Source organism: Arcticibacterium sp. (assembly GCF_055134445.1).
The window spans coordinates 1-45,735 of record NZ_JBSRVI010000125.1; the positions used below are offsets into that span (position 1 = coordinate 1).

Sequence of the window (45,735 nt, forward strand, 5' to 3'; positions counted from 1 at the left end):
CATATAAAGAGGGATGGAAGACAGATAAAGGTATGATTTACCTAATTTTGGGGCCGCCTACTAGAATACAGAGAACGGGACAGCGTGAAGTATGGCTATATGCTCAGAATGCCAACTTCTCGGAAATTATATTTACATTTTATCGCAAACAAAATCAATTTAGCGAGGACCACTATGAATTAGTGAGATACCCAGAATATGGGTCATACTGGTACCCGTTTGTAGAAGCATGGAGAACAGGAAGCGTTTTGGAGTAAAGCAAGATTCATTTCAGCAGAAATCAAGGTTTCATAAACCAGCACCTAAACAAAATCCAGACGATTTTGTTTTTGGAGTTCAGTCTGTTTTGGAGGTTTTAAACTCTGAAAAAGATGTAGAAAAAATATTAATTCAAAAGGGTTTTTCTCACGACGAGGTAGAAACGCTAGCAAGAGAAAAAAATATTGGTATTCAGAGAGTACCCGTAGAAAGATTAAATAAAGTTACTGGCAAAAACCATCAGGGCGTGATAGCCTATGTTTCTGCGGTAAACTATGCCGAATTAAGTAATGTGATTGCCACGGCTTTTGAGACGGGTAGAACGCCTATCTTTCTGCTATTAGATAGAATTACCGATGTAAGAAATTTTGGTGCCATAGCCCGAACTTCTGAGGCGTCTGCAGTAAATGCCATCATTATTCCTAATAAAGGTGCTGCTCAGATAAACTCCGACGCCATGAAGACGTCTTCTGGTGCACTTACGCACATTCCGGTATGTAGAGTTAACGACTTGACGGCTGCTGTTCAAGAATTACAGGACAGCGGATTTACGGTGATAGGCTGTACAGAAAAAACTAAGGATACTTATTTTAGACATGACCTTACAGGCCCCATAGCCATTGTGATGGGTTCTGAAGAAGATGGTATTTCGGATGAGTTAATTGAGAAGTGTGATATGTTAGGGAAAATTCCTATGCTAGGTAAAGTGGGCTCTTTAAATGTGTCTGTGGCTTGTGGTGTTTTACTTTATGAAGTAAATCGTCAGAGAATGAGCTCTCCGGAGTAAAACTCGAATAAATAATAAAAAGAAAGGGATGCTATTAATGAAATGGCATCCCTTTTTATATGGCTAGTGTCGGATTTTAACCTTTGGCAAAATCCTTAAATAAAGGTAAAATCAAATCCTTTTCAGATACATTTGGGTTTTCTGTTCCCCAGTCGATATTTAATTCAGGGTCGTTCCAGATGATACCCCCTTCGCTATCTTTATCATAAAGGTTTGTGCATTTGTACGAGAAGATAGCGGGCTCTATGGTATAAAAGCCATGAGCAAAACCAGCAGGTACGTAGAACATGTTGTTCAGTTTCGCGTCTAAAAGCACCGTTTCATACTGACCGTAAGTTGGAGAATCTGGTCTGATATCCACGGCTACGTCTAGTACTTTTCCACTAATTACTCTAACCAGTTTACCTTGGGCAAAAGGTTCTCTCTGGAAATGTAGTCCTCTTAATACCCCTGTATCTGAGTAAGACTGGTTGTCCTGAACAAATACTTCAGGGATGCCATTTTTTTTGAATAAATCGTATTGATAAGATTCAAAGAAATAACCTCTGGCGTCTTCAAAAATACGTGGCTGAATTTCTACTAAACCTTCTATGTCTGACCTTTTAAATTCCATTTAGATGCTTTATTGAAAAGATGCCGCAAAAATAGCCAATTACTCATAACTTTGAGGACTCAAAAACTCGAAGAATGACAAAAGAAGAACTTTTTAAGGAAATTAAAGAAAAGGAATCGTTCCTATGTGTGGGATTAGATACAGATATTAAGAAAATTCCAAGTCATTTGTTGAAGGAGGCAGACCCTGTTTTCGAGTTTAATAAGCAGATTATTGATGCCACTGAAAAGTTTGCGGTTTCTTATAAACCGAATATCGCTTTTTATGAGGCCATGGGCCCAAAAGGTTGGGAGAGTTTACAGAAGACATTAGCATATATTCCTAAAAACTGTTTTACCATAGCGGATGCCAAAAGGGGAGACATAGGAAATACTTCTTCTCTTTATGCTAGAGCTTTTTTTGACCAAACAGCTTCTGGAATGTCTTTCGACTCTATTACTGTAGCTCCTTACATGGGTGAAGATTCCGTGAAGCCTTTTCTAGATTTTGAAGGGAAGTGGGTCATTTTATTGGCTTTGACTTCAAATCCAGGAAGTAAAGACTTTCAACAACTTTCTGTTGGAGACGAGAAGCTTTATGAGCAAGTACTAAGAACAAGCTCTCAATGGGCTGACGCCGATAGACTGATGTATGTGGTAGGTGCTACCAAGGCCAGCCTACTAAAGGAGATAAGAGCTATCATCCCTAATCATTTCTTACTCGTTCCTGGTGTAGGAGCACAAGGCGGAAGCTTAGAAGAAGTAGCGAAAAACGGAATGAACAGCGAATGTGGCCTATTAGTAAATTCGTCAAGAGGCATTATTTATGCTTCAAATGGAGAAGACTTCGGAAAAACTGCAGCCCAAGAAGCCGAAAAACTACAAGTTCAAATGGCAGAAATGCTTGAACAATATCTTTAGATAATGGCCCTAAACTTGTTTTTCAGATACTAGAGAAATAGGCATTATATACCCTTTTTTTATTAAAAAATATCCGTCCGATAGTGCTTAGCTTGTCTTTGCCAGACGGGCATTCCTTTTTTCGAAAAAAGGAACCGAAAAAACATTTCCAAAATAAACTTGTACTATTGATTTTGTTGGTAGGTAAATCCCAAATAAATGTAATTGAGGTGGTCAAAAAATCAATAGTACTTCAATCCGTATTTTGGAGAAGTGGAATATTTATTATAAAATTATTTAATACAACCTTATAAAGCCATGTACTGTATGAGCACAGACAAAATCCTACTACCAAGGTTATTTTCAAATTGAAGAGGTCAATTTTTGAATGTGTGAGTTTGCATGGTGCTACTTTTTGCTTGATTTTTTGAAAAATGAATTCCCGCTAGGAATGGGCAACAAAGAAAAGGATTTGAGGAAGTTTATCACTTGATTCTACATGATGAAGTTTTTTGACGGAGTTAAGGAATCAAAGAATATACTATTCCTTTATAAGGAATTCATTATATTTATAAGGCTAATAATCAAGACTCCACCCAATGAAAGAAGACTTCCTTCACTATCTCTGGCAATATCAAAAATTCAAAAAGGTTAATTTGAAAACCGAGAATGATGAGCAGGTAACCGTGCTTAAAACGGGCTTTCATAATACAGATTCTGGCCCCGACTTTAAAGAGGCACGGGTGAAAATAGCAGAGGTAGAGTGGGCAGGAAGTGTAGAGATTCATATTAAATCTTCCGACTGGAATCTTCATAAACATCAACATGACCCTGCTTACGAAAATGTGATATTACATGTGGTGTGGGAGCATGATGTGGATATTCTAAATACTGCCGGAAAGCCAATTCCTACTTTAGTCTTAAAGGCAATCACAGAGATAGCACTGCTGCATCAATACCAAAGTTTGATAAACGGACAAGACGAAATTCCTTGTTTCAGCCAATTCAGGGAAGTGCCGGGTATTAAGAAATTTTCTATGGTAGAGAATGCTCTAATGCAGCGTATGCAAAGGAAAGGAGCGGAGGTCACGCAGCGATTTGAGCAACTTGGGAATGATTGGGAGGAGGTTTCGTATCAAATCTTACTTAGAAACTTTGGTTTTAAACTCAATAATGAGGCATTTCTAAGTTTGGCGGAAAAACTACCTTTTAAACTGCTAAGGAAATATGCCAACTCCATTTTTCAAACAGAGGCTTTGCTTTTTGGTATGGCAGGTTTTCTGGAAGGGGAGTTGGACGAATATGGGCATAAACTGAAAGCGGAGTTTGACTTCTTGGCCGTTAAGCATGGAATAGCAGATAAAACAATGGAACCTTCGTTATGGAGATTTATGCGGACTAGGCCTGCTAATTTTCCAACCGTGCGTCTAAGCCAAATTGCCGTTTTATTGACGCAGACTAAAAGTCTTTTTTCTTCTTTAATAGATAGCCCTGATTTCAAAACTTTGGTAAAATTCTTCGAAGCCAAGCCTTCTGAATATTGGCTAAAGCACTACCATTTTGGTAAAGAAAATAGACGTGACTTTAAGGGAATTGGCGTTTCGTCTATTCATAATTTAATTATCAATACTGCTGTCCCTGTTTTGGTAGCTTACGCCAAACAAATAGATAATCATGAATTGATAGAAAAAGCCTTAGCTTTTTTAGAAGAAATTCCCGCTGAGAAAAACAAAATCACCAAGTTTTGGAATAGCTTAGATTTAGAAACCAAAACCATGTTTGATAGCCAAGGGAGCATTGAACTTTATAATGAGTTCTGCATAAAAAAGAAATGTCTTTCCTGTGGCGTTGGGATTGGGATTTTAGGGTAGGGGTATTTTTTGAATAGCTTCTCAGAACTAAATTGCCAATTTTATTAAATTAAACTAAGATTATGAACGAACCATTAATTACGATAAAGACCTTTTATTACGATTCTGAAACGATGCTTTATGAGCCTCGTTTTAAGGATGCTGGGCTTTATTATTTCTTAAAAGACCAAAAAACGGTGTCTGCCGATCCAGTTGTTTCAAACGCCATAGGTGGTATTAAACTTCAGGTGCGGGAAAAGGACTTAGAAGCAGCGAAGGCTATTCTTAAGGAAATTGATGATAATAGAATTGAAAGTGATTTTGGTAAGGAAGTTCAAATCAAAGGGAAAGATTATGAGGGCACTCTAAAGGAATGTCCAAACTGCGGAAATGAAGATACTTATATAGAAAAATTAGGCTTTTGGGAATCTTTAAGCAACAGGTCTAAGCATTATTGTAAAGCTTGTGAATTTGAGTTTTAGTTGATTATCATAAAAGCTCCAATAACTTAGTTTAAGCGATACCCCTATAAAACCTAAAATCATCAAAAGGTATTCCTAAAAGAGCGAGGTAAAACCAATGAGTAATAGATGTTTTGCTTATTCAGAAACCTCTTTCTTTACGGCCTCCATAACCTCTTCCAAAGTCTTATCCAGCTGAAAGCCCATTTTCTTGCCTTCTTCCGTGATAAAATCAAAACCAGCCTCTAGTTCGTTTGGTACATCGCCTTCTAGTACGGCTTCACGTACCGCCACTTTGAGTACGCCTACTTCTTTTGATGGTGGTAAACCAAAAGCCGCCATAATAATTTCACCTGTGATAACAGGTTGGAAGTTTCTTAGTTTGTCTTTCTCCTCTAGCTCCATGAGCAACTCCTCTACTTTGTCGAAGTTCTTCAGGTAGCGTTTTACGCGGTTAGCGTCTTTAGAGGTGATATCTGCACGGCAGAGTTTCATGAGGTCTTCAAGGTCTTCGCCAGCTTCAAAAAGTATGCGACGTAAGGCCGAGTCTGTGACACCTTCTTTAGCCAATGCGATGGGTCTGAGATGTAGCTTTACCAAGTTTTTGACAGAACGCATTTTACCATCAAGCGGCAGTCGCATGCGTTTGAAGATTCCTTTGACCCAGCGGGCTCCCAAGTCTTCATGTCCATGAAAAGTCCAACCCACTTTTTTATTGAAACGCTTGGTCGGAGGTTTAGCTATATCATGCAAAATAGCCGCCCAACGTACCCACAGGCTGTTGGTATTAGGGCAGATATTATCCAATACCTGAAGGGTATGATAAAAGTTATCTTTATGTTTTTTGCCATCAATTACATCCACGCCTTGTAGGGCTTCCATTTCTGGGAAAATGATTTTAAGCAACCCCGTATTATAAAGCAGTTTAAAGCCGTAAGACGGCACAGGCGTCATGATAATCTTATTCAGCTCGTCTGTTATCCTTTCTTGAGAAACTATGCTGATACGGTCTTTCATGGAGGCGATGGCCTCAAAAGTCTCGGTATCAATATCAAAGTTTAATTGCGTAGCAAATCTAATCGCACGCATCATGCGAAGTGGGTCGTCGGAAAAAGTAATGCCTGGCTCTAATGGTGTTTTAAGTATTTTTCTTTCAATATCGCCCAAACCATCAAAAGGATCTATCAGCTTTCCAAAAGTCTTTTTGTTCAGCGAAATACCCATGGCATTGATGGTGAAATCTCTGCGGTTTTGGTCGTCTTCTAGGGTCCCATCTTCTACGCTTGGCTTTCTGGAGTCACTTCTGTAAGACTCTCTTCTAGCTCCCACAAACTCCAAATCAAAATCTCCAAAAGGGATTTGAGCCGTACCAAAATTTTTAAAAACGTTCAGATGTGTGTCTGGACCAAGGGCCTCCGCTACTTTGGTGGCAAGAGCTATGCCGCTGCCTATACAAACCACATCTATATCTTTGTTTGGTCGCTGCAAAATGAGGTCCCTCACGTAGCCACCGATGACATAGGTTTCTAAATCAAGCTCGTCGGCAGCTTTTCCAAGGGTGGTGAAAATGGGAAATTGTAAAAGATGTTCTTTGAAGTTCAATGTTTTCTTGATGTCTGTTGTTCGATGTCTGATGTTGGGAGAATTATCACGGATTTTGGCAAATTTACAGTTTTTTAGCTTTTTGCAGTATGCTATTGGCTTTTAGTCTTTGTTATTGGCTGTTGGCTTTAAGCTGTAAGGTGTTTGCACTTGTTTTAATTTCGGACTATTTTGGTCAAAATTGAACGATTCGCAACAAGTTCGGCTTTTGGAAATCGAAAATCTAAACCCTTACAATCTCCACAGGATTCAAATAAATCAACAACAGCTCCACATCGTCGTAACCCATTTGGTGGTATAATTCGCCGTAGTGCTTTATCTGGGTTGTATGCGTGTTATGCTTTTTACCCGTTTTATAATCTATAATGGTGACCTTGTTTTCTTGATACACCACGCGGTCTGGTCTGCTGATATCCGCATTTTTTACCAAAATATCTCTTTCGTTTTCGACTCTGATATCGCCAGAATAAAGATGTTTTAGCAAAGGATTTTCAAGGATCTTCTGAGCCTCCTTTTTTAGTTCTTCTTTTTCTATTTCCAGAATAAGACCATCAAATTGCATTTTTTGAATGGCTTGGTCCAGATCTGTGGCTGTTCCTATTTCAGAGAATAAAGTATGAATAAGGTTTCCTTGGTCGCGTTGGTTCAATTCATTGAAAACCTTATCTAGATTGGATTTGAGCTTTAATCTGCCGAGGTTTTCACGACTATTAATCGTATTTAAAACATAATTATCATCGGCTTCTATGGTATTTTTTGGCTCGCTATTGGGTTCGCCTTCTGCTAATACATGTTTAGATTCGGCAGATGGAGAAATGCTTAGACCTACAAAGTCCTCTAAATATTGATAGACAGTATTCGGGTTTCTTTTTGGTTTGGCCGCCAAAACATAAAGCCTGTCCACGGGTCTGGTAAACGCCACATATAATATGTTTAGAGCTTCCAGTTTTGTGAATTCTAGTTCTCGCAGATATTGCTCATTTATTAAAGTGGCCTCAAGCGTTTTTTTGTATTTCAGCGGGGCTGCATTTAATACACTGGTTCCGGTGTTGAGCTCGTCGTAAGGTAAACCCTCTAAATCTACCCAGAGACTAGAATAGTTATTAGGCGTGGTAGACCAATTGGCAAACGGCACTATCACTACAGGATACTCCAAACCCTTAGATTTATGGATGGTAGAAACCGTGATGGCTCCAGGTTTTGAAACGCTTACCGCGTAACTGTTTTTAGATTGTTCCCAAACCTGTAAAAACTCTGAAAGGCTGTTTCCCGAGGTTTTAATGTGATTTTGTACAATATCGAAGAAAGCGAAAATGTATGGCAACAAGGCTTTGTCTTCAAACATGCCCAGTTTGTTTACAAAGGACTCGGTCAACTGGTAAATTCCAAAAGCACCTAAAACTTCTTGCTCAAAGCTAATGCCTTGGTTTGCTAAGAAGGTCCAGCAGCTGTGCTCTTTATCTTTAAAATCTATATCCGTAGGGAATTTTAATCCTTTATATCTGTGAAAAATCAAAATAGCCTCAGAATGGTTGGTGATGCTTTTAGGGTCTTGGTAGACCTTAAGCATACTTATCAAAAGAGAAATGCCCATTTTGTTTTTCAACAATAAAGAATCAGCTGAAATGATTTCATAGCCTTCTGTCATTAAATGCTCCGCTATTACGGCTGCTTGCGGGCCTTTTTTTCTGCAAAGAATGGCCATGTCTTCGTAGGAATAGCCAGCGGCCAAGGCCTCTTTAATTCTGATTTCTATTTGAGCCAGCGTCCATGCGGTTTCGTCTATGGGCTCTTGATCTTTTTGGTCTTCTATCAGCGTTATCTCTATATGTCCGCCAGATTTGGTGCCGCCATGGGTCTCTTGCGTTTTATTTTCAAAAGCCAGTTTTATGATTTCTTCGGGGGAATTGTCGGCTAGTTTGGTGAAAAAATCATTATTGAACTCCACCACCTCTTTCTTACTTCTAAAGTTCTTTTGAAGGTTCTCTTTCTGTACCATGGCAGTGGTGTAGTCCACAGAAAATCTTTGGTTGTCAGATAATAATTCGTTTGCCTTTAGTGCGTCTGTATTTTTATTGAGCACATGAATCATGAGCTCCACTTTACCACCACGCCATCTGTAGATAGACTGTTTAGGGTCACCTACCAGCATATTGAAATGGTTTTTGGACAGGGCATTTTCTATGAGTGGTAGTAAATTGAAATACTGAACATCTGAGGTGTCTTGAAATTCGTCAATCAGAATGTGGTTATACTTCTCGCCTAGTCTTTCAAAAATGTAAGGAACGGGCTCGTCTGCCACTATTTTATTGATACGTCTATTGAAATCCGTGATATAGGCGAGTTCGTTTTCCATCAGTATTTTACCAAACTCTTCTTTTACTTCTCCTAGCAGTGCCAGATTGTCTAGATTGTTTCTTACTTCTTTCAGAAGAAGGTATTTTGGCTTTTCTTTATTTAAAAAGTGGATGAGTTGATTAAACCAAGTGCTTAATTCAGACGCTACCGCATCAATCGCCGCCTTCTTATCTGTCCCTAAACCCTTAGAATACCACTTGTCATTTTCTACGGCATCCTTCATTCTGTTTGTAGGTTCCCAAAGGTCGTTTAGTACTTTACTTTCTGCATCAGCTGCGTATATAAAAATTGAGGCAAATCCAGATTTTCCGTAAGCAAAGTCTTCAATACTTAAGCCTGCTTTCTCTAAAATATCAATACCATGCCTGCCTATCAGTACGAAAGTGTTTTGGGTTACTTTAAGGTATTTGTTAACCTGTTTTTTTACACTTAAGTAATCGGAATAATTGAGCTTATCGTTTTTTTGAATGATATTATAATATTGGTCGTCGAAAAGGTTACCGGCAAATTTGGCAAGATTGGGCAACAGCATTTGCCAGTTTTTCCCATCTTCTGCCTGCTCTTGGGCAAAGTTCTCTATCAAATCTGTGAGATGCTCTTCTCCGGCTAAACCTATCTTATCAAAAACTCTTTCAGCGGCCTTTAACAGTAAAGGGTCTTTGTCTAAAACCACTTCATAATTATAAGGCAAGCCCAAATCCAAAGAAAACGAGCTCACCAATTGATTCACAAAGCTGTCAATGGTTTTGACGTTGAAATCTGCATAGTCTTGGAGGATTTGCTCAAAGGCGGCTTTTGCTCTTTGTTGTATTTGCTGGGGATGCAGCTCTGGCAAATCTTCTTTCAAAGCGGCTAAAGTGACCTTGGTTTTAGAAGACATTTCTTCCTCAGATCCTGCCAGTTCTTTCAAGGTTTCAATAATCCTGCTTTTCATTTCTGAGGCAGCATCATTGGTGAAAGTAATGGCGAGTATTTGTTTGAAATAATTCGGACTTGAAGAAGATAGAACAAGTTGCAAATAAGTTTTGGTCAGCGTAAAAGTTTTACCTGAACCAGCAGAAGAACCGTAGATTTTATATAGCGACATAGTAGCATTAAATATCTCCATAAAACGGGCTTATAAAAAATCAAAAGCCGTTTTTATACAGAATAGGATAGGTGGTTTTTGAATATGATGTAACTTTGAAATCTAAATTAGGTTAAAGCGTTTTAGATTCATTAGAAATTATCAATTTGAAAAAGTTTATTTTATTTTTTGCAGCTGTTTTTGCAGCTCAAATATTGTCTGCTCAGCAGACTAACGTACTCCGAGGAACAGTGAAAGACTTATTGACGGAAGCCCCTTTGGGAAGAGCTGCGGTCAGCGTAGTGGGGTCTAAGTTTCAAACGACAACTAAGGAAGACGGCTCTTTTATTCTGGATAATGTCCCTGTGGGTCGTTTGGAATTGGAAATTTCTATGGTAGGTTACACCAAACAAGTGGTAAAAGAATTGGCCTTAACAGCCAATAAAGAAATAGTACTTTCCATTTTATTGGAAGAAGCTACCAGAGATTTGGAAGCGATTACCATTACGGCTGCTAGTCCAAACTTATCTGGAGCTAAAACCAGTTTGCAAAGTATAACGGTAGAGCAAGTGATGCGTTTCCCAGCCACGTTTTTTGACCCTGCTCGTCTGGCTCTAGCTTTTCCTGGCGTGGCAAATGCAAACGACCAAGCCAATGGTATGAGCATAAGAGGTAATAACCCAACGGGTTTGCAGTGGCGACTTGAAGGTATGGAAATAGTGAATCCAAACCACACCGCCAATGCAGGTACTTTTTCTGACCAAGCAACCTCAAATGCCGGAGGCGTCATTATGGTTTCTGCACAAATGATGGGTAATACCAATTTCTTAACAGGAGCTTTTCCTGCCGAATACGGAAATGCTCTTTCGGGAATTATGGATATGCGACTTCGCAAAGGAAATAATAAGGAATATGAACATACTGCACAGGTGGGTTTAATTGGCGTAGATTTAGCTTCCGAAGGACCTCTCAATAAGAAAACTGGAAGTAGTTATTTGGTTAATTATCGCTATTCTTTCACAGGGCTTTTGGCTCTAGGTGGCTTGTCTTTTGGAGGTGAAACCATCAAATTTCAAGATTTAGCGGTTAATCTTAGTTTTCCAAATAAGAAAATGGGCGACTTTACCATCTTTGGTATGGGTGGGATAAATTCTAACGATTTTGCTTTTGACGATGAAGATGGTAATGGACCAGAATTTGAAAAAGATCAGTATAACATCAATTATAAAGGTAAAATGGCTGCTGGAGGAGTTACACATTCCAAGCATTTTAAGGGTACTTATTTATGGAAGAACGCCTTGGTTTATTCTGGGCTTAAAAATGAAAGATTACAAGATGCAGGTGTGGATGCCATTATCAATGTAACGCCACTAGAGGATGTTATGCAGTCTAGCAAATTATCATTTTCTAGTATTTTAAGCCATAGAGTTAATGGTGCTAGCAGCTTAAAGGGTGGTGTTTATGCTACGTATTCTCAAGATTCCGTATTGTCGCGTCAGAATACATATGCAGGCGAATATACTTCATTGGTGATAGAGCCATTTGTACAGTGGAACACCAATATTGGTAGATCTGGAAACTTGGTTTTAGGTTTACATAATCTAAATTATATTCTTACCCAGACCACTACTTTAGAACCTAGAGCGGCTTTTGGCTACAAAATAAATGCTAAAAATGATATAAATCTCGCATACGGTTTTCATTCTCAACTCAATTCACCTTGGCTAAACGACCAAGTGGCAGATATCAAACCTATTTTGGCTCATCACGTTGTGTTAAGTGAAGAAACACAGCTTAATAGTTCGTCCTCTATAAAAACAGAAGTTTATTATCAAGCCCTGTCCAATGCCTTGAGCCCAAGATTGGGAAGTAGAAATAACTTTTTATCAGGCTTGAATTTGAGTGATTTTATTATTCCATTCGATTTGAATCAAAACGGCAAGGGAAGGAATTATGGTTTAGAAGTGGGTTACCAAAAGTATCTGGATAAGGGTCTTTTTGCTTTGATAAACGGTACGCTTTATAAGTCGGAGTTTGAAGCAGCTGATGGTCAATATTACGAGACCAGATTTAGTGGAAATCATATTGTCAATCTGACAGTAGGAAAGGAATGGGATTTGAAAAAGGATCGTATTCTGGGAGCTAACATAAGAGTAGTATGGATGGGTGGTTTCAGAAATTATGAGATAGATTTAGCGGCTTCTGCAGCTCAAGGAAAGACGGTGTTTGATTATACCCAAAACCTAACAGAACGCCTTCCAGATTATTTTAGACCAGACATTAGAGTATATCTTAAAAAGTCGAAGAAGAAATATAATACCATGCTCTCTTTGGATATTCAGAACGTGGCTAATTATGAAAATGTGGCTTTTGATTATTATGATGTTTTCCAAAGGAAAGTGGTTCGGAAAAATCAATTAGGTATGATTCCTATGCTAAATTATAGGTGGGAGTTTTAGGTAAAATGAGTCTTGGTTAGGAAGGTGAGATTCGCTTAATTTTGTGACAAATAAATGACAACTTCAATTTGATAGCAACGGATTTTATCCATTGCTATCAAAATTATGCCTCTCTGGGGCAGCAATTCGGAATTGATTATATTTACTCCTATTAATTTATAATCGATATGGCATACGACGAATACCTGGCAGACAGAATCAGACAAAGTTTAAAGGAGAAGAAAATCCATTTTGAAGAAATGAAAATGATGGGTGGACTATGCTTTAAAATGGATGATAAAATGCTCTGTGGTATTCATATCGACAAGAAATTTGGCGATAGTCTTTTGATGGCCAGAATAGGGGAGGAGGCGTATGAAACCGAGATTAAAAAGGAAAATGTCTTACCTATGGATTTCACTGGCAGGCCAATGAAGGGTTATGTTTTTGTGACACCCTTAGGTATGGATTCCGAAGAAGATTTATCTTATTGGGTAGATAAGATGATTGCTTTTAATCCGCTTGCTAAAGCAACAAAAAAGAAGAAACCTAAGGTTTAAAATTTGTCATGATTTTGGCTTTTGCAGGCCAAAATCTCGCCAAATTATTGTTATCTCAAATTTTCCTTATACTATTCATTTTATACCCCATAAGGGTATCTTCATCGGCACATATTTTTGTTAAATCTAATGGGTGTTATTCACCAAAGGAATTACCTCTTTTCCTATCAATTCAATGGCAGACATGAGCTGTTCGTGATTCATGCCAGCATCCATCTGGAAAGTAAATCTGCTGATACCACCAAGAGCTTCGCTATGTCGTAATATTTTTTCGGCTACTTCTTCAGGGTTTCCTACTACCATGGAACCAAAATGGCTGTTTTGGGCATCAAATCGCTCTTTGGTTACCGGCGGCCAGCCACGCTCTTTCCCTATTTCTGTAAACATTTTGGCGTAACCTGGGTAATAAGTTTCAATAGCGATATCAGCTGTTTTACCGACATAACCCAAGGAATGAATCCCCACTTTCAAGGTTTCAGGAGAGTGACCTGCTTCTGCACCTGCTTTTCTGTAAGCGTTTATCAAAGGACGAAAACGGTGTGTTTCTCCACCAATAATAGCCACCATAAGTGGTAAACCTAAATGCCCTGCACGTTTAAAAGATGCAGGCGTGCCACCCACACCCAACCAGATAGGCAATTTCTCTTGCATCGGTCTTGGATAAACAGATTGTTTGTGCAGCTGAGCTCTAAACTGTCCCTTCCATGTCACGGTTTCATTATCACGAATTTGTAGGAGCAATTCCAGCTTCTCAGCAAAAAGATCGTCGTAATCGTCAAGTCGAAAACCGAAAAGTGGAAATGATTCTATAAACGAACCACGACCTACCACCATCTCTGCTCTGCCTTGTGATATTAAATCTAGTGTCGCGTAGTTTTGAAACTCTCTTACCGGGTCAGATGAACTCAAAACAGTTACAGCGGAGGTTAAAATGATGTTTTCTGTTCTAGCAGCAGCTGCCGCCAATATCATGCTCGGGGCAGAATCTAGAAAGTCTTTTCGGTAATGCTGGCCAATACCAAAAATATTTAATCCCATTTGGTCTGCAAAGACCATTCTGTCAATGAGTTCACCCATTGCCTGAGCTGATGAAACACTTTTATCTGCTGGTGCTGCCGCAAAACTGTCTATTCCTATTTCCATGGTTGGTAAACAGTTTTTGGTTTTGAAATGTTCGTATTGATTATTTTATATGTTTTTTGTTCTGTATGTTATTTCTCTGTCTTAGCTCCGTAGGAGCGATACGTCGGTAGCGAGGGGTGAAACCCCTCGTAAAAGGTCAATTTGCTTTTTTTTTGGCGTGATTTTGGCCTTTAATGCCAAAATCGTGACAAACGTTTCTTAGATGATAATGACGGATTAGATGTTGATTTAGTAAATAGTTTAGTTTTATTATTTCCTAAATCTTGCTCTTCGCTGTCTTGCCAGACGGACCCTCATTTTGGTTTCGGCCAAAACGAGGCAAAAACCATTTTCCAAAATAAACTTGAACACTCGAGATTTAAGTTTAGTCAATGTATTTAGCTGAGTATGTTGAAATTTCGACCATTCTTCACACAGTATTTTGGAGATAAGGATTTAATTAATTTGAAGTCATATATGCCCCAGCGGGGTATCATATTAATAGAGACGGATGTAACCCGTCTTGAATTTAGATACCACAGCAACGCATTTGGCGGAATATTGGCGACTAAAAGCCAAAATTGTAACAAATAACTTTTTTGCGGATAAGAAATTATCTCTTCTACGAACTACACGAAAGCATAGAACAGCCTACCTTGTTTCTTGCCCATTCTGGTCTTTTGGCGAACCATTTTTCGTTTTCTGGTTGGTTGTCGTATGGTTTTTTGAGGAGTTCGTGTAGTTCACTTATTAAACTGTAATCGCCATTGTCTGCAGCGTCTATGGCTAGCTGCGACATGTAATTACGCAATACATATTTAGGATTAACAGTATTCATTTTTGTTTTCCTGGCTTCGTCGCTTGTGTCCTCTTTTTGAAGTCTGTTTTGATATAATTTTAGCCAGTTTAGCCATCCTTTTAAAGTTTCGTCCTTCAGCTCTTCGGGCGAATAAAAGGCGTCTTTTATAAAGTCTAAGGCTGTGCTATTGTCTGCAAGATTTTCATCCTTTTTGAAATTGGCCAAGTTTCTGTAGAAAATGGTCATATCTGTTTCTGTGAGATGAAGCGTTTTTTCTAAATCTTGAAATAATAGCTCGTCGGTGTCCTCTTCTGAATTGAATCCCAGCTTGTCTCGCATCATTTTTTGATACGCTATAGTAAATGAATCCTGATATCCGTTAAGGATATTTTCTAAGGCAGGCACATCATCAATAATCAGATTTAGGGCACTTCCTAGTTGAGCTAAATTCCATAAAGCTACGTTTGGCTGTTGTCCAAACCTATATCTTCTGTGCTGGCTGTCGGTGGTGTTTGGTGTCCAGTTTCTGTCATATCCTTCTAGCCATCCATAAGGCCCAAAATCTATGGTAAGTCCCAAGATAGACATGTTATCCGTATTCATTACGCCATGCACAAAACCCACTCGCTGCCAGTGCATCACCATTTTAAGCGTGTCTTTCGCTACTTTTTCAAAGAATTGAATGTAGCCTTCTTTGGTGTTTTCTTTAATGTTTGGAAAGAAATGGCGAATGGTATAATTCATCAAAAGACGAAGATTTGTACGGTCTTGTCTGGCGGCTAATAGTTGAAAATTACCAAAACGAATAAAACTAGGAGCGGTTCTACATACTACGGCTCCTTTTTCATAAGCGGGGTTTCCGTTATACTGCACATCTCTTAAGACTTCATCGCCGGTTATGGCCAAAGAAAGCGAACGTGTAGTGGGTACGCCCAAATGAAACATGGCTTCGCTGCATAAATGCTCTCTAACAGACGACCTTAAGACGGCTAAACCGTCCGCAGTTCTGGAATAGGGGGTAAGGCCAGAGCCTTTTAGCTGTAATGCCCAACGCTTATTGTTTTGTACAACTTCAAAAAGATTGATAGCTCGGCCATCGCCTAATTGTCCCGCCCAATGTCCAAATTGATGCCCGCCGTAGCACATGGCGTAGGGTTTGGTATTGTCATAAACCTTTGCTCCTGAGACTAATTCAATAAATTCAGTTGACTCAGCATCTGATTTAGAAATACCCAATTCATTGGCCATTTCGGCGGAATAATGTAGAAGTTTTGGTTCACTTGGAATCCTAGGTTTCACAAAGGAAAAGCAAGCCTCTGAAACTTGACGAGGAAATACTTCTAATTCGGTATCCGCTGGAAGTTCATTTATGAAAGTATTATCAATGTTTAGCTTCATTTGTCTTTTCTATCAATTCTATGGTAGAACAAATGAAGGCCGAAAAAAGTTGATTAAATTATGACGCATGCTTAAATCCCAATTTAGGCTCGTAATTGATTTCCTAATTCATAATTGTGTTAAAAAAGACAGAGTCCTCTTTCAATAGATTCTATTTTAATCGTTTAGCTTACTCTTGTATCCTTGCTACAAAAATATCAGTATCACCAGCTGATGTTTTGGGTTTTACTCCAAAATTGGCAGTTCCTTGAAATCTACCTGTAGCATAAATATTCTTATTGGCATCCACTGCAATGCCGTATCCAATATCAGAAATGGTTCCACCAGCGGTCGTTACCCATTGAAAATCCCCAGAATTATTGTATTTCGTTACGAAGATATCAGAACTTCCTGCCGTTGTTTTTGAAGTTCCGCCGAATATAGCAGTATTGCTAAAATATCCTGTAATATACAGATCTCCACTAGCATTAACAGTAATACCGTTGCCAATATCAGCATCAGATCCACCCCCAGTTTGAACCCATTGCAAAGCACCAGTACTAGTATTGTATTTAGCCACAAAGTAATCATAACTACCAGCAGATATTTTTGGAGTTCCACTAAAGTTGGCAGATCCCAAAAAATAACCTGTTATAAAAACATTTCCACTAGCATCAAGGGAAATGCCGTTGCCTTCATCCCAGGTTGACCCACCTGCAGATTCCGCCCATAACCAAGTACCAAGATCTGGATTAAATTTAGCCACAAAAATATCGGTTCCTCCTGCCGAGGTTTTCATGATTCCGTCAAAGTAAATAGTTCCACTATAACTACCCGTTATAATCACCTTCCCATAGGCATCCACCGCGATTCCATTGCTGTAATCTAAACCTGATGTTCCTATGGTTTTCACCAATAGAAAAGCCCCAGAATTACTGTATTTAGCTATAAATATGTCAGAAGCTCCTGTAGACGTTCTTGGTGTTCCACTAAAGGATGCAGCACCACTATATTCACCAGTAATATACACATCTCCACTGGGATCAATTGCTATTCCTTTAGCAAGATCACGAACAGTTCCTCCTGCTGTCTGTACCCACTGAAAAGCTCCAGAATTATTGTATTTAGCCACAAAAATATCAAAATCTCCTGCCGAAGATTTGGCAGTTCCACCAAAAGTTGCACTTCCATTAACCCCCCCTGTTATAAACACGTTTCCACTAGCATCCAAAGCGATATCAGTCCCAGCATTATAACCAAGTCCATAAGCTGTCTCCACCCATTGTAAAACGCCAGAGCTATTGTATTTAGCCACATAAACATCTGAAGACCCAACTGAAGTTTTCGAAATTCCTCCAAAGTTGACGGTAACGCTAAAACTTCCTGTTATAAAAATATTACCGCTGGCATCAACGGCAACGGCAGATCCTTCGTCTGAGGAAGTACCTCCTGCAGTAATTATGGCTGCTATATTTGGGGTGACATCGGTACTAGATTGGGTACAAACCCATTTAACACTATTGTACACCCTTAGGCAAGAAAAGGTAAGGTCATAAGCGATATCGCCCTCTTGTGGGCTAGGAAGAGCATTTATGGCATCGTAAGAAAGCCGAGGATAGGTACCCGACATGGTTGGGGTAATACCTGATGGGGTAATGGTTACATTTTGGGCTTTGGTTAGAAAACTGGCAAATAATATTGTAGCTAAAAGTAAAGATGTATTTTTTTTCATAGCAAGTTTGTGTTTTTTGCAAATAATAATTTATACCATGGAATACATAAATATACGATTGTATTTTATTTAAAGGATAGGTATAATTAGGGTCTGCTAATTAAGTAGCAACCGTCAAGAGTTGAAAATTTAGTGAGAATTTCATCTGTTTTTTTTCTGTCAATTCTTAGGTAGAAAAATTATGCCGAGAAAAAGTTGATTGACATTAGTAATGATGGTTAAATCCCAAAACTTTTAAAAGCTTCGTAAACAAAATAGGCTGGCCATACCACAGCTTTTAAAACGCCCACCACACCCATCGTGAAACTTGTAGCGGTAGTTAGGAAATAGATTACAGCACCAATGCAGCCAAGGCCATAAATAGAATTTGATTGTGCTCCTCTTTGTACTTCTTTTTTCATGATTTTGATATATTAAATTTTAGCGACTAATATTCGGTATTCATACGCATGAATGCCAAAATCAATATACTCAGGTTATCCTTAAGAAGTCTATAAATAGCATATTAATCAAACGGCTCTTTAATAGAAGGGCTTGGCTTTGAAAACCATTTTGGACCATCATCGCTCATGAAAACACAATCTTCTAAACGCACCCCAAATTCCCCTAAAATAGCAATGGTGGGTTCTATGCTAAAACACATGCCTGCTTCTATGATGGTCTCATTTCCTTTGACGGCATTACCCCATTCGTGCCCATCCATGCCTATGCCGTGACCCGTTCTGTGTGGTAAGCCGGGTAATTGATATGCTGGACCAAAGCCTGCGTCTGTAATCACTTTTCTGGCGGCGGCGTCTACCTCATGGAGTTTCTTGCCTATTTGAGCGGCAGCAAAACCTGCGGCCTGAGCTTTTTTCTCTAAGTCCCAAATCTCTTGCTGACGAGCCGTAGGGGAGGCTCCAAAAACTATGGTACGGCTTATGTCCGAATTATAACCTTCTACGGTGCAGCCACAGTCTACCAAAACTACATCTCCCTTTTTCAGTATTTGAGGTCTACCAGAACCATGTGGAAAAGCAGATGCTTCGCCAAAGTTACAAGAAGCAAATTCATGACTTGCCCCCATTTTGGTATGTGCAGCGGCTACGACTTCTGAGAATGTGGCTGGCGTACATCCTTCTTTTAAGCTTTTAAATCCTATTTTGATGGCTGCTATAGTAATTTCGGTAGCTTTTTGCATCAGCAGTATTTCCGAAACCGATTTTATCATTCGGCATGGAATGGTAATAGCATCTCCACTTACAAATTCCAAATGTGGAGCGGCTTCTTTGACACCATTAAAAATGAAGAATCTTACGCTTTCTTCTATGCCTATTTTTCCTTTTGAAATTCCTGATTTCTCAATAGCTTCGGCTATTTTTTGGTACGGACTTTCGTCCTCTTGCCATGCATATACTTTGGTGCTTTCTGAAAGCTTTTCGCGAAGCCTATTTTCTTCAAAACCAGGGCATATAAATGATAATGCACCTTTGGCTGGAATTAAAGCTACCATCGGTCTTTCGCTAGGCCACCAATAAATGCCTGTGAAGTATTTGAGCGAAGTGCCAGCATCTAATAATAAAGCAGAAATGCCTTGCTCTTGCATGAGCTTTTGAGCCTTTGTTATTCTGGTCGCCCTTTCTTCATCCGTGATAGGCTGGATATCATCAACTAAAGATTTTAGTCCATCCACGGAGCTTGCACCAGTTTCGCAGGAGCTTAAAAATACGGCTCCAGCACCTAGAGCAGATGCGTTCAGGAAATTTCTTCTTTTCATGGTTTTTAAATACTGTCGTCCTAATAAATTTAAAAGTGGTTAAAAATAGGTCAATGACAGCATGAATAGCTAATTTTCTTAAAGCTCAAAAATGTCCCCTACCTTATTCTCGGTTCACTTTCCAGTGGGGAGGCTTGCCGCCCGCATTCATTTTTGCGGATCGCCGCACCGTTCGAAAAAAAAACGAACGGCAGCGGCCGACCGTCAAAAAAAACTGCAGCCTGTAAACTCACACATTCAAAATTTTGATAAAAAATGAGATATGAAATTATATCATTACCAGAGAATTTTGCTTGTGTTCAAACAGTACAGGCCGATATATTGAATTTATTTTGTTTCTTTTTTTTGCGGTCGCCAATAGTGCCTAAATAAAACTATATGCCCAGTAAATCAAAAGAAATTGGACTGGAAGTCTTATTAAAGTCGGTACAACAAGTTTTCCTTTTTCTCGTGCTTTTTGAAAATGATAAAAGTTGGCAGGAAAAACAGCCAAGAGCAAGGCTATGATTCCCACAGCTGCATAAGAGCGTGTAGCTTCAAACAAAAGAGCTATTCCCAAGAAGATTTCAATGAAACCTACCAGAAGGTTTACTTTTTCGGGCTGAGGTACCCACTTTGGGGTGATTTTCAAGAAAAACTTGGGGTTTCTGAAATGACTAACACCTGCAAAAATATAAATACCTGCCATGAGGTATAAAGAGATGGACTTTAGGTCTACCATATGGAAATTACCACTTTTTTTGGTTCATGTCTCTTATGGCCATCAAGATATCTCTACGGCTAATTTGACCAGCCAGTTTGCCCTCATTATCCATCACTAAAAGTCGTTTATATGGCGTGGTAAGAAAGGTATTTGCCACATCCACAATATCGTTTTCTATAGAGATGTCTTTCATCACGTTTGACATATACTCAGACACCGTGTCTTTTTCTACCGGATGGTTATAATAGGCACTTCCCAGCAAAATACTTAAGCAGTCTTTATCATCAATCAGACCCACCACATCGCCTTGTTCGTTTACCACAGGAGCTCCTGTAATACGTTTATCCAATAAGGTTTTAAGTACTTCCAAAACGGGCGTATTTTCTTTAATGGTAATAAGCCTGCTGATGGGCGTCATATATTCCGTAACCGAAGGTATTTTTGGTGTTTCTACGCTAGGGCTATCGTTATGTGCTCTATTTTGGAAGTTTTTCATGCTTAACGGTATTTAATTATTTCAAAAGATTTGGGCAACTAAATATACAAAAAAGCTTGATGATAAGTGATGGATTGGCCGAAGTTTTGGTTTGTACCTAATTAAGCGTTTAAATATCTGTTGTAATAGGAAAACTGGCAGGTTTTGCTGAAGAAAGATTGGAAAGGAAACAGCATGAAGGAATTAGAACTATTTTAGCATGAAGAATGATTTTATGAACAGAAGAACTTTTTTAGCCGCCAATGCTGGCTTATGGGTTTTGCCCAAAATAGAGAAAAGCAGCCCGAAGCGTTTTCATTTTATGGGTGATAGCATCACAGATGGCAATAGAGGCAGAAACGAAGATCCGAATCATATTTTAGGGCATGGTTATGTGTTTAGTATAGCCACGCGGTTGGGTGCTAAGTTTCCTATGAAAGGACTTTCTTTTGTGAATAAGGGAATTAGTGGAAATACGGTGATGGACCTAGAAAAACGCTGGGATGATGATGTGTTGGCACAGCAGCCAGAGGTTTTGACCATCTTGGTAGGCATAAATGATTTTAATAAATATTTAAAGACCAAAGACGTCGCCAATACACCACAGAATTATGCGGAGGTTTATAGGGCATTGCTTCGCAAAACCAAAGAGGCATATCCAGATTTGATGCTGGTTATCATGTCGCCTTTTCTGCTGCCCGTTGGCAATACTTGGGGAGCGGCATATCATACAGCGTTACCGCTTTTTATGGAATATCATGCAGCCTCCAAAGCTTTAGCAGCCGAGTTTAGAGCTACGTTTATAGACCTTCAAAAAGTATTTATGGAGCAGTGAAACAAACCCGATTATGCCTACTGGATTTGGGACGGCATTCACCCTACCTACAGCGGGCATGAGCTGCTAACGCAGGCTTGGTTTAAGGCCTTGAAGCCTAAGATTGGGTTTCTTTCTGGGGTTTAAGAGGGGGTTTTGTTGTATTTAACAGAGATAGAAAATAGTAAACTATAAAAAATGCAGAGTCCGCTAAGGCGAGACTCTGCGAGGGGGGAATTATATATGGCGGATATACACTTAAACGATTATGAACTAACCAATTTGCTTGAGCATCAAGTGAGGTTGCTGAAGCATTATTGTGCTCAATTTGATTCAGGGGAACATTACTTTTATAGTGAAATTGCTACAAAATTGAGGGTTTTACTTTATCAAAGTAAAGGATCTAATCCTATTTTATTTGCAGTTAATTCGGAAGCTAATATATTCTATTCCTCAGTACAAATGCTGATGGAAGTTGTTGATTACGATGTGAACAATTTTTCGTATAAAAATATTTTAGAATCGAGTAATCTGAAAGCAATAACTTTTTCGAACTGGTGGAATGATGAATGTATGAAGAATAAATCTCAAGAAAGTTTTAGCCGTAAAGATATTATTTCGGGAGTGGCAAATAAATTTGGAGGAGCTCATGTTGATAAAGTAATACCTTCCAAATTTTATGATATTGATAGAAATAATTCTATGTTTAAATGGCTTGAGATAGTCCCTAATCCAGAAGTACAAAAAGCACCAGTTTACGAAAGCCCTTTGCCTTTTATTGTAAGACAGATAGCACATGAATTCCTGCACTCCTACAAGAATGGGTTTTCTTAAATGAAAATATCTAAAGCTTGATATACTTTTCCCTCAGAAATATCTCGCTCACCGACTCTACGGTATTTAGATAATAGAATTATAGCTTCCTCCTAAATCCCATCAATAAACTCAATAGCCTTTTCCATCACTTTATCATTTCCAGCTAAAATATTGACTTCGCTATTTCTGATATAAACATCTGGAATATGGCCTATGCCGTCTAGGCTGCTGCCATCTGGTAATAAAAATTGCATGATGGAGTATTGGTATTGAAAGCCATTTGGTAGAAACCTTCTCATACTCGTATCTGAAAAATCGCCAGCCGTTTCTGTACCCATAAAAGTTACTTTATCAAAGGCTCTCAGGTGCAAAAGGAGTATTTCTGCCGCACTCACGGTAATTTTGTTGGTGAGTACTATAAGCGGTTTGTCGTAGTGCTCCTTGCCCATTACTTCGGTGTAATATGCTCTTTTTTCTGAAAAATCGGAGTGCTTTGGTCCATTCCGGTCTTGAACCGTGTAAACCAATTTCCTTTTATCTGCAAACCTCCCTGCTATGGCCTGAGCTAGTACATCTTCGCCACCGCCATTGCCTCTTATGTCTAAGATTATGGCTTTGTTACTGGCAATATCTTTTAGTACGTCATCCATGAAATCGTGGTCTTCTAAACCAATATTTGACAGATATAGATAACCTATATCTTGGTCTTTTATGTTTCCGTAAAAATACTGGCTGTCATCATCTTCATGCGGAATGTCTTTTAGGTTTTCCAGGTATTTTTCTTTGACCAAGTCTATGATGAACTCCTTTTCTACTCTCTTGTTATCTTCAGAACCCGAAGCATAAAAGTCTAGGTCACGATTGAAATTGTTCTGAACTCTCGCAACAAAAGAGTGGGAGTCGTCCAGATAGCACACCATACTTTTAAAAATATCAAAAAGCTCTTGGTCGGTGGTTTCCATATTTACCATAGGTCTGTGGGCGGCATAAACGCTGTCCCAGTCCCAGCCACGTATTTGAAATAGGCTGTAATGTTGGTCAAAATCATTCCAAAATAGTTCAAAGTTTTCTTCTGGATTATTGACTGCATCATCGCCTATGAGCATTTTTTCGCAGGAAAATAGTGTGCCGATTATGGCTATAATTATTATTCCTTTTTTCATGGCAGTTTAAAGTTGGTGGTAAGACTTAGTTGATTGTTCGCTATCGCTGTTTTGTCAGGGATTTCGGTGCTGTAATATCTAAATTGATAGGAGAGACCTACCGCCATTTTAGGGCCAAGCTGATAATTGTATTTGGCCTGCCAGTTTATGGCTTTAAAATCATTGAGGGAGGTGAACTTGCCACGGTCGTATAAAATGATTTTGGCCGCTTTATCAGCATTGTCAGAAATGAATTTATCCCAGCCGGAGTATTGCGGCCGCACCATATAAGCTACTAATGGAATATTTAATTTACTCTCAAAACTGTGCTTGCTGTTCAGTTTATAGTTTAGGATAGCAGCGGTTTCCAAACTATGATGACTAAAGAAAGTAATGGCCTCTGTGCCATCAAACAAATCTGCATTAACGTAGGAGTGCAGCTGCCCACCTACGTTAATACTTAACTTTTCATTCCGAATGTTTTTCAAATAGCCCAATTCCAGATTTACCTGATAATCGTCCGTAATGAAATAGGACGAAAAATCGGAGTTTAGTTTTGAAATAGCTCCGCTAAATTTGGATAAGAAAATGTCATTGTTCTGATTGACTTTTCTGTACTCCACACCAAAGGCCGTTCCGTAGCTATGATAGTTTAAAGGAGAGAATACACGGTCTTTGAAAAATCCTTGATTAACCCCTAAATCTATGCTCAGGGTACTTTTTGACTGAGCCGAACATGTAAAACTGGATAGGATTAAGAGTATAATTATTTTTGAAATTTTCATGTAGATTTTTTAAAAGTAAACCCTATAAACCACATTAGGAAGTAAGGACAAGGGTTCTCCGTAGCCAATGTTGTTTGGCTCGGAATTGTCATAATATTCGTAGAGTTTTGCCTTGGTATTATTGGCATTCAACACATCTATAGAAAACTCGTGGGTGGTTTTCTGCTTGTTTATTTTCAAACTCACCGAGGCGTTTATTTGGAATACATCGTCCAAGCCATTTTGATAAGCTTTGCTGAAATCGTAATAATTGTCGTTTACGGTATCCACGTTTAGATTTCCGGCTTCGTCTCTTAGTAAAGGTATTATTTTTCTGGCACCTGTGTAAAAGAATTTAGCGTTAAAAGCCAGCGTTTTATTCTGCTTTTTACCAAGTTTCAAAAACTCTTTACCGAGTAAGGCATTAAAGGCGTAATTGCCATTAAAACGGGTATTTCTTTCTATGTTTTCTAAAGAAGTGTATTTAGAATTATAGATAGAAGAAGTAAACATATAGTAGAAATTATTGACAAAGAAACGCTCAATAGTGAGCTCTATGCCATAGTTCTTTCCAGTTCCGGCGTTTACCAAGGCTTTGTCTACAAAACCGTCGGTATCATTAATGGTAGCGTAATAACTGGTGTTATCGTTTTCTACGGGTAGGTCGTATAAATCTTGGTAGTAAAGCTCTAGTTTACCCATTAGGCTTTGCGTGATTTTCTTCTCATAACCGAGTACAAAATGATTTGCTTTTAGGAGTTTGAGGTTTTTGTTAGGTTCTGAAATTACACCGTTTTGGTCTTCCACTTTGGCATAATAATTAGAAATATGCTCCATGGTGCTGTGTTTGCCATAACCCACATTAATAGAAGACGCATTTGGCAGCTGCCATTTCATACTCACACGGGGCTCTAATGAAGATTCGCCCGTTAGTGGCACATAGAAATTATGAAGACCGGACACAAAGGTAATTTTCTCATTCATACGGTATTTCCAGGCTACGTAACTTCTGGCGGTGCTTAAGTTTTTATGGAAATCTATGGCGGTAAAGAGTACTTTGCTGTCGTCTACTGGGTATTGCGTTTGGTAGTCGTTGCTGTTTAAAATGTATTTGGTACCTATTTCTATTTTGTTTTTGGCGTTGATTTTTGTACTCAGTTTTACGCCAACTCTTATGCTGCTGTTTTTTAAATTGCCGGTATAGTCGGTGTATTGGTTTGAGGTGGTATCTCTAAGGAAATTACCCTCCAAATCTGTCAATATCCCCGTACTGCTTTCACAGTCGCTTTCTTCAATTCCACTGCCCGAATACGCCACGGTGGTTTCTAAAAACGTGTTATTATTAAAAGGGAAGACATGATTTAGGCCAACCGTGTAGAGGTTGTTTTTATTATCATAAGTGCCATTGGCAGAGCCATCAAAAATCAGGTTTTCTTTAAAATTGTCTTTAAAGTCGTAGGTATAGTCTTCTGTGATGCTGCTTAAACCTCCCATGCCGAAAAGCGAAAACGCTCCAAGTTTTTTGGTGGGTAAATTGATTTTGAAAGCCGCATCTTGGTATTTGGGCACACCGCCAAAATCTACCAAACCAACTCCATCTAATAATGCCAAAGAAGAGTAACGGTAGTTTATCAGATAAGAGCCAGCGTAGCCTTTCTTGAAAGGGCCTTCTAGGGTGGCGTCTATGCCTAATGCACCTATACCAAAGGTGTATTCTCTTTTTTCGTTATTTCCTGAGCGAAATTTAACGTCAAAAACACCAGAGAGTACATCGCCGTATTCTGGCGAAAAAGCTCCTGTGTAAAAATCAGAATTTGCGAGTAAATTACTGTTCAATGCACTAATAGGGCCGCCTGTGCCGCCTAATGCTCCAAAGTGGTTTGGGTTAGGAATTTCTACACCTTCTAGTCGCCACTGCACATATTTAGGCGAGTTTCCTCTTACCACTATGTCGTTATTTCCTTCGGGATTTGCGGTGACTCCCGCAAAAGAAGAAACCATACGGGCGGGGTCGTTAAAAGAGCCGGCGTAGCGTTGGGTTTCGTCCACGGTTACGGAGCGAGCACTTATTAAAGACATGTCGTTATTTAAATCGCCTTTGTTTTTGGTGGCTTTAACCACCACCGTTTGCATTTCAGTAAGCGACTCCTGCATAGCGAGTTCCAGCACCACCTCTTTGCCAGAAGTAAGGGTAATGTTAGGGATGTTTTTTTCTTCATAACCCACGTAGCTGAGTTTTAGGTTAAATCTGCCCACGGGCAAATCATCAAAACGGAAGTTGCCCTCCACATCTGCCGTGGTTCCTAGCATAGGATTACTGCCAAGAATGATCACATTGGCACCAATGAGCGGAAATTTTCCATCAATATCGGTAATGTTTCCACGGAGGGTTTGTGTTAAGTTTTGGGCATGAGATTGTAAGGCCATGCCAGCCAATAGGAGTAATAAGTGTAGCTTTTTCATGTTTTGTGTTTGTGTTCAGAAAGAAGACAAACAAGTAAGCTTTTACCCCTATGACCGAATAATCAAATTTATGGGAACTAGGTTGATGTCAAATTAAATTAGCTTCAATAATCTTATTTGATGAAATATCGTAATTTGCACATGGAATGCATTAAGTGCCTTATTATCAGAGGTTTTTTATTTGACGAATATTTGACAAATGACTGAAAGTGAACTAAGATTGCTCATAAAGGAATTGGTAAGTTACTCTCAAGAGACTGAATGGCTTGAGTTTAAATTAAATTTTCACTCCAATGAAGAAATAGGAGAACGGATATCTGCATTAGCAAATGGTGCTTGCTTAAACAAAAAGCAGTTTGGGTTTCTGATTTTTGGAGTTGAAGATAAGACGCATAACATTAAGGGAACAACTTTTAAAGTTAAATCAGCAACCAAAGGACAGGAAGAATTAGAAAACTGGTTAATTCAACGATTGGATCCAAGACTTGATTTTAAAACATATGAATTTGAATATTCGGACGGAGTGCATATTAGCATGTTTCTTATTCCGGCAGCAGTAAATAGACCTGTAAAATTTATAAATCAAGCATATATTCGTATTGGTAGTTATACCAGATTACTTAAAGATTTTCCTGATAAGGAATCAAAAATTTGGAATAGAAAAGATATTGTCAAATTTGAAATTCAATTGGCAAAAGAAAATGTAGATGCTAGCTCAGTTATATCCCTTTTGGACACGCAATCATATTTTGATTTATTAAAACTGCCATATCCTTCAAATAGACAAGGAGTGATTGATAAGTTTGTTTCAGAAAAGCTGATAAGCTTAAAATCAAATAAATATTCAATCACCAACTTGGGGGCAATATTATTTGCTAAAAATTTGGATGACTTTCCAGACTTAAAGAGGAAAGCGATTAGGGTAATTGTTTATAAACATAATAATAAAATCGAGACGGTTCGAGAGCAAATTGGAGGAAAGGGGTATGTAACAGGCTACCAGGGTTTAATTGATTGGGTAAATAGTCAATTGCCTGCAAATGAAGAAATTGGGAAGGCATTTAGAGATGATAAGAGGATGTATCCTGAGATTGCTGTCCGTGAATTAATAGCTAATGCAATAATTCATCAAGATTTTGAAGAAAGGGGCTTTCCGATGGTTGAAATATTTTTAGATAGAATTGAAATTACAAATCCAGGAATACCGCTAATTACGCCAGAACGATTTATTGATGAGTATCAGTCACGAAATGATATCCTTGCAGATTTGATGAGAAGATTAGGGATTTGTGAAGAAAAAGGTAGTGGGATTGATAAAGTGATTTTTTATAATGAAATGTACCAATTACCGGCACCCGACATTTTGATTCAAGAAAAGCATACGAAGGTCATAATGTACTCTTATAAAACTTTAAAGCAAATGGATAAAAAAGACAAAATAAGAGCTTGTTACCAACATTGTTGTTTAAGATATGTATCTAATGATAAAATGACGAATCAATCATTAAGAGATAGATTTCAAATCGAGAGTAAAAATTCAGCAATAGCTTCTAGAATTATTAAAGAAGCTTTAAATGATAATGTTATAAAGGAAGATGACCCTGAAAGCAATTCTAGAAAATATAAAAAGTATATCCCTTTTTGGGCATAATTCTTATTTGATGGTTATTTGATAGGAATGGCTGGTGTAGTGTGTAATAGTCTGGTAGTCAAGGATAACTTATTTGATAACATATGATTCATTTCGGAATCTTTACAGATATTAATTATGGAAAGTAAATACAACCTTCACTTTGGTAGGGGGGCTGTGTAAGGGGTATATTTCTTATTTGACGGTTATTTGATAGAAGTGCCTAGTGTGATACGTAATGTGCTGATAATCATTGTTTTCTTATTTGATGTTTAGGTTGGAAGTTGTTTTTTCTGAGCAGAGTTTCGCTTGCAGACTCTACGGTGTTAATGAAAGAGCGTTAGCGAAGCCATAAAAGTAAATGCTGATTCCGCTAAGGGGAGAAGAAAAAGCAGCTTAAGTTTTGAATATATAAAGGTCTTAGAATACTTTGCGAGAGTGAAAAATCTTTCAACGCTGAACCTTAATCAGAATTAGATAAAAGAAGAAATACTCAATTTGCAAGTAGAAACAAGAACCAATTGTTACCAATGCATGCGAACTTCAAGTTCATGTATTTGTAAACACCTTAAGCCTTTCCAGACTAAAACGCGTTTTGTAATTCTTATGCACCCGAAGGAGTACAAAAAAGAAAAAAGTGGAACGGGGCATATGACTAAGCTTCAACTGGAGAATTCAGAAATTATAGTCGGTGTTGATTTTACCAATAATAAACGTGTAAATGAAATACTGAATGAGGAACAAAGTGATTCTTTCTTACTTTATCCCGGGAAAGATAGTTTCAACTTATCGGTAAGGAAAAGTTCAGAAATGATTTCATTTATGGGTGATAAGCCATACATCTTTCTTTTGGATGGTACATGGCCCTGTGCCCGCAAAATGCTTAAACTGAGTAAGAACCTGCAAAAGCTAAAAAGAGTGAGTTTTGATAATAAGATCACATCAAAATTTATTATCAAGCAGCAGCCAGACGCTCTTTGTTTGAGTACTATTGAGTCAGTTTATACGGTCTTAAATTTACTTAAGGAAGGTGGCTTGGAAAATTGCGAGACCAAGGATTTTCTTCTTCCATTTGAAAAAATGATTGAGTATCAAGTGGAGTATATGCTAAATCCAAACAATAGGAATTATCGTTCTACTCAGAACATAGCGATTACTCCTAAGAACAAGTACAAGAAGAACCCTCAAAGAAGTGTTGTTTTTGAATATGAAGGAAATTAGATGAATGGGAATGGATAGATTGTTCTTAAGCCTCTGGTTTAAAGACCGGAATACGTTTTACACTTTTCGCGTAGCAGTGTAGAATTTTGATTTCATTTTTTGACTATCTTTGGTAAAATTCAAGAATATAGAGAATTTAATAATTAAGCGAACTGGAAAACAGACGATCCTAAAACTTAACGACGATTGTTTTGGTGAAGAATTCATAGATTCTTTGATTGAGAAATTGACTAGCGAAGCTTTAAGTAAAAAGTCGATTGACTTAAATCCATTGACCAAAGAGGCTATTATAAAAAGGACGCTTGAAAGTGAGGAGGACTATAAAAAGGGTGACTTCATCACGCAAGAAGAACTAGAACAGAAATCGTTGAATTAAACGATTATTTGGTCAAGTTTTGCATCAAAGCGTCTAGAAGAAATCTATGGCTTTTATAAAAAAGGCAGCAGGTGTTAAAGTAGCAAAACAAGTTATTCAAGAGATTTATGAATCCACCAAATAGGCTTAAAGAATATCCGAATTCCGGTCAACTAGAAGAGAATTTGATTTCTCTGAAACATGAATATAGGTATATCGTATCTAGGCATACCAAAGTGATTTATAGAGTCCTTTCTGAAGATTCCATTTTAATAACAGACGCATTTGATACTCGTCAAAATCCGAGTAGGATGATGAATTTGTAATGATGACGGTTCTGGCAAGACCCTGCCGAGGGGAATGCGTATTTTGCCTTTCAAACTATGTTATTTGTCTTAAGGAAGTAATGAATACTCAAATCAAGGAATCTTATATTATGAAAAGTGTAACAGTTAAGCTTTTACTGATACTCAATTTGGTAGTGCTATTATCAGCCTGTCAAAACGGTGAAAAACAAAAACAAATAAACACCGTCCAAGGTCCAATTGATGTGTCTGAATTGGGGATGTCCTTAACTCATGAACACATTATGTCAAATTTTGGCAAAGAAATGGATGAGGCGTCAAATTATGATAGCCTTAAATTGTTCAATCAAGTTATCCCTTATTTAAAGCATTTGAAATCTTTAGGTGTTCATGCTATTTTTGACTGTACCACAGCATATTTTGGTAGAAGAGTTGACCTTCTAAAGACGATATCAGATTCTTCTGGAGTTCAAATTATCACCAATACTGGGTTTTATGGAGCGGCAAATGACCGATACATTCCAGCCTTTGCCTATGATGCCAGTGCCGAATCTATTTCAGAAATTTGGATTGATGAATTTGAAAATGGAATTAAAGGAACAGCTATTAAACCAGGCTTTATCAAATTAGCTTTTGATGATGGTATGGCACCTTCCGATATTGACAAAAAACTGTTTGAGGCAGGATTGCTTACTCATCTTAGTACAGGCCTGACTTTGGCTGTACATACTGGGGCAAATATGGAAGCCGTAAAACTACAGACCGAACTTCTTAGCGAATATAACATTCATCCCAGTGCATGGATTTGGACGCATGCTAGCAAGCTTGAAAATGATGAGATATTAATAGATTTTGCATCTAAGGGAGCGTGGATTTCACTGGATGGGGTCAATGAAAACAATACCAGCGAATACCTTAAAAGAATCCAACTTTTTAAAGAGAATAATTTACTGAATAAGGTATTATTATCTCATGACGGTAATGCTTTTCGGAATGGCGGTGGTATGAAAAAATTTGAGGCCATTTTTGAAAACTTGATTCCAGAAATGCGTAAAAATGGATTTACAGAAGAGGATATCAATCAAATTATGGTAAGTAATCCGAAAGAAGCTTTTGGTATTAAAATAAGAAGAACCAACAATTAGGCTCTCTTGCAGGTTTTCGCTTTGGCGATACTCTACCACATAAATACATTCAAATGAAAATAAATTCAGTTTTAGTACTATTAGTGGTACTATTATTTAGCCATAATACATTTGCCGATTCGCCACTAACTTCCATAGAATTTAGTAAGGCATATCAGGATGTGAAGATTGTTCAGTTGGCTTCAAAAACGGATGGTACGTTGACTAAGGAATTGATGACGTATTTAGTCAAAAGTGAAAATCCTTTGGAAGTCAAAATAGCCTTAATCAATAAATTAGGTTGGGTTTTTGACGGTAAGGACAATTCAAACGTATTTTATCAATATCTAAAAGGAAAATACAAATTTGGTGATAAAGAAGAATTTCTTGAGAAATCTAGCGGTGATTTGCTAATTTGTATGGCTTATTTAAAAGCTTTGGATAACTATTTTGACGTCAATGAATCATTGGTTTATGCCAGAAAAGCAAAATTAAAGAATAGTAAGAGTTATACGGTCAATATAATTGCGGCCATTATTGAGGCTCAAAAAGCAATGGACTCAGATTGGTGTAAGGTTTATAAGATTACGAATGATGTTCGTATAAACGATTCTTTAGTTAAAGATATGAAAGCTAATGCAGTTGCCTTGGTTTTTGAATACATGGATTTGTATAAAGCTAATTGTAAAGAATAAATTGAATTTTCTCCGAAGTGCCTGATCTGCGAAGCTTACTCCTAAGGCGGATAAATGTAGCTTAGTTGTAGTGTTCTCAAACTTTCGGTTTGAATGCGGCCATAAACGCTTCGGTATTCATGTGGGAGGAAAATAAAATATATTGAAAGCTATAAAATAAGTGCAGACTCATTCCGGCAAGATTCTCAGAAAAGGAAAGAGAAATCTAAGCTTGAAAAACCGAACGGTCTTTTATAGAAAACAAAATGAAGTTGATGGAGTATTTGTATAGTGGTTTGTTATTGGCTTCGCTGGTGTTGTTTTATTTTGCGTATTCGCAATTCGCCCAAACCCAGCGATTAATAAATGACGGCGTAAAAACTAGAGCGGAGGTAGTAGATTTAATTCCTATTCGTGGAGATAATGGCTACAGCTATAAGCCCGTTTATGAATTTACCGATAGGTTAGGGGCTAAAGTTTCATTTGTAAGTGATGTAGCTTCAAAGCCAGCACCTTACCAAGTGGGCGATTATGTGAATATTTTATATGCCAAAGATGGTGAGGTAAGAAAAGTGGTTTCTTTTTGGGGCTTATACCGGTACACCATATTGCTCTTATGTTTTGCCTTCTCTCTCCTGATTATTGGCGGAGGTTATTTTTTATATGCTAGAGGTTTGTGACGTGTTAATTGTATAAGGTAAGTTATTTTGAATTTAAAGAGCCCACAAACCGCTGGTTTAAAATGAGTCATAATCACCGTAGTACCTCCTTCAGCAGATTCTCACTTGCTGACACTGCGGCATTCATGGGTGGAAATAAAAAAGTGCAGCGTACACTTTGGCGAGACGAAGCAAGTGGTGAAAGGAGGCAGCTTAGACTGATATTATTATAGCGTTTACTTTTGCCTATCATTTTATGTTCTTATCTGGTAAAGGCATGCTGTATTATGCATTTTCTTCAAATCTTCACCAGCCTTCTGGCTTATAAATATGGCAATATGACTCACTATTTTCGGGGAAATGATTTATAAAAAATACTTTATAAATCTAAAAGATATAGCTCATGAAGTGGGTTTGGGAACTAAAAGACTGGCCAATGTTCACCTATGATTCGGAGGTGCTGTAGACTTATGAGTCTAAGTTTTTTCAGAATTCCAGGTTGGTTATGGGTAGTTTAAAGCACATGGGTGATGGTGATTTGGAAACCATACGAGTGGATTTATTAAGTGATGAAGCTTTTACCACTTCTCGCATAGAAGGGGAGGTGCTTGACCGAAACTCGGTGCAGTCTTCTAAAGGAAACACCTAGGCTTAAAGACCGAAAATAGAAAGGTTAAGGCCAATGAATATGGTGTGTCTGAAATGATGGTGGATTTATATCGGAGTTATGGCAAAGAATAGAACCATGAAATGCTTTACGGCTGGCATAACATGCTTATGAATGGTTGCCGAGATTTAGAAGGCTATAGGACGCATTCAGACCTATACAGATAGTGGCGGGTAATTATCAGTCAAATTGCGTGTTTTTTGAGGCACCGCCGTAAAACTGGTAGTGTAAAAACATGGACGACTTTAAGTTTGGTATAAAGGAGCTAGTAAGCTACCTGTGTTAGTTCATGCCGGAATAGCACATTTGTATTTTGAGATAATACATCCTTATGAAGATGGAAACGGAAGAATAGGAAGAGCACTGGCAGAGAAAGTATTGTCGGAGAGAATGGGTAGACCGAGTTTGGTGGCCATAGCTCACACAATAGAATTAAACCGAAAGGCATAATACGAGACTTTACATAAGAGCAATCACAGTTTGGACATCACAAAATGGTTAGTATTCTTTTCAGAAGTTATAGTGGAAGCTCAGGAGTAAATGTTGAGTTTGATAGATTTTGTGATAGCAAAAACTAAATTCTTTGAAAAGCATAAAAGCATACTTAATGAAAGACAAAAGAAGGCCGTACTCAGGATGTTTAAAGAGGGAATAGAAGGTTTTCAAGGTGGTTTAAGTGCCGAACTGTATGTGTATTAAGGTGCTTCGAGAGCCACCATCAGGCGTGATTTAGCCAATTTGGTAGAAAAAACTGTTTTTAAGAAAACTGGCGAACTGAAGTCTAGTAGGTATTTTTTGAATTTGAGCTAGCGTATAATTAAAACCATACGCTAGCCTTTAGAATTACACCCCTTATTAGATATCCTCACGCCAAATTTATATTCAAATGGAGTATATAGGTTTGGGTCATTACGCTAGAAGTCTCTTCTGTTTTGAATGTTTAGGATTGGTAAAAAAGAGATGTTCTGTAAAAGAGTGCATGACTTTGACAGGAAAACGGACTGGGAAGAGATTCTAATAGCATTATCGTTAAGCTCGCTATCCCGCTCTTGGAACATTGCACATGATGTTCTGATAGAAAAAGTAGTAGACCGCTTTAACTTTCTAGCACAAAGGTTATTAATACTATCTGCTAGCCTTAGACCCTGTATTGATTCCGTTCTGAAAAGCTTCAAAATATATCACTACTTGTTTCTCTTCCTTGAAACTGTCTTAACATTTAACCGCTTTTTTTATAAACAAAGTGTTTCACCTGAGTGATTAAGATTTTATATTTATGTCTTTATAGGCATTTCTTGTTGAAGAAATGCAACAACCAGTTGGTAATAAACGTATCCATGATATTTGATTTTTTTGAGTCCAAGCGAAATGAAATTGTTGCTGGCCAATTGCGGAGACCTCACGGCATTTTTGCCAAACGAGTAGGGAACGTAATGAACAAAACCAATAGATTTATACATGATTTCACTATACAGTCTCTTAAACTAGAAGACGGCGAAAGAGTTCTTGAAATAGGATTCGGTAACGGCAAATTTTTTAACGATGTTTTTAAAGTGGCTAAAAACCTCCACGTTTCTGGGTTGGAGTATTCATCACAGATGGTAAAGGGAGCAAAACGGAAAAATGCTGAAACTGTAAAATCAGGCAAGCTCGACTTAGTTTGCGGGGATAGCGGAAAAATGCCATTTGAAGATAACACATTCGATAAAATCTATTGTGTTAATGTCATTTATTTCTGGGATTTGCCATCAATTCATTTGAAAGAGGTGCTGAGGGTATTAAAACCCGGTGGTAAGTTTTATGCAGGCTTTAGGGCTAAAAAGTTTTTTAGCTTAATTCCTTTGACTGAATACGGATTTAATATTTATGATCAACAAGATTGGCGGACTCAATTAGAATTGAATGGTTTGAAGTTTTTTTTATCGTCTCGGACAATCGAACCGGAGATGCTAATTTATGGTAAAAAATACAGGCTAGATTCCTATTGTGTTGCCGGTCAGAAACCTATACTAAATGAGGATGGTGTTTAGGGTAAAATTATTTTTCTAGCAATTGAGCATATTTGCAATATCTAAATAAGACTACGTATGCCCCAATGCGTTTTTTTTGGGTGAAACTATTTTCCTTGGATGTGTAATTGAGGTTTAACAAAGAAACTAGGGGGTAAGCATATTGATTTGGGTAAAAATCTTCAATTTGTCTTTCTAGAACGAAGGTCTCAAATGTTATCTTATGAGAGATGATTTCCCCAATAAACTACACCCCCTTATTACATATTCTCAGGCCAAACTTATACCCAAACCAAGTATAGAGGTTAGAATCGTAGCCAAAGAAGTCACCTCTGGTTTCTGACACTAGGAATTTTGGGTTGGAGAAAGTGAGGTCGTCATTTCTGCTTGCTAAGAAGTTTAAGGATGGGGCGGCGAAGAGAGCGATGTATTTCGTGATTTTAAACTCTAGTCCAAAACTGGCCCTAAACTGTTGGTTTAAGTAATCTACGTTGTCAAAGTTTTCTGGGATATAGGCCATTCCTATGAAGTCTAAATTGGAGCTGAATCTTTTACCATATTTCCATGAGGTTCCTAATCCATAACCTAGGCCAAATAATTCCTTGTCTTCTTTGCCGTAGTTAAATGCGGTGGTGAAAATATTATAAAAACTCTTGGTTCCGGTTTTAAAACTGATTTCGGTGGCGTTTAGGTCAGAGGCTGCTAGCTCTATTCTTCTGTATCCATTTTTATGAACATAGGTGAAAAAACCAATCGGGGTTCCTTTTGCTTCATGAGAAAAGTTAAACACACCTATTTGCGAACCAACAAGCCTAGTGGCATAGTTAAAAGGAGCAATCTGAACGCCCTTAAAAGTGCCTAAAGTAACGTTGGCCCCACCAGTAGCATTAAACCCACTGGCGTCTTTAAGATTAAGATTAAGTGAACCACTGCTTATGAATCCGTCGGCATCGCCTATGTTTATGTTTACAGCTCCGGCTATTTGTGCACCGGTAGTTTTATGGCCTACCACATTTAGAGCTCCAGCTATTTGGACACCCGTCATGTCTTTTCTGATGATATTTGCTACCGAGCCAATCTCTAGTTTGCTTACGCTTCCCGTGTATCCTGCTATCACATTGAAAGAGAAATCATTCGCCACAAAGGGGCTAAGCTTTTGGTTGGTGCCAATAAATGGCAAAATAGAAATCTGGTAAGGTTTGTAAAGGCTGTCGTTAATGTTATTTCTGTGAAGTGCCTGTTTGGTACTTAGAAACCAATCTACAAATTGCTCTTTGCCGCTTTTATAAGTTTTATCTACAAAAGCCAGTTGGTCTTTAATGTCAATATCTACCGCTAATCTTTTTGTTTCAGGTTGGGGAACAGGCACAGGCTGCGGTTTCGCTATTTCTGGAAATTCAGTTTTAGGAAGGCTGTCTTTCTTTATGCTTCGTAATTCTATTTGAGCAATGTTAGCGGTAAGCTGTTTTTGTCTAAGCTCTTTGTCTAAATCCACATTCATTTTGATATCCGTTCTTTCAAAAACGTTTACCAATGCTGTGCTATATGCCTCTTTTGAAAAGCGGAGGTCTATGTCTTTCTGGTTTCTGGGTAGTTTTATTTTGTAATAACCATAACGGTTAGATAGGGCAGAAGCCAGTGTTAGAGGCTCGTAAATACTGGCGTTGATTATCTTTTCACCCGTTTCTGCATCTTCAATGTAGCCCATTACGAAAAAGTCTTTTTTTTCCTGCGGTTTCGTTTTTTGAAGAATGACATATTTCCCTTTGGTGCGTATCTCAATCTCATGGCCTAAAATGTCTGTCAGTATGTTCTGAACACTATTAGCGGTAGCTTGATAGTTTATTTTCCGACCAGTATCAACATGATTAGCATTATAAGAGAACTGTAAATCTGCTTTGGTTTCAATGCTTTTTAATGCGTCTTCTAAGGGAATGCTTATAAAATTAACAGAAATACGTTTTGATAGCACATCGCTCTGACCAAAGGCCATCTGGCAAAAAAGAACGGCGAAAATAAGTATTAGCTTTTTCATTAATTTGTGTTGCTCCCGACATATATCACGGAAGTTTATTTTCATAATTTGTTATCTAATAAATAGACAACCCTCGCCTAAAAAACCCCTATTCCGTTTTAGTCTTTTTTGCTAAAATGTAAGTTTTATCTTTATTCTGAATTTTAAGTTCTAAAGTTTCCGCTATGATCCCGAGTGCTTCAGAGAGGTTTTCGTTTTCAAATCTAGTGGTAAGGGCATAGTTCTCCCAGTTTTCCCCTTCTAGCTTAATGTCGGATTGGTAACCTTTGTTCAAGACATTCACCACATCTTCCAAGTTGGTGTTCTTAAATTCAAAAACTTTGGTTTTGTAGGCGAAGACATTTCTGTCTAAAATGGGAGCCGTTTTAATGGTGTCTTTGATACTTTCGTAGGTGGCTTCGTCGCCTTTTTGTAAGATGACTTTTTTATGTTCCGTTTTTCTAAACTCCACCGTTCCAGAATTGACACTTACTTTTACGTTTTCGTCTCTTGCAGAAATACTAAAAGATGTTCCTAGTACTTTTATTTCTGTGCCATTGGCTTCAATGATAAATGGTTTGTCGGGGTTTTTGCTGATGTCAAAAAATGCTTCGCCTATAAGTTTTATGCGTCTCTCTTTTGATCCAAATTCTTCTGGATACTCTAAAAGGGAAAAAGAATTTAATGTCACGGTACTTCCGTCTGCCAAGGTTTTGGTTTGGGCAACTTTTTCGGAACTTAAAGAGAGGTATACTATAGGCTTATTATGTTTTACTAAAAAGTAGGTGCTGAGCAGTAGCACTCCTACCACTGCCGCCGCTATGCTGAGATAACCGGACTTCTTCTTTTCAACTTTAATTTTTGAATTAATTTTTTCCCATGCCAAATCTGTATTTGGTTTAAACGCTTGTACTTCCTTATCCGTAGCAGACCAAACCCTTTGGTATTGCTTTAGCAGAACCGCATTCTCTTCATTTTCTTCAAGCCATATTTGAAGAATCCTCAGCTCCTCAGAAGATGCTGATTGGTCAAAATATCTGGCTAATATATTTTCGTCAATTGCCTTTTTCATGCTCCAAAACAAATTAAAAGAAGACTCACTAGATATGGTGCTAGCGAACTTCTAAGTATTTTCAATGCTTTACCAATCTGATTCTCCACGGTTTTGATAGAAATACCTAGCTGGTCTGCTATCTCTTTATATTTCAATGATTCCATTCTATTCATTATGAATATTTTACGGCACTCCGTGGGTAAACTTTCAATGATGGATTCTATCTGAAGTTCTAGTTCCATTCCCTCCACACTTTCTTCTACATCAGAACGGTATTTAATGTCAAAAAACTGGCTATGCTCCACATAGCTGGCTTTTACTTTTTCATGCTTTATAAGGTTTAAACTTTGATTATGAACAGACCTGAAAAGGTAGGATCTAAGAGAGCCGGAGATAATAGTTTGCTCACGTTTTTCCCAGAAATTGACAAAAACCTGTTGTACCAAGTCTTCAGATTCTTCTTTTCTTTTTAAGATAGAAAAGGCATATCTGGCTAGGTCCTCATAGTAGGTTCTAAAAACACTTTCAAAGGCGTTCTTATTACCCTCTCTAATTTTTCGGAGGTATGCTTGTTCGGTGTCCAAAAGTTCTATTTCTCTTGTTTTAGCTAGTGCAAACATACATAGTTAGGTCTTATCATTTAAGTAATGACAGCCAAAAACCGAAATACCCCTACGTATCATTTTTTTATTTTTTTTAAAACTATTTATAAGAGGGCGTAGGGGTAAGTTTAAGATGAGTTGTCTTTTATTCGATTATCAAGAATTATAATAAAATATGAGAAAGCTTAAACCCGTATTACTAGTGACCTTAATGGTCGTTTTTTTCAATTCATGCGTGAGCATAGATTTTGAAAATGATGTTTTTGCAGAAAACGAAGAAGAGGTTTTCAATGTAAATGATTTCGATGCGGTGGACTTAGGTTCAGCCATGGATGTGGTTATTATACCCTCTTCTTCATTTAAAGTGACGGCAAACGGCAGTGCAAAAGACTTAAATGACCTCAACGTGCGAGTGGTGAATAACACTTTGAAGGTTAGTTTTTATGACAGGAATATCTTTAGAGCTGTAAACCGAAATAAGGTCGAGTTACTGATTGAAATGCCAGACCTTTTGGAAGCAGATATTTCTGGAGCTGCTACGGTGAGGATAGTAGATTTTACTTATTTCGCAGATTTTAAGGTAGATATAGGTGGAGCGTCAAAGCTTACTTTTGATGTGCCAACAGGAGAGCTTAATGCCGAGATAAGCGGGGCATCCACGCTTACTTTAAGAAAGGAGATTCCTATAATAAAAGCAGACTTATCTGGAGCCTCAAAATTAAATGCTTATGATGCAGATTCCGAAGAAGCTTATCTAGAACTTTCAGGAGCTAGTAAAGCCAATGTGGCTGTAAAAGAATACTTGAAAGTCGATGCTAGTGGAGCCAGCACCGTAAATTATAGAGGTATCCCAAGAATAGAACAAGACCTATCAGGTGCCAGTAAGGTCAACAAAGATTAGCTAGTAAAACAAAGAGGTTGTCTAAAAAAGGGGCAGTCTCTTTGTTTGGTTTAAACTTCCAATATGAAAGCAATAAGGAAGATGTTTTTTAGGATTGTGATCCTAATCAGTTATCCTTTCTTCCTGAATTGTTATATGAATTAATTTCCAAAAATCATGTAGTGCGTTTGGTACAAATATTATTGATAAGGTAGACATTGATTCATGGCTGTAGAAGGAGGATATTCCTTGTAGGCCATTGCTTATTATTTGCAAAGTTATTCCTTCTGATAAGGGTTCTTCTTATGAATCCTCAAGCAATGATTCTAGAGGAAATGACGCTTGGAATAGCATATGGCTTCGATATTTTAGTACTGTTCATACCAGCTGAATTTGTCATGAACTATTTGCGACTTTTCACTTTTTAAATACTCCAAAAATGAAGCAGAAACCGGGGAATGTTTTTTGCCTTTTAACCAAATAAGGCACCATGTAGTTTTGATGGGTAAACCCTTAATCGGAATTATTTGTAATTCCTTGTTGCGAATTTCATTTCTTATGCCAATTAAAGGCATAATAGAATAGCCTAAACCTGCTAATAATGCCTGCTTCACGGCTTCATTAGATGTTAATTCCATCTTTTTTATTACTGAAATTGTATTTTGGTCAATAAAACGCTCCATGGATTGCCGAGTCCCAGAGCCTTTCTCTCTAAAGATTAAGGGTAAATCTTTAAATATTTCTTTTGTTTTGGAGACCCTTTTGAGTTTTGAGTGGCTATTTCCTACCAAGTATAATTTATTCTGAAGCAAATCAAGTTTTTCTATATTTAGTGAAGTAGGCAATACCGAGACAAGGGCAAAGTCAACTTCATTGTTTTCCAGACTTTTAACCACTTTATTCTTATTAGTAACATCCATTAAAAGCTGTATTCCAGAGTGCTGACTCATAAAATCGGCTAGAAAATATGGCATGACATACTTTCCTGTGGATACCACTGAAATCTTCAACTTCCCTGTCAATTGCCCCTTATAGGCCAGGGTCTTAAAGTTGATGGCATTAACCTGATTGATAATGTTTTCAGCTGCCGTTGCGATTTCCTTCCCAAAATCTGTAATGTAAATCCTTCTTCCAATCAATTCTGTAAGGGGTATTTCAAACTGGTCTTGAAGATTTTTAAGTTGAATGGAAACAGCGGGTTGCGTAAGGTTTAGCTCTTCGGAGGCCTTTGTAACGCTTTGTGTTTCTACAATTTTCAAAAAAATCTGTAACTGATTGAGCGTATAGTTCATTAAAAATATTTATGTATTACATAACAAATATAAATAAAAACTTATGAATTGAAGTTTTCAATTTTGCGGCGTTTTAAGACAAGGCGTCTTATAGAACAGATTTAATTATGGGCTAGGAATAGCTTTAAAACAAAAAACAAGATGAGCACAAATGATAAATTAACTTTCATAGAGGGGACCTTCTTGCATGAGGAAGTGAAGGACATTTTAATGAATGTATTTTCTAACAAAATCAATTTTCATCAAATGAAAAATTTTAGCTCACAAGAACGTCTCGGAATAGACCACGCCACAGCAGTGAAAAGAATTCCTGAGCTAAAAAAGTCATTGGAACGCTTGAAAGAGATTTTATCTGAAGCCGAAGCCAAAGGTTTAAAATTGAAAATTAGCTCAGATATTAATATTGCATTTTCGAACGAGTAGGAGTTTTAAGTGAGCGATTTAATTCCATCTTTCGACAGTAAAATCATTGAGCCCATTCTGGTGATTTTAAACCTCATTTTTCATATTAAAACAATTAATGAATTATAACTTACTTATAGAAAACTTAACAAACCCAGCATTGCTATTTTTTGTGCTTGGTATCATTGCAGTTTCTTTAAAGAGCGACTTGGCCATTCCAGCTAATTCCTCAAAATTCATATCACTTTATCTCTTGTTCGCCATTGGTTTTAGGGGTGGGCAAGAGCTATCACACGAAACCTTTAGCACTGAGATTGGTCTTTCTATGATGCTAGGTATAGGTATTTCTGCCTTAATCCCTTTGTGTACTTTTTTTATTCTGAAGAGAAAACTTAATGTGTTTGATGCTGGTGCTGTAGCCGCAGCGTATGGTTCTGTAAGTGCTGTAACCTTTGTAACAGCGGCATCTTATTTGGAAGCACAGCAGATGATTCTTCACGGTCATATGGTAGCCGTGATGGCTTTAATGGAGTCGCCAGCAATTATTGTTGGATTGGTTTTAATTTCCGTATTCAGGAAAGGAGATGCCTCCCCAAAAATCAAAATACCCACGGTTATTAAACACTCCTTAACCAATGGTAGTGTATTATTAATTCTCGGAAGTTTGGTAATAGGATTCTTGGCAAATGACAAACAAGCGGAAGGTATCAAACCTTTTACCAACGACTTGTTTAAGGGTTTTTTGGCTATTTTTCTTTTAGATATGGGAATTACAAGTGGCAAAAAGCTGAAATCATTCTTTTCTTTTGGCGTTTTCCCTCTTTTGTTTGCAATCATTATTCCGCTAATAAATGGATGTCTTTTCGCAGTTATAAGCTCGTACGTTACGGATGATATTAGTAATAGATTCATGTTTGCCATTCTGGCCGCCAGTGCGTCTTATATTGCTGTACCAGCCGCGATGAAAATAACGGTGCCTGAAGCCAACCCTGGACTTTATTTGCCAATGGCTTTGGCTGTAACTTTCCCTATAAATATTACAGTAGGCATGCCACTGTACTTTTATGTATCATCTTTGTTCTAGTTTGGAGCTTGGAATTTTTAGCCGTTTCTAAGATTTAGCATTTGATGTTTTGGGAGCAGTCTGTCATAGGTTTCTTGTTTAGTACATTTTGGTGGTAAATACCCTCTCCATATACATGTTATTTAGAGGGAATGAAAAGTGTTTTCCATAAACTTTGGCGGCTTTCAAACAAAAAGAACTCCGCTGTTTGGCGGAGTTCTTTTTGTTTTTTGTTTGAAGTGCTTAACCAGCAGATGGATAGGCCGTCATTTTTTGCCCGTCGTAGGTTAAAATAGCTTCCGTTACAGCATTTTTCGCATTTACCTTGAATTCCACAGTACCGTTTACACCTTGGATTTCAAAGAAATCGGGCTTACTTGTTGGCGTCAAAAAGGCTTCACCTTGCTCTGTTATGCCGTAAAGTTTGCCCTCTCTAATTTCCGTTTTTAGGCTAAGGTCTACATCCACAAAGTTGTATTTTCCTACATATTTGTCAAATGAAGGCATTTTTACCTTCATTTCTTTTACACCTTCTATGCTCATCCCTTGGCTTGGAATGTTTATTTTAAGTGTGCTTACTTCACCTTTTTCGTTTCTGATAAAGATGAAATCACTTTGATAATTGGATTCGTAAAACTTGTCAATTACGCTAGTGTTATCAATGGTGGCTTGGCCAAATTCCGGAACATCAATACTTAGCAGCCCATTGTCTTCGCCTACGGTGATTTTGGAAATGGGACCACCAGCCTCAAAAACAAAAACACCTGCAAAGTCTGAAAGAGCGGGTAGCTTACGCATCCCTTTAACGCTCTGCCCGTCCATGATTAATTCTAAAGATTTAATAATGTTTTTTTCGGCGGTAAAAACCAAGCGACCTCTCGGTACGGAAGCCAAGCTGAAAGTGTTAGCGACATCTGTAGCTACTAATTCGGATTCTCCAGCACCTACAGCTTCACCCCAGAGTTGGCCATTGTTTAAGCTGATAAGAATAGTTGAGAATGGAGCGTCCTTTACGCTGTATTCTCCTAGGTATTTGGCATGTTTAGAAGATTCCTGTGCCTGAATGCTACTTGCACCAAGTGTAATTAGTACTAAAATCCATAGTTTTTTCATCTGTTGTTTCCGTTAATAGGGTTGTTTAAAAGATAATTTATCCAAAATGTACGAAGTTTATTAAATACCTAGTCTACAAATTTGTAAGAAAGGGGGATTATCTATTTTTGCGGTAGAAATTATAAAATACATGGTATGGCCAAAGTCACAGAACATATTGAAAATGCTAAGGGCAAAACACTTTTTTCAATAGAAATAATACCACCATCCAAAGGTAGTAACAGTATTTCGGAATTATTGGAAAGTATAGAACCTATGATGGAGCTAAAGCCTCCTTTTATTGACGTTACCTACCACAGAGAAGAGTATTTGATTAAGACCATGCCAGATGGAGGTCAGAAAGAAGTAAGAACTAGGAAACGTCCTGGTACAGTGGGTATTTGCTCGGCCATTATGCATAAATTTAATGTGGATGCGGTACCACACGTTCTTTGTGGCGGTTTCAATAAAGAGGATACCGAAGATTTGCTTTTTGACCTTAATTATTTGGGTATTGAGAATATCATGGCTCTTCGGGGAGATATTGCAAAACCTTTCAATGTCTTCAAACCTAAAAAAGGTGGGCATCAGTTTGCTTCTGAGTTAATAGGGCAGATAAAGGATATTAATATGGGCAAATACTTATATGAAGAGATGATGCATGAGCAGCATCCAGACTTTTGTATTGGCGGTGCAGCATACCCTGAAAAGCACTATGAAGCACAGAGTATGGAGGTAGATTTTGAAAACTTAAAAAGAAAGGTGGATGCGGGGATGGATTATATTGTCACGCAGATGTTTTTCAATAATCAGAAATACTTTGATTTCGTAAATAAATGCCGAGCAAACGGTATTCAAATTCCAATTATTCCGGGCTTAAAAGTATTGGCTACCAAGCCTCAGCTCCAAATATTGCCCGACTTGTTTTTTTGCGATATGCCAGAGGATTTGAGAAAGGGTGTTCAACACGCGAAAGATAACACGGGTGCTAGAGAAGTGGGCGTGGAGTGGTGTATTCAGCAGTGTAAAGAACTAAAAGAATATGGAGTGCCTGCTTTGCATTTTTATACTATGAGTAAATCTAATACTACTTTGGCTGTGGCTAAAGAAGTTTTTTGAAATTAAAAAGACATTTTAGGACATAAAAAAAGAGTCGGCAATATTTGTCGACTCTCATTTTTTAAAGACTGTAAGTTATTAAAAACTTATTAGTCCAGACTGTTTAGCCTTGAACAGCAACTAATTCTAAATCAAAGTTCAAATCTTGTCCAGCTAGTGGGTGATTTGCATCTAATTTGATATTTGTTTCTTCTACTGCTACTATTTTTACGGGAACATTTTGCTGACCATTGTTCATCGTCAATGTACCACCCACTTCTAAAGGAATATCATTAGGGATTTGAGCTCTCTCAAAATCAAAAACCATTTCAGGGTTTGCATCGCCATAGGCTTCTTTTGCAGGAATGTTTACGCTTTTTTTATCACCTACTTTCATTCCTAACACTCCATCATCAAAACCTTTGATAACCATGCCTCCGCCTACTTGAAACTCTAAAGGTTCTCTTCCTTCTGAGCTATCAAATTGACTTCCGTCGTTTAGTGTTCCTTTGTAATGTACTTTGATTGTGTCACCTGCCTTTACCATCGTCCTGTATTTATTTGAATTCAAAAAAAAATATAATTTCTAAGCGTCTACTTAATATGCCTTAGCAAATAGTACTCTTCTTGCAGAAGGGTTTCCAGTAAGAATACAATTACCTTCTTCCGTATCCGCATCTAAAGGTATGCAACGGATAGTAGCCTTTGTTAGTTCCTTTATCTTGTCTTCGGTTTCTGAAGTTCCATCCCAGTGAGCAGA

At 37.9% G+C, this 45,735-nt stretch carries 42 protein-coding genes and 4 pseudogenes; 26 read left to right on the forward strand and 20 right to left on the reverse strand.

Features of this window, described 5'->3' with window-relative positions; translation table 11 throughout:
• Together ACTBZY_RS16010 and rlmB are read left to right on the forward strand one after the other, a co-directional pair.
• Positions 1-257: GWxTD domain-containing protein (locus tag ACTBZY_RS16010; RefSeq protein ID WP_463047355.1), on the forward strand; the 257-nt coding region annotated here is incomplete at its 5' end.
• Positions 230-1,045 (forward strand): 23S rRNA (guanosine(2251)-2'-O)-methyltransferase RlmB, encoded by an 816-nt coding sequence (gene rlmB, locus ACTBZY_RS16015; RefSeq protein WP_463047356.1) that lies wholly within the window; start codon positions 230-232, stop codon positions 1,043-1,045. The genes ACTBZY_RS16010 and rlmB, both read left to right, overlap by 28 nt.
• A gap of 76 nt (positions 1,046-1,121) precedes the next feature.
• Here the strand turns inward: rlmB and rfbC are convergent, their stop codons facing one another.
• Positions 1,122-1,658 (reverse strand): dTDP-4-dehydrorhamnose 3,5-epimerase, encoded by a 537-nt coding sequence (gene rfbC / locus ACTBZY_RS16020; RefSeq protein WP_463047357.1) that lies wholly within the window; start codon positions 1,656-1,658, stop codon positions 1,122-1,124.
• 74 nt (positions 1,659-1,732) lie between these two features.
• Between rfbC and pyrF the strand changes: the two genes are divergently transcribed.
• From pyrF to ACTBZY_RS16035, 3 genes are all read left to right on the forward strand, one after another.
• Positions 1,733-2,557: an orotidine-5'-phosphate decarboxylase gene (gene pyrF, locus ACTBZY_RS16025; RefSeq protein ID WP_463047358.1), complete on the forward strand. Its 825-nt coding sequence runs from the start codon at positions 1,733-1,735 to the stop codon at positions 2,555-2,557.
• Between the two features lie 578 nt (positions 2,558-3,135).
• On the forward strand, positions 3,136-4,407 hold the full coding sequence (locus ACTBZY_RS16030) for a DUF2851 family protein (protein WP_463047359.1): 1,272 nt from the start codon (positions 3,136-3,138) through the stop codon (positions 4,405-4,407).
• Positions 4,408-4,469: 62 nt separating this feature from the next.
• Positions 4,470-4,868, forward strand: coding sequence for a putative signal transducing protein (locus ACTBZY_RS16035; protein ID WP_463047360.1), 399 nt, complete (start codon positions 4,470-4,472; stop codon positions 4,866-4,868).
• Positions 4,869-4,985: 117 nt separating this feature from the next.
• Here ACTBZY_RS16035 and ACTBZY_RS16040 read toward each other — a convergent pair whose 3' ends face one another.
• Both ACTBZY_RS16040 and ACTBZY_RS16045 read right to left on the reverse strand, forming a co-directional pair.
• On the reverse strand, positions 4,986-6,449 hold the full coding sequence (locus ACTBZY_RS16040) for a CCA tRNA nucleotidyltransferase (protein WP_463047361.1): 1,464 nt from the start codon (positions 6,447-6,449) through the stop codon (positions 4,986-4,988).
• Positions 6,450-6,672: 223 nt separating this feature from the next.
• Complete coding sequence (locus ACTBZY_RS16045) at positions 6,673-9,915, reverse strand: UvrD-helicase domain-containing protein (protein WP_463047362.1); 3,243 nt, start codon at positions 9,913-9,915, stop codon at positions 6,673-6,675.
• A gap of 125 nt (positions 9,916-10,040) precedes the next feature.
• On the opposite strand from ACTBZY_RS16045, the gene ACTBZY_RS16050 reads away from it, so the two are divergent.
• Entirely contained in the window at positions 10,041-12,332 is a 2,292-nt protein-coding gene (locus ACTBZY_RS16050; RefSeq protein ID WP_463047363.1) for a TonB-dependent receptor, read from the forward strand.
• Between the two features lie 167 nt (positions 12,333-12,499).
• Positions 12,500-12,871, forward strand: a complete 372-nt coding sequence (locus ACTBZY_RS16055; protein ID WP_463047364.1) for a TfoX/Sxy family protein — start codon at positions 12,500-12,502, stop codon at positions 12,869-12,871.
• A gap of 126 nt (positions 12,872-12,997) precedes the next feature.
• Here the strand turns inward: ACTBZY_RS16055 and ACTBZY_RS16060 are convergent, their stop codons facing one another.
• The 7 genes from ACTBZY_RS16060 to ACTBZY_RS16090 all read right to left on the reverse strand — a co-directional run bounded on the left by ACTBZY_RS16060 (position 12,998) and on the right by ACTBZY_RS16090 (position 20,856).
• Positions 12,998-14,014 (reverse strand): LLM class flavin-dependent oxidoreductase, encoded by a 1,017-nt coding sequence (locus ACTBZY_RS16060; RefSeq protein ID WP_463047365.1) that lies wholly within the window; start codon positions 14,012-14,014, stop codon positions 12,998-13,000.
• Positions 14,015-14,615: 601 nt separating this feature from the next.
• Positions 14,616-16,190, reverse strand: a complete 1,575-nt coding sequence (locus ACTBZY_RS16065; protein WP_463047366.1) for a protein adenylyltransferase SelO — start codon at positions 16,188-16,190, stop codon at positions 14,616-14,618.
• Between the two features lie 169 nt (positions 16,191-16,359).
• Positions 16,360-17,901 (reverse strand): NHL repeat-containing protein, encoded by a 1,542-nt coding sequence (locus ACTBZY_RS16070; protein WP_463047367.1) that lies wholly within the window; start codon positions 17,899-17,901, stop codon positions 16,360-16,362.
• Between the two features lie 218 nt (positions 17,902-18,119).
• Positions 18,120-18,302: a hypothetical protein gene (locus ACTBZY_RS16075; RefSeq protein ID WP_463047368.1), complete on the reverse strand. Its 183-nt coding sequence runs from the start codon at positions 18,300-18,302 to the stop codon at positions 18,120-18,122.
• Between the two features lie 104 nt (positions 18,303-18,406).
• Positions 18,407-19,657: a M24 family metallopeptidase gene (locus ACTBZY_RS16080; RefSeq protein ID WP_463047369.1), complete on the reverse strand. Its 1,251-nt coding sequence runs from the start codon at positions 19,655-19,657 to the stop codon at positions 18,407-18,409.
• Between the two features lie 364 nt (positions 19,658-20,021).
• Entirely contained in the window at positions 20,022-20,378 is a 357-nt protein-coding gene (locus ACTBZY_RS16085) for a DoxX family protein (RefSeq protein WP_463047370.1), read from the reverse strand.
• A 7-nt stretch (positions 20,379-20,385) separates the two neighbouring features.
• Positions 20,386-20,856, reverse strand: a complete 471-nt coding sequence (locus ACTBZY_RS16090; protein WP_463047372.1) for a CBS domain-containing protein — start codon at positions 20,854-20,856, stop codon at positions 20,386-20,388.
• Between the two features lie 199 nt (positions 20,857-21,055).
• On the opposite strand from ACTBZY_RS16090, the gene ACTBZY_RS16095 reads away from it, so the two are divergent.
• Complete coding sequence (locus tag ACTBZY_RS16095) at positions 21,056-21,670, forward strand: GDSL-type esterase/lipase family protein (protein ID WP_463047373.1); 615 nt, start codon at positions 21,056-21,058, stop codon at positions 21,668-21,670.
• A gap of 222 nt (positions 21,671-21,892) precedes the next feature.
• The gene (locus ACTBZY_RS16100) at positions 21,893-22,483 is read left to right on the forward strand and encodes a hypothetical protein (protein ID WP_463047374.1); all 591 of its coding nucleotides are present in this window, start codon (positions 21,893-21,895) and stop codon (positions 22,481-22,483) included.
• 92 nt (positions 22,484-22,575) lie between these two features.
• Here the strand turns inward: ACTBZY_RS16100 and ACTBZY_RS16105 are convergent, their stop codons facing one another.
• The 3 genes from ACTBZY_RS16105 to ACTBZY_RS16115 are packed head-to-tail and all read right to left on the reverse strand — an operon-like array spanning position 22,576 to position 26,834.
• The gene (locus ACTBZY_RS16105) at positions 22,576-23,628 is read right to left on the reverse strand and encodes a S41 family peptidase (RefSeq protein ID WP_463047375.1); all 1,053 of its coding nucleotides are present in this window, start codon (positions 23,626-23,628) and stop codon (positions 22,576-22,578) included.
• The gene (locus ACTBZY_RS16110) at positions 23,625-24,392 is read right to left on the reverse strand and encodes a hypothetical protein (protein ID WP_463047376.1); all 768 of its coding nucleotides are present in this window, start codon (positions 24,390-24,392) and stop codon (positions 23,625-23,627) included. Before ACTBZY_RS16110 ends, ACTBZY_RS16105 begins: the two co-directional genes overlap by 4 nt.
• 9 nt (positions 24,393-24,401) lie before the next feature.
• Positions 24,402-26,834 (reverse strand): TonB-dependent receptor, encoded by a 2,433-nt coding sequence (locus tag ACTBZY_RS16115; RefSeq protein WP_463047377.1) that lies wholly within the window; start codon positions 26,832-26,834, stop codon positions 24,402-24,404.
• 199 nt (positions 26,835-27,033) lie between these two features.
• Between ACTBZY_RS16115 and ACTBZY_RS16120 the strand changes: the two genes are divergently transcribed.
• The 13 genes and pseudogenes from ACTBZY_RS16120 (at position 27,034) to ACTBZY_RS16180 (ending at position 35,499) form a co-directional block, all read left to right on the forward strand.
• Positions 27,034-28,485, forward strand: a complete 1,452-nt coding sequence (locus tag ACTBZY_RS16120; protein ID WP_463047378.1) for an ATP-binding protein — start codon at positions 27,034-27,036, stop codon at positions 28,483-28,485.
• Positions 28,486-28,962: 477 nt separating this feature from the next.
• Positions 28,963-29,685 carry a tRNA-uridine aminocarboxypropyltransferase gene (locus ACTBZY_RS16125; protein ID WP_463047379.1) on the forward strand — a complete coding sequence of 241 codons (723 nt, stop codon included), beginning with the start codon at positions 28,963-28,965 and terminating at the stop codon, positions 29,683-29,685.
• Positions 29,686-29,794: 109 nt separating this feature from the next.
• Positions 29,795-30,061 (forward strand): hypothetical protein, encoded by a 267-nt coding sequence (locus ACTBZY_RS16130; RefSeq protein WP_463047380.1) that lies wholly within the window; start codon positions 29,795-29,797, stop codon positions 30,059-30,061.
• Between the two features lie 107 nt (positions 30,062-30,168).
• The gene (locus ACTBZY_RS16135; protein WP_463047381.1) at positions 30,169-30,366 is read left to right on the forward strand and encodes a hypothetical protein; all 198 of its coding nucleotides are present in this window, start codon (positions 30,169-30,171) and stop codon (positions 30,364-30,366) included.
• A 110-nt stretch (positions 30,367-30,476) separates the two neighbouring features.
• Positions 30,477-31,490, forward strand: coding sequence for a phosphotriesterase family protein (locus ACTBZY_RS16140; protein ID WP_463047382.1), 1,014 nt, complete (start codon positions 30,477-30,479; stop codon positions 31,488-31,490).
• A 53-nt stretch (positions 31,491-31,543) separates the two neighbouring features.
• Positions 31,544-32,164 carry a hypothetical protein gene (locus ACTBZY_RS16145; RefSeq protein WP_463047383.1) on the forward strand — a complete coding sequence of 207 codons (621 nt, stop codon included), beginning with the start codon at positions 31,544-31,546 and terminating at the stop codon, positions 32,162-32,164.
• A gap of 254 nt (positions 32,165-32,418) precedes the next feature.
• Complete coding sequence (locus ACTBZY_RS16150) at positions 32,419-32,823, forward strand: DUF3592 domain-containing protein (RefSeq protein ID WP_463047384.1); 405 nt, start codon at positions 32,419-32,421, stop codon at positions 32,821-32,823.
• 62 nt (positions 32,824-32,885) lie between these two features.
• A complete protein-coding gene (locus tag ACTBZY_RS16155) occupies positions 32,886-33,035 on the forward strand; it encodes a hypothetical protein (protein WP_463047385.1) in 150 nt (49 codons plus the stop codon).
• A 254-nt stretch (positions 33,036-33,289) separates the two neighbouring features.
• Positions 33,290-33,451: pseudogene (locus ACTBZY_RS16160) on the forward strand (DUF4172 domain-containing protein); the annotation flags it as partial.
• A gap of 294 nt (positions 33,452-33,745) precedes the next feature.
• Positions 33,746-33,919: pseudogene (locus ACTBZY_RS16165) on the forward strand (Fic family protein); the annotation flags it as partial.
• Positions 33,920-34,030: 111 nt separating this feature from the next.
• Positions 34,031-34,168, forward strand: coding sequence for a hypothetical protein (locus ACTBZY_RS16170; protein ID WP_463047386.1), 138 nt, complete (start codon positions 34,031-34,033; stop codon positions 34,166-34,168).
• Between the two features lie 9 nt (positions 34,169-34,177).
• A pseudogene (locus ACTBZY_RS16175) lies at positions 34,178-34,279 on the forward strand (hypothetical protein); the annotation flags it as partial.
• A gap of 446 nt (positions 34,280-34,725) precedes the next feature.
• A complete protein-coding gene (locus ACTBZY_RS16180) occupies positions 34,726-35,499 on the forward strand; it encodes a class I SAM-dependent methyltransferase (RefSeq protein ID WP_463047387.1) in 774 nt (257 codons plus the stop codon).
• A 226-nt stretch (positions 35,500-35,725) separates the two neighbouring features.
• Here ACTBZY_RS16180 and ACTBZY_RS16185 read toward each other — a convergent pair whose 3' ends face one another.
• The 3 genes from ACTBZY_RS16185 to ACTBZY_RS16195 all read right to left on the reverse strand — a co-directional run bounded on the left by ACTBZY_RS16185 (position 35,726) and on the right by ACTBZY_RS16195 (position 39,166).
• Positions 35,726-37,513 (reverse strand): LA_2272 family surface repeat-containing protein, encoded by a 1,788-nt coding sequence (locus ACTBZY_RS16185; protein ID WP_463047389.1) that lies wholly within the window; start codon positions 37,511-37,513, stop codon positions 35,726-35,728.
• A gap of 88 nt (positions 37,514-37,601) precedes the next feature.
• Positions 37,602-38,564: a FecR family protein gene (locus tag ACTBZY_RS16190; protein ID WP_463047390.1), complete on the reverse strand. Its 963-nt coding sequence runs from the start codon at positions 38,562-38,564 to the stop codon at positions 37,602-37,604.
• Positions 38,561-39,166: an RNA polymerase sigma-70 factor gene (locus ACTBZY_RS16195; RefSeq protein WP_463047391.1), complete on the reverse strand. Its 606-nt coding sequence runs from the start codon at positions 39,164-39,166 to the stop codon at positions 38,561-38,563. Before ACTBZY_RS16195 ends, ACTBZY_RS16190 begins: the two co-directional genes overlap by 4 nt.
• Positions 39,167-39,323: 157 nt before the next feature.
• Between ACTBZY_RS16195 and ACTBZY_RS16200 the strand changes: the two genes are divergently transcribed.
• Positions 39,324-40,049 carry a GIN domain-containing protein gene (locus ACTBZY_RS16200; RefSeq protein ID WP_463047392.1) on the forward strand — a complete coding sequence of 242 codons (726 nt, stop codon included), beginning with the start codon at positions 39,324-39,326 and terminating at the stop codon, positions 40,047-40,049.
• Between the two features lie 347 nt (positions 40,050-40,396).
• Here the strand turns inward: ACTBZY_RS16200 and ACTBZY_RS16205 are convergent, their stop codons facing one another.
• Positions 40,397-41,320: a LysR family transcriptional regulator gene (locus ACTBZY_RS16205; RefSeq protein ID WP_463047393.1), complete on the reverse strand. Its 924-nt coding sequence runs from the start codon at positions 41,318-41,320 to the stop codon at positions 40,397-40,399.
• A 141-nt stretch (positions 41,321-41,461) separates the two neighbouring features.
• Between ACTBZY_RS16205 and ACTBZY_RS16210 the strand changes: the two genes are divergently transcribed.
• Together ACTBZY_RS16210 and ACTBZY_RS16215 are read left to right on the forward strand one after the other, a co-directional pair.
• Positions 41,462-41,743 (forward strand): hypothetical protein, encoded by a 282-nt coding sequence (locus ACTBZY_RS16210; protein WP_463047394.1) that lies wholly within the window; start codon positions 41,462-41,464, stop codon positions 41,741-41,743.
• Between the two features lie 97 nt (positions 41,744-41,840).
• A complete protein-coding gene (locus ACTBZY_RS16215) occupies positions 41,841-42,806 on the forward strand; it encodes a sodium-dependent bicarbonate transport family permease (RefSeq protein ID WP_463047395.1) in 966 nt (321 codons plus the stop codon).
• Positions 42,807-43,028: 222 nt separating this feature from the next.
• On the opposite strand, the gene ACTBZY_RS16220 is transcribed toward ACTBZY_RS16215, so the two are convergent.
• Complete coding sequence (locus tag ACTBZY_RS16220) at positions 43,029-43,898, reverse strand: hypothetical protein (protein WP_463047396.1); 870 nt, start codon at positions 43,896-43,898, stop codon at positions 43,029-43,031.
• Between the two features lie 135 nt (positions 43,899-44,033).
• Between ACTBZY_RS16220 and ACTBZY_RS16225 the strand changes: the two genes are divergently transcribed.
• On the forward strand, positions 44,034-44,996 hold the full coding sequence (locus tag ACTBZY_RS16225; RefSeq protein ID WP_463047397.1) for a methylenetetrahydrofolate reductase: 963 nt from the start codon (positions 44,034-44,036) through the stop codon (positions 44,994-44,996).
• A gap of 103 nt (positions 44,997-45,099) precedes the next feature.
• Here ACTBZY_RS16225 and ACTBZY_RS16230 read toward each other — a convergent pair whose 3' ends face one another.
• Together ACTBZY_RS16230 and ACTBZY_RS16235 are read right to left on the reverse strand one after the other, a co-directional pair.
• The gene (locus tag ACTBZY_RS16230; RefSeq protein ID WP_463047398.1) at positions 45,100-45,522 is read right to left on the reverse strand and encodes an FKBP-type peptidyl-prolyl cis-trans isomerase; all 423 of its coding nucleotides are present in this window, start codon (positions 45,520-45,522) and stop codon (positions 45,100-45,102) included.
• 51 nt (positions 45,523-45,573) lie between these two features.
• Positions 45,574-45,735, reverse strand: a pseudogene (locus ACTBZY_RS16235) (proline--tRNA ligase); the annotation flags it as partial.

What these genes read in the sequence shown, in the direction of transcription:
- ACTBZY_RS16225 (WP_463047397.1), top strand. Translation starts at nt 44,034, where the DNA reads ATGGCCAAAGTCACAGAACATATTGAAAATGCTAAGGGCAAAACACTT.
- ACTBZY_RS16185 (WP_463047389.1), bottom strand. Translation starts at nt 37,513, where the DNA reads ATGAAAAAGCTAATACTTATTTTCGCCGTTCTTTTTTGCCAGATGGCC.
- ACTBZY_RS16060 (WP_463047365.1), bottom strand. Translation starts at nt 14,014, where the DNA reads ATGGAAATAGGAATAGACAGTTTTGCGGCAGCACCAGCAGATAAAAGT.
- ACTBZY_RS16155 (WP_463047385.1), top strand. Translation starts at nt 32,886, where the DNA reads ATGAGTCATAATCACCGTAGTACCTCCTTCAGCAGATTCTCACTTGCT.
- ACTBZY_RS16085 (WP_463047370.1), bottom strand. Translation starts at nt 20,378, where the DNA reads ATGGTAGACCTAAAGTCCATCTCTTTATACCTCATGGCAGGTATTTAT.
- ACTBZY_RS16200 (WP_463047392.1), top strand. Translation starts at nt 39,324, where the DNA reads ATGAGAAAGCTTAAACCCGTATTACTAGTGACCTTAATGGTCGTTTTT.
- ACTBZY_RS16055 (WP_463047364.1), top strand. Translation starts at nt 12,500, where the DNA reads ATGGCATACGACGAATACCTGGCAGACAGAATCAGACAAAGTTTAAAG.
- ACTBZY_RS16045 (WP_463047362.1), bottom strand. Translation starts at nt 9,915, where the DNA reads ATGGAGATATTTAATGCTACTATGTCGCTATATAAAATCTACGGTTCT.
- ACTBZY_RS16230 (WP_463047398.1), bottom strand. Translation starts at nt 45,522, where the DNA reads ATGGTAAAGGCAGGTGACACAATCAAAGTACATTACAAAGGAACACTA.
- ACTBZY_RS16095 (WP_463047373.1), top strand. Translation starts at nt 21,056, where the DNA reads ATGAAGAATGATTTTATGAACAGAAGAACTTTTTTAGCCGCCAATGCT.
- ACTBZY_RS16195 (WP_463047391.1), bottom strand. Translation starts at nt 39,166, where the DNA reads ATGTTTGCACTAGCTAAAACAAGAGAAATAGAACTTTTGGACACCGAA.
- ACTBZY_RS16070 (WP_463047367.1), bottom strand. Translation starts at nt 17,901, where the DNA reads ATGAAAAAAAATACATCTTTACTTTTAGCTACAATATTATTTGCCAGT.
- ACTBZY_RS16030 (WP_463047359.1), top strand. Translation starts at nt 3,136, where the DNA reads ATGAAAGAAGACTTCCTTCACTATCTCTGGCAATATCAAAAATTCAAA.
- ACTBZY_RS16220 (WP_463047396.1), bottom strand. Translation starts at nt 43,898, where the DNA reads ATGAAAAAACTATGGATTTTAGTACTAATTACACTTGGTGCAAGTAGC.
- ACTBZY_RS16215 (WP_463047395.1), top strand. Translation starts at nt 41,841, where the DNA reads ATGAATTATAACTTACTTATAGAAAACTTAACAAACCCAGCATTGCTA.
- ACTBZY_RS16145 (WP_463047383.1), top strand. Translation starts at nt 31,544, where the DNA reads ATGAAAATAAATTCAGTTTTAGTACTATTAGTGGTACTATTATTTAGC.
- ACTBZY_RS16150 (WP_463047384.1), top strand. Translation starts at nt 32,419, where the DNA reads ATGGAGTATTTGTATAGTGGTTTGTTATTGGCTTCGCTGGTGTTGTTT.
- ACTBZY_RS16210 (WP_463047394.1), top strand. Translation starts at nt 41,462, where the DNA reads ATGAGCACAAATGATAAATTAACTTTCATAGAGGGGACCTTCTTGCAT.
- ACTBZY_RS16080 (WP_463047369.1), bottom strand. Translation starts at nt 19,657, where the DNA reads ATGAAAAGAAGAAATTTCCTGAACGCATCTGCTCTAGGTGCTGGAGCC.
- ACTBZY_RS16075 (WP_463047368.1), bottom strand. Translation starts at nt 18,302, where the DNA reads ATGAAAAAAGAAGTACAAAGAGGAGCACAATCAAATTCTATTTATGGC.
- pyrF (WP_463047358.1), top strand. Translation starts at nt 1,733, where the DNA reads ATGACAAAAGAAGAACTTTTTAAGGAAATTAAAGAAAAGGAATCGTTC.
- ACTBZY_RS16090 (WP_463047372.1), bottom strand. Translation starts at nt 20,856, where the DNA reads ATGAAAAACTTCCAAAATAGAGCACATAACGATAGCCCTAGCGTAGAA.
- rlmB (WP_463047356.1), top strand. Translation starts at nt 230, where the DNA reads ATGGAGAACAGGAAGCGTTTTGGAGTAAAGCAAGATTCATTTCAGCAG.
- ACTBZY_RS16135 (WP_463047381.1), top strand. Translation starts at nt 30,169, where the DNA reads ATGAATCCACCAAATAGGCTTAAAGAATATCCGAATTCCGGTCAACTA.
- ACTBZY_RS16140 (WP_463047382.1), top strand. Translation starts at nt 30,477, where the DNA reads ATGAAAAGTGTAACAGTTAAGCTTTTACTGATACTCAATTTGGTAGTG.
- ACTBZY_RS16190 (WP_463047390.1), bottom strand. Translation starts at nt 38,564, where the DNA reads ATGAAAAAGGCAATTGACGAAAATATATTAGCCAGATATTTTGACCAA.
- ACTBZY_RS16115 (WP_463047377.1), bottom strand. Translation starts at nt 26,834, where the DNA reads ATGAAAAAGCTACACTTATTACTCCTATTGGCTGGCATGGCCTTACAA.
- ACTBZY_RS16100 (WP_463047374.1), top strand. Translation starts at nt 21,893, where the DNA reads ATGGCGGATATACACTTAAACGATTATGAACTAACCAATTTGCTTGAG.
- ACTBZY_RS16105 (WP_463047375.1), bottom strand. Translation starts at nt 23,628, where the DNA reads ATGAAAAAAGGAATAATAATTATAGCCATAATCGGCACACTATTTTCC.
- ACTBZY_RS16035 (WP_463047360.1), top strand. Translation starts at nt 4,470, where the DNA reads ATGAACGAACCATTAATTACGATAAAGACCTTTTATTACGATTCTGAA.
- ACTBZY_RS16120 (WP_463047378.1), top strand. Translation starts at nt 27,034, where the DNA reads ATGACTGAAAGTGAACTAAGATTGCTCATAAAGGAATTGGTAAGTTAC.
- rfbC (WP_463047357.1), bottom strand. Translation starts at nt 1,658, where the DNA reads ATGGAATTTAAAAGGTCAGACATAGAAGGTTTAGTAGAAATTCAGCCA.
- ACTBZY_RS16065 (WP_463047366.1), bottom strand. Translation starts at nt 16,190, where the DNA reads ATGAAGCTAAACATTGATAATACTTTCATAAATGAACTTCCAGCGGAT.
- ACTBZY_RS16205 (WP_463047393.1), bottom strand. Translation starts at nt 41,320, where the DNA reads ATGAACTATACGCTCAATCAGTTACAGATTTTTTTGAAAATTGTAGAA.
- ACTBZY_RS16110 (WP_463047376.1), bottom strand. Translation starts at nt 24,392, where the DNA reads ATGAAAATTTCAAAAATAATTATACTCTTAATCCTATCCAGTTTTACA.